The organism is Gillisia sp. CAL575 (assembly GCF_000403785.1).
Lineage (GTDB): Bacteria > Bacteroidota > Bacteroidia > Flavobacteriales > Flavobacteriaceae > Gillisia.
In genome coordinates, this window is record NZ_APHJ01000040.1 from 1 (window position 1) to 57,671 (window position 57,671).

Below are 57,671 nucleotides of genomic sequence, written 5' to 3' on the forward strand. Positions count from 1 at the left end.
CTCATAAATCCTTTTTTACTGGTTCTATATTCTTACTCTGCGTTGTCTAAAAAATCTTTGAACTTTTCAGCCCATTTATCAAAAACACTCTTTTTAGCTGCTTTTGATTTTGTTGAAGTAGGTTCATCCTCTTCATTTTCATCTTCTGTATGAAAGGAATGTGTTCCTTCTTCTACAATTACTTCTTGCTCTACCGTTCCTGCCTGATTTTGAAACTTAGCATTCTTTTGCTCTAAGCTATTCAACACCAAACCTACTGCTGTTGCATAAAGCGGACTCGTAGTTTCGGTATCACTATCACCTGCTAAATGCTCATTTGGATATCCAATTCTTGTATCCATTCCGGTAATATACTCTGCCAATTGCTTTAAATGCTTCAACTGTGCACCACCACCGGTAATTACCATCCCGGCAATTAATTTCTTCTTCTGCTCTTCGTGACCGTAGTTCTTAATTTCAAGATAAACTTGCTCAATAATTTCTACAACACGTGCATGGATGATCTTGGAAAGATTTTTAAGGGTAATCTCTTTTGGCTCTCTTCCGCGTAATCCCGGAATAGAAACAATCTCATTATCCTTATTTTCTCCTGGCCATGCAGATCCAAACTTGATCTTCAATAACTCTGCCTGTTTTTCTATAATAGAACAACCTTCTTTAATATCCTCTGTAATTACGTTTCCTCCAAATGGGATTACTGCGGTATGTCGAATAATTCCATCTTTAAAAATTGCAAGATCTGTAGTTCCACCTCCTATATCAATAAGTGCTACACCAGCTTCTTTTTCTTCCTGACTTAATACTGCATTTGCAGAGGCTAAGGGTTCTAAAGTTACTGCTGAAAGTTCCAAACCGGCACTTTTCACACATCTACCAATATTTCTAATTGAAGAAACCTGACCAACTACTACATGAAAATTAGCTTCTAACCTTCCTCCATACATTCCAATTGGCTCCTTGATCTCTGCCTGTCCATCTACTTTAAATTCCTGTGGTAATACATGGATAATCTCTTCTCCAGGCAACATTACCAATTTATGAACTTGGTTACATAGTGTATAAATATCGTCGCTATCTATTACCTCATCTGGATTTGGACGAGTGATATAATCGCTATGTTGCAAACTACGGATATGTTGTCCTGCAATTCCAACAACTACTTCTTCAATTTTTAATCCTGAATCTGCTTCTGCTTCTTGTATAGCTTGCTGAATTGATTGAATAGTTTGGGTTATATTATTCACAACCCCACGGTGGACACCTAAACTTTTAGATTTCCCAATCCCTATGATCTCCATTTTTCCGTACTCATTCTTCCGCCCAATCATTGCCACGATCTTCGTGGTTCCAATATCCAGCCCTACTGCAATTTCGTTGTGTTCCATCCCTTATTTTTTAGTGCAAACAACCTGATTTCCAAATTGTAGATCCACCATTTTGTAAGTATTTAATAAATCGTCTTTAAGTCCTTTTTTATAAAAGGCTTTAAAATTGTTGAATTTCTCTTCTATTCGGTCCACTTTTCCGAAAAAAATATTGAAATTAGTTTCTCTTAATTCTATTTGATAGTATCCACCATTCAATAGAGTGATAGACGTAATATGCTCAGTCAAAAATCGATCTTTGTTAATATAATCTACTAGCGGAAAGGCATCTACAATATCCTTTTCATTCATATTAGCAAGAACCGGAACTCTGGCAGAATAACTTTTAGATAGCGGCATCTTTTTACCTAACCTATCTAAATAATACCCCTTATCCCCCAAAACTCTACCGATAGGGCGGCGTTGACTTATTCTGGTTTTTAAAATTCCATCCAAGGTTAGAAACACTTCTGCATTTTCTATCATATCGTGCTTATTCAACAATGCTTCTACCCTATTCAAATCTAAAGTTTCTTTACCTATAGTTGAGACCTCTATGTTATTTTGTATTAACAATTTATTAACCGATTCTTCCGACACATACAGGTTTTCAAATTGAGTGAATTGTACCTCAATTTTTTCCAATTTCCTATCATTATTTCTCTTTTCAGCAAAACCATAAAAAAAGACAATCATGACCAATAACAAAATGCCTTTTATGTAATTGAAATTAATTTTCATCCTTAAAATATTTTTCAACTTTAATGATCTCTTCTCCAATATCTCCAGCACCCATCATAACAATAACAGGGCTTTCCGAAATATTTAACTCATTTATAATCTCCTCTTTATCAATTAATTTTTTGTTCTCATTCTTAATTTTATTCAATAACCAATTAGAAGTAATGCCTTCCATTGGGAGTTCCCTCGCAGGATAAATATCTAATAATCTTACCTCATCGAACTTGCTTAAGCTTTCAGCAAAATCATCTGCAAAATCTTTAGTTCGGCTAAATAAGTGAGGCTGAAAAACGGCAATCACCTTTTTTCCGGGATGCATTTCTCTTATAGCTTGATGCACGGCGGCAATTTCTGCCGGATGATGTGCATAATCGTCTATTAAAATACGATCTGTAGTTTTTAATCTATATGTAAAACGGCGTTTCACTCCTTTAAAACTATATAATGCTCTGGCGAGTTCATTGGTTGGGGATCCATAATGAATTGCAATCGCCAGAGCAGTTATAGCATTTAACAAATTGTGTTTGCCTGGGAGGCTAAACTTTAAACCTTCTATAATTTGCGTTGGGGTAATTAGATCGAAATGATAAGTTCCGTTCTTTATTGTAATATTTTGAGCAGAATAATCTGCGTTGTCTTCAATTCCAATTGTTCCTCCCTTAAGTGGTAGTCCATTCTTCACAAAAAGAGTACCGTTCTCCGGTATTAAAGCGGCGAAATCCTTAAAAGATTCAATTAATTTTTCTGGATCTCCATAAATGTCTAAGTGATCGGCATCCATAGAAGTGATCGCTGCAATATTTGGAGATAAATTTAAAAATGACCTATCAAATTCGTCTGCTTCCACAACCATCACTTCGTTTCCATTGAGAATAAGATTGCTCTGAATATCCTCACTTATCCCACCAAGAAAAGCAGTGACCTTAGCGCCAGTCTCCTTTAATAAGTGTCCTAAAATAGCAGTTGTAGTAGTTTTACCATGTGTTCCTGCCACCGCCAAAGTAAATATACCTTGAGTGATCATTCCCAAAACCACTGCTCTTTTTTTAAGCTGAAATTCTTTCTGAATAAAATAATTGTATTGCTTGCTATCTTTAGGAATCGCAGGAGTGTAAACAATTAAAGTGTTTTTAGTATTTCTGAAACTATCTGGAATAAGCTCAATTTGATCGTTATAAAAAACCTGAATCCCTTCTTCTTCTAATGTTCTTGTTAGAACAGTAGAAGTTTTATCATAACCAGCAACTTGCTTCCCTAGAGAATTGAAATATCTCGCTAACGCGCTCATTCCTATTCCGCCGATGCCGATAAAATAAAGATTTTCTATGTTTTTAAATTGATCCATTAATTTAATTCCTGCTTCATTATAATTTTTTCCATGGCATCTACTATCGCAACTGTAGCTCCTGGTAATGCCAATTTTTTAATATTTTCTGATAGATTTTTCTGAACTTTCTCAGATTCCAGTACAAGCATAATAGTTTCAGAGAAATCCTTAGCTAAATCCTTTTCATTCAATACGTAGGCTGCATCTTCATTTGCAACAGTCAATGCATTTTTAGCCTGATGATTTTCAGCAACATTCGGAGAAGGAATAAAAATTACAGGTTTTCCAACAATACATAATTCTGAAACACTAATTGCTCCTGCACGAGAAACTATAACATCTGCCGCAGCATAAGCAAGATCCATTCTGCTTAAAAAAGCATGTGTCTTCACGTATTCATTATCATACTTCTTATATTCTTCATAATACAAAGAACCAGTCTGCCAGATAAGTTGGATCTCATTTTTTTCAAAAACATCTACAAAGGCTTCCATCAACTGATTTATTCTTCTAGCTCCCAGACTTCCACCTAAAACCAATAATGTTTTTCGCTCTTTCTTTAAATTAAAGAACAACTGTGCTTCTTCTCTTTTATCTTTTATATTAAGAATATCCTGTCTTACAGGATTCCCGGTTTTTATTGTTTTTTCTAACGGAAAATAACTTTCCAGATTATCATAAGCTGTACAAATGGCATCAGCTTTCTTTCCTAATAACCTATTTGTTATTCCCGGATAAGAATTCTGCTCCTGAATTAAAGTGGGAATCTTCATAGAATTCGCCATCTTCAACAATGGTCCGCTTGCAAATCCACCAGTTCCAATAACCACATCTGGATTAAACTTCTTGATGATCTTTCTAGAATTCCATAGGCTGCTAATTACTTTAAACGGAAAGCTTAAATTTCTTTTAGTTAAACTTCTATCTATTCCAGAGATCCAAAGCCCTTCTATTTTATATCCTGCCTGAGGAACCTTAGTCATTTCCATTCTGTCTTTTGCTCCTACAAAAAGGATCTCAGCAGTTGGATAACGCCTTATTATTTCGTCGGCAATAGAGATTGCAGGATAAATATGTCCTCCTGTACCTCCACCAGATATTATTACTTTTAATTTCTCCTTCATATCGCTTCGCTTAAAATGTCCAAAGGATTTTCTTCTTCTTTTTCTCTATCAGATTCTTCAGATAATTTAATTTCTTCTTCTCTTTTAGCACTTACACTCAAAACAATTCCTAAAGCAAGACAAGTCATCCAAATGGACGTTCCTCCACTACTTACAAGTGGCAACGTCTGACCTGTTACCGGAAATAATTCCACTGCAACTGCCATATTTACCATTGCTTGGAATACAATAGGCAATCCTACCCCAATAGCCAATAGTTTTCCGAAAATAGTATTGGATTTTGTTGCCACAATTACTATCCTAAAAAGCAGCATTAAATAAGCCGCCATTACAGCAAAGCCCCCAATTAAGCCCATTTCTTCAACTATGATCGCATAAATAAAATCTGAGGATGATTGTGGTAAAAAGTTCCTTTGTATACTTTTCCCAATTCCCTCACCCGCAATGCCCCCTGTGGCAATTGCAATCTTTGCTCTCTCTATTTGATAATCTGCCTCTGTATCCTCATCATTTGTAAAATTCTCTATTCTACTTGCCCAGGTATCTACCCTGTTTGGCAATAAACCTGGAAATGCTTTTGCGGTTAATATGAACATGGTAAGCATTAACAAACCAGTTCCTACTATAATTCCTAAATATTTTATGGGATAACCACCAAGAAAAACCAACATGATCACCATTGTAAAAATTATCGCGGTGGTAGAAAAGTTAGCTGGTAAAATAAGTACTAATACCACAAAAACCGGCATCCATAGTGGAAGAATGGTTTCCTTAAAGGTCACCTCTTTTTCAGTAATTCTAGAAAGATACCTCGCAACATAGATCATAAGAACTACCGCCGCTAATGTAGAAGATTGGAAAGTCACTCCTACCACTGGTATTTGAATCCATCTACTGGCATAAGCACCATCAATGGTGGTTCCTTGAAAAATCGTGTAAACCAGTAACACCACAACTACAGGCAGCATTAGAATTGAAAGCCCTTTAAAGTAATGATAAGGTATTTTATGAAACGCAAACAACACACAAAACCCTAAAACAAGATGAAAAAAATGAACTACTAAATAACTGCTTGTACTTCCATCTCCATATAAATAGGCTAGGTTACTACTCGCGCTATATACCGGCAAAAACGAAAATATCGCCAGCAACGCGGTCGTAGCCCAAATAACTTTATCACCTTTTATATTTGAAAACAAGTTGTTCATTCAGATCTAAATCTTATTATTTATTATAAATTTCTTACAGAATCTTTGAATTGTCTTCCTCTATCCTCATAGTTTTCGAATAGGTCAAAACTTGCGCAAGCAGGAGAAAGTAATACCGTATTTCCTCTTTCAGCAATTTTATATGCCATTCCAACAGCTTCTTTCATAGAATGAGTTTCCACAATTGTATCTACACAATTCCCAAAAGCCTCAAAAATCTTGGAATTATCCACCCCTAAACAAATAATTGCTTTTACTTTTTCATTTACCAAAGGCAATAATTCTGAATACACATTTCCTTTGTCCACTCCACCAACGATCCAAACTGTTTCACTTTCCATGCTCTCTAAGGCATAGTAAGTAGCATTGGTGTTAGTAGCTTTAGAATCGTTCACGTACATTACATTATTGATTTTTAGCACTTTTTCCAATCGGTGTTCTACCCCTTGAAAATTTTCCATACTTGCGCGAATGGTCTCTTTTCTAATTCTTAATAATTGAGAAACCGTGGAGGCAGCCATGGCATTCTTAGTATTGTGTTTACCTTCTAGTGCTAATGCGTTATTTGGCATAATAAATTGGGTGTTGTTGAGGTTTATTTTAATGTTGTTATCTTCTAAATAGGCTCCCATTTCTAATTTCTTCTGAAGTGAAAAAGGAATCATTTGAGCTTTTACTGAATTGGCTTCAAGCCATTTTGAAATTATTCCATCATCGGCATCATAAATAAAGAAATCATCTTCAGTCTGATTTTCAGTGATTCTGAATTTTGATGCCACGTATTCATCTAAATTGTAATTATATCTATCCAAATGATCTGGAGTGATATTAGCAAGAACAGCAATATCTGGTCTAAAATTTATTATTCCGTCTAACTGAAAACTGCTTAGTTCCAATACGAAGTAATCTATAGGATCACCCGCTACTTGTTTTGCAAAACTATCTCCCACATTTCCAGCCATGGATACATTTAGACCTTCATTCTTCAGGATATGGTAAATCCATTTTGTAATGGTGGTTTTTCCATTGCTGCCAGTAATACCAATAATTTTTGCTGAAGTATATTCAGCAGCAAATTCAATTTCAGAAATTACGGGTATTCCGTGCTCTGTAATCTTTAAAACCAAAGGAGCGTTATCTGGTATTCCAGGACTTTTCATAACTACTGAAGCATCCATGATCTTAGATTCTGTATGTCCAGATTCTTCCCAGTCTACTCCTAATTTTTCGAGCTCTGCTTTGTATTTATCTTTAATCTTTCCGAAGTCGGATACAAAAACATCATAACCCTTCTTAAGCGCAAGAATCGCAGTACCTACACCGCTTTCTCCGCCTCCCAGAATCGCTATTTTTTTGTTTTCGCTCATGTTATCTAACTTTCAAAGTAATAATGGTTACGATCGCAAGAAAAATCCCAACGATCCAAAACCGAACTACGATCTTGCTTTCGTGTAAACCCTTCTTCTGATAATGATGATGCAATGGGGACATTAGAAATATCCTTCTACCTTCTCCATATTTTCTTTTGGTGATCTTGAACCATCCAACTTGCATAACTACGGAGAGATTTTCTAAGAGAAATATTCCGCATAAAATCGGGATCAATAATTCCTTTCTTGTAGCAATTGCGATCACTGCGATAATTCCTCCTATAGTCAAACTTCCTGTATCACCCATAAATACTTGAGCGGGATAGGTGTTGTACCATAAAAAACCCACTAATGATCCTGCAAAAGCGGTTATAAATATGGTCATCTCCCCAGACCTTGGGATATACATAATATTGAGATAGTCTGAAAATATGATGTTACCAGAAACCCATGCAAAGATTCCCAAAGTAAGCACGATAATCGCCGAGGAGCCGGCAGCAAGTCCATCTATTCCATCAGTTAAATTAGCCCCATTAGAAACAGCTGTTACAATAAATATCACGATTGGAATAAAGATCAACCAAGCATAATTCACTAAAGATGGATTTATCCAACTGATCAAGCTTGCATAATCGAATTCATTATTCTTTACAAACGGGATAGTTGTAGTAGTAGATTTCTCTTCAGCACCAGAAGTGATCTCCTGATCGTTATTAATAACTTGTTCTGTATTAAATGAAGGGACATTCACATCCTCCTTAATTGTAATTGCTGGGTGCAAATACATGGTTCCACCTACGATAAGTCCAAGCCCAACTTGACCCATCACTTTAAAAATTCCTTTTAAACCTTCTTTATCCTTTTTATAAATTTTTAAATAATCATCTATAAAACCAATAGTTCCCATCCAAAGAGTAGTGACTATTAATAAAATAACATAGATGTTATCCAATTTAGCAAATAACAATACTGGGATAAGAGTGGAGATAATGATAATTAATCCACCCATAGTAGGAGTTCCAGCTTTTTCACTTTGACCTTTCAATCCAAGATCCCGAACACTTTCTCCTACTTGTTTTTTCAAAAGATAATTGATGATCTTTTTACCATAGATAGTAGATATTGCTAATGACAAAATAATAGCCATCGCAGAGCGGAATGAAATAAATTCAAACAGACCTGCACCAGGAATCTGGTAGTGTTTATCTAAAAAATCAAACAAATAGTATAACATATCTTTACTTCTAACCCCTGACTTCTAGCGGGGAATTACTATTTACCTAGCTGGCTTAAATAATCGTTTACAATTTTATAATCATCAAAATCAGATTTTACACCTTTAACGTCTTGGTAAGTTTCATGACCCTTTCCAGCAATTAGAATTATGTCATTTGGATTAGCTAATTGACAAGCTGTCTTGATTGCCTGATTTCTGTTTACGACCGTCATTGTCTTTTTGAAATCCAACGGGTCTACACCTGCTTCAACATCTTTCAATATTTCTTCAGGATCTTCGGTTCGAGGGTTATCACTGGTGAAAATCACTTTGGTACTTAGCGCCGCAGCAATATTTCCCATTTTTGGTCTCTTAGTTTTGTCACGATCGCCTCCGCAGCCTACAACCGTAATCAATTCTTCGTTCTTTGTACGAATAGCATTTATGGTTTCCAATACATTTTTCAGAGCATCTGGAGTATGTGCATAATCTACGATTGCAGTTATTTTTTTATTGGAAACTACATACTGAAATCTTCCACTTACAGAGTTTAATTCACTGATAAGCCTTAAGTTTTCCAATTTTTCCAATCCTAATAAACTCCCTGCTGCATAGATTGCAAGAATGTTATAGGCATTAAAATTTCCTATCAGTTTAGTCCAAACTTCATCTCCATTTATCTTCAGCAGTAATCCGCTAAATTGATTTTCTAAGATCCTTGCATTAAAATCTGCAAAGGTCTTTAGAGCATAAGTTTGCTTTTCTGCTTTTGTATTCTGAAGCATTACTGCTCCATTTTTATCATCTGCATTTACCAAAGCAAAAGCAGAAACAGGTAACTGATCGAAAAACAGTTTCTTTACATCTCGATATTCAGCAAATGTTTTATGATAATCTAAATGATCATGTGATAGGTTGGTGAAAATTCCGCCAGCAAATTTTAGACCTGTAGTTCTATCCTGCGCTATCCCATGAGAACTTACTTCCATAAAGCAATATTCCACACCTTCATCATTCATCAGTTTCAAATAAGAATTAATCGTCAATGAATCTGGGGTTGTATGAGAAGCTGCATAAGTTTTTTCTCCCACCATGATATTCACGGTAGAAAGCAAACCAACTTTAAAGCCCGCTTTGCTGAACAAATGATACAATAAAGTCGCAACGGTTGTCTTGCCATTAGTACCAGTAACTCCTACTAATTTTAAATTTTCTGAAGGCGAGTCGTAATAATTAGCCGCCATAATTGCCAAGGCTCTTTGAGAATTTGCTACTTGGACATATGTAACACCATTTACAATTTGCTCTGGCATTTCCTGACAGATAACTGCTAGAGCGCCTTGATTAACAGCTGTGGTTATAAACTGATGTCCGTCTGAAACAGTTCCTTTAACAGCAACAAACACATCATTCAATTCTACTCTTCTAGAATCAAAATAAATGGAATTCACAGTTACGCCGGTATTGCCAATTACGGCATCCATAGGGACTTTATATAATATGTCTTTTAGTATCTTCAACTTAAACTAAGTGCTACTTGTTGATTATTCTTAATTTTTTGTCCTGCAGGTATAGATTGATTTTTAACCTTTCCATTTCCATTTATTTTAACAGATAATCCTAGGTTTTCTAAAAGCGCAAGGGCATCCATAGCAGGCATTCCAACAACATTTGGCATTAATTTCTTAGTGCTTTGTGCTGCTGCATAATATTTTTCAAAGTCTCCTGAGATCTTATCATTTTCAATATTTAATGATTCCAATTCATCTTCAATAGGAGTATCTGTATATATTTTTTGAGCAATTCTTTTAAAGACAGGCCCGCTAACATCGGCACCATAAATACCTATTTTACTATTAGGCTTGTGAATTACAACTATGCTTGTATATTTTGGATTATCAGCAGGGAAATAACCAACAAAAGAGGAAATATATTTACGGTTAGAGCTCCAGCCTTCTTTCCAATATTCGGTTTGTGCAGTCCCAGTTTTACCGGCCATGGAGAAATTAGGTGAGTACAAACTTTTAGCAGTCCCTCGTGCCACTACATTCTCCATCATTGCTTTTACCTTATCTACTGTTTCTTGAGAACAGATTGCAGGATTTAATACTGTTAATTCATTTTTCTCAATTACCTTATCCCATTCACGTACTTCCTTAATAAAACGAGGTTTTAATAGCACTCCATTATTAGCAATTGCATTATAAAATGCCAAGGTTTGTAAAGGTGTTATTTGAATACTTCCATACCCATATGCCATCCAAGCCAAGGAAAGTCCAGACCAAGATTTATCACCAGGTTTTGGAATAATTGGCTCTCCTTCTCCAACAATAGAAATTCCTAATTTTTGATTAAGATTCATTCTATTTAAACCATCAATAAATTTTTGAGGATTGTCCTTATAATTATCATAAATCAGTTTTACTACACCCACGTTTGAAGAAACTTCAAAAGCTTTTGCTGCTGAAATCTTTCCATAACCTCCATGATGAGAATCTCTAACCTTATAACCACGCACGCTCATAATCCCATTCTCAGTATCTACAACTGTACTGGTATCTATTACCTTATCTTCTAATGCAACAACCAACGCCATTAATTTAAATGTAGAACCAGGTTCGTGTGTTTCGCCAACCGCATAGTTTAACTTTTCGAAATAAGTACCTTCTGAAGTTCTCCCTAGGTTGGATATAGCCTTGATTTCCCCTGTTTTAGTCTCCATAACCACCACAGTTCCATGATCTGCTTCGTATTTCTCCAACTGAGCCAATAATGCATGGTGAGCGATATCCTGAATATTTACATCTATAGTAGAAATCACATCATAGCCATCTTTTGGCTCCACCTCATTGTTATCACTAATTGGTTTCCATTGCCCCTTTGCGATCTTTTGTTTTAACCTATGTCCATCAGTCCCTTGTAGAAATGGCCCAAAAGCTCCTTCTAAACCAACTCTTGTATAATATCCTTGTTTGTCTTTTCTTTCGTAGCCCACAGTTCTAGCTGCCATTTCTCCCAATGGATGCTCACGTACTGTTCGTTGTTCCACGATCATTCCGCCTTTGTAAGTACCTAGATTAAAAAGTGGGAAACTTTTTACTTTCATATAATCTGAATAGCCTAAATTTCTTGCTATTAAAAAATATCGATGCTTATTAACCCTTGCAGTGCGTAGACTTAAAGACCAATAAGAAACACTTTTACCAAACATTTTATACAGCTCTTTGGAAAGTGGGACTATATTCTCTTCAAAATTTTTATCAGTCACCGTAACCGCATCAAATCTAATATCATAGTTAGGAATAGAGGTAGCTAATAGATTCCCATTAGAATCGTAAAGATTCCCGCGATTTGCCGGAATGGTAAAATTCTTTAAAGTTCTTTCTTCAGATAACTGCTTATACTTATCTCCTTCAACAAACTGAATATTTAGCAACTGCACAGCTATTGCCACCGCAAAGATGAACATACATCCGGCTACAAAGTACAATCGGTTTAATATGTGCTTTTCGTTAGTTGCCAAAGCTTTACTTAATCTGTTATATTAATTTTTATTTTGTATGGAGGCGTTTCCGAAGGTTTCACTCCTCTTGAAGCCATTTTATTAGTAATGGTAGATTCCATTTTGAGTTTCATTAAAGCAGAGCGCATATCAACAAATTCGCTTCTTAACTCCCTCACTTCTGTATTTAACCTAGCTATATTATGAACCTTGCGCTCGGCACTATGCGAACAGGCAATCATAATAATGGCAAGAAGCGTACAGAACACAATGAATCTCCAGTTCTTAACAGCGTCATTGCTAATTAAAAAATCGGCTTTCAATATGTTATACATCTTCTTTGTCATTCCTATCTCCCTATAGATTTCTTCTGAATTATTCAGAATTATAACTTTACTGCTATTCTTAATTTTGCGCTTCGAGCTCTATTATTTTTATAAATCTCATCTGCAGAAGGAACTATCAAGCTTTTCACTTTTTTAAATGGCACAGATATATTCCCATAAAAATCTTTCTCAGGTTCTCCTTCAAAAAGTCCGCTTCTTATATATCGTTTTACCAATCTATCTTCTAAAGAATGGTAGGAAATAAGACTTAGCCTCCCTCCCTTATCTAACAACTCCTCGGTTTGTAATAAAAACTCCTTTAGAACTTCTATTTCTTGATTTACCTCTATTCGAATTGCCTGATAGATCTGTGCTAATATTTTATGCTCCTTTTCCTTAAACAGGAAAGGTTTTAGTACTTCTTTTAATTGATCGCTACCCTCTACTGGAGCAACTTCTCTAGCCTTGATTATCTCTGCCGCTATTTTTGAAGCATTTCTTAAATCAGCATATTCAAAGAATATTTTTTTAAGTTGCTCATGATCGTACTCATTGATCACTTCAAAAGCACTCAAACTGCTTTTCTGACTCATCCTCATATCCAGCTTCGCCTCAAATCTGGTGGAAAAACCACGCTCTGCAACATTGAATTGATGAGAAGAAACACCAAAATCTCCAAGAATGCCATCTACTTTCTTTATTCCATCGAATCTCAAAAATCGTTTTATGAATCTAAAATTCTCATTTATTAAAGTAAAGCGAGGATCATCTATAGCATTATCTAAAGCATCTTCATCTTGATCAAACGCAAATAATTTTCCTTTCTCTCCAAGTCTACTCAATATCTCACGGGAATGACCACCGCCTCCAAAGGTGACATCTACATATACTCCGTCTGGCTTAATATTTAAACCATCCACAGATTCTTTTAATAAGACAGGATTATGATATTCCATTAAATTCATCGTTACCCATAACTTCTTCAGCCAGATCTGCGAAATCTTCGGCATCAGCACCTATAGTGTTTTCATATTTATCTTTATCCCAGATCTCAATAATGTTAATTGCAGAAGAAAGAACAATTTCCTTATCCATTTCAGCAAAGCCAAAAAGATCTTTAGGGATTAACAAACGTCCATTTGCATCTACTTCAACAGTTTTAACACCCGCTGTAAATCTTCGTATAAAGTCATTATTCTTCTTCTTGAATCGGTTTAAACTATTGATCTTTTTCATCATTTCATTCCATTCCTGCATTGGATACAACTCCAAACAAGGTTGAAAAACAGATCTTTTAAGAACAAAACCTTCCTGTAAAACTGGCGTCAGCTGCTTTTTTAAAGCGGCCGGAACCATAAGACGCCCTTTAGCATCCACTTTACATTCATATGTTCCAATTAGATTTACCACTCAATAACTTTATAGAGTCAAATATATTGAAATTATTACCACATTTTACCACTTTTTACCACTTTGTTGATAAGTTTCTCCACCTATTGTGCTGAAACACTTCTAAATAGAGCTAGTTCATTATGTTTCAGACTCTTGGTTTTTTCATGACATTTTATGCAAATTTTAATAGTAAAAATTTGTGTTTTTAATGCATAAATGCATTGCGCAATTAAACTGTGTATTAAGTAAAAATGATTATACTTGTACTGAAATCGCTATATTTGCGATTGCTAATTGCAAATGGCATTCATGGAACACGATTTACAGCAAGAAGGAAAATTCACTTACCTAGAAAAAGGGGAAGGAACACCGATAGTAATTTTACACGGACTCATGGGTGGCCTAAGTAATTTTAATGGCGTTGTTAATTACTTTCCGGAAAAAGGTTACAAAGTTTTAATTCCAGAATTACCACTTTACAACATGTCCTTACTTAAAACAAGTGTTGGAACGTTCGCAAAATATCTGAAAGATTTTATTGAGGCTATGGGATATTCTGAAGTGATTCTTCTTGGAAATTCCCTAGGTGGTCATATTGCCCTTCTTTGCACAAAAATGTATCCGGAATTAGTTAAAGGACTAGTAATAACTGGAAGCTCTGGGCTTTATGAAAATGCAATGGGCGAAAGCTACCCAAGAAGAGGTGATTACGAGTTTATAAAGAAAAAAGCGCAAAATGTTTTTTACGACCCAGCAGTTGCAACAAAGGAAATAGTAGATGAGGTATACTATACCATTGGCGATAGAAACAAATTAGTAAAAACATTGGCTATTGCAAAAAGCGCAATTCGCCACAACATGGCTAAAGATCTTCCAAAAATGGAAACTCCAACTTGTATTATTTGGGGAAGAAATGATAATGTAACTCCTCCAGATGTTGCAGAAGACTTCAATAAATTGCTTCCAGATTCTGACCTTTATTGGATAGATGAATGTGGGCATGCAGCCATGATGGAACATCCAGACACTTTTAATGAGCTATTGTTTGAATGGCTTCAAAAGAGATCTTTCTAAGATTTAAATAATGATAATAAAATCTTCTGAGTTTGTAGTAAGTAACAGTGATGTTGCAAAATGTCCAAACAGTAAATTGCCGGAATATGCATTTATTGGTCGGAGTAATGTGGGAAAATCCTCCCTCATTAACATGCTAACGGCTAGAAAAAGTCTTGCAAAAATATCTGGAAGACCAGGAAAAACTCAGCTAATCAATCATTTTTTAATCAATAAAGATTGGCATTTAGTCGATCTACCTGGTTACGGATATGCACGAGTTTCGAAGTCCATCAAAAAGACTTTCCAAAAATTTATTACTCAATATTTTGAGCAAAGGGAACAAATGCTTTGCGCCTTTGTTCTTATAGACAGCAGACATAATCCTCAACCTATAGATCTAGAATTTATGCAATGGCTTGGAGAGCATGGAATTCCTTTCTGCATTATCTTCACCAAAGCAGATAAACTTAAGCCTAACGCCTTATCAAGGAACGTAGAAACCTACAAAGAGAAGATGTTGGAAATCTGGGAAGAGATGCCAGTGCATTTTATTACTAGCTCTACAAATGACCTTGGAAGAGATGAAGTGCTTAAATATATTGAGGATCTAAATACTCAGTTTATCTCTAATTAGGTTCCAAAAAATACAGATTCGAGATTAATCTTCTCAAAAATCAATATACTTTTTCATACAACAAGAACTTGACCAGCGCGTCACACTGAGACCTGTGATTAAAAAAATCATCTAGCGTAGGAAAATTGACGTATGATGGTTTTTAGGTTTTTAGTAGATTTATCGTTTTTACGAACTTCTTTTTTGCAGTGTAGTGCTTCCCCAGCGTAAAATTTTCGAAGCCTTGGAGAAAATTTAGCTGGAGTAGTACGGTTCTAATTATGCGGTAGCATAATTAGAAACACCTACAAAAAAGTGTCTTTTTTTTGGTTCCGTTTTTTTGGACAAACAAAAAAATGAACAATTACTAAAATTAATCAAAGCTTTATAGACCAAAGGGAGTGTTTTATAGATTCTTGAAATTACCACAATGAGAACAAAAAGCGCATTAAAAAATAGCTAAGGAATTAGATACTATTCTTAGCTATAAACCAGCGACTTATAAAATACGTCAATGGCAACTTGTTTCAGGGTCTCCTCTTGACTATTGGGATGCTGAAACTCCCGAATTGTCGGGACCGCATGTCCAAAAACCTGAATAATGTAAGTTAAAAGTGATTCTTGTCCCCCAAGCGGACAATTTGTAGAAAATTTTTCAAAGAATTTATAGAACAAAAAAACTGTTGAAAATTTTCATTTTCAACAGTTCCTAAAAATATTAAACACTAACTATATATTATAGTGCAGCTACATGCTTAGCTAACTTAGACTTTAAGTTAGAAGCTTTATTGTCATGTATGATATTGTTCTTCGCTAATTTGTCGATCATTGAAGCTACAGAAGGATATAATGTTTCAGCATCCTTTTTGTCTGCTTCACGCAACTTTTTAATAGCGTTTCTTGTAGTTTTATGTTGGTAGCGATTTCTAAGACGTTTTGTCTCATTGCTACGAATTCTTTTTAACGCTGACTTATGATTTGCCATTACTAATGTATTTAATTATTTTTAAAGTAGTCCGTAGGGGAATCGAACCCCTGTTACATGGATGAAAACCATGCGTCCTAACCCCTAGACGAACGGACCATTATTGTTTCAAAAAACACCTGCTTTCCATCAGATCAACCTATACTTCTATAAGCCTTGCAATTCTATAATTGCTTTGTAGTCCGTAGGGGAATCGAACCCCTGTTACATGGATGAAAACCATGCGTCCTAACCCCTAGACGAACGGACCAGTTTTTGCTTTAATGCGGATGCAAAAATACAACTATTTTTTAATGACGCAAATGTTGATCTATATTTTTCTGAAAATAATTTGCCCTTTCTTTTTCCAGCACAAATTCAAACTTTCAATATTTCAACAAGGTCTCTAATTCCTAGTGATTTAGCTTCAACTTATCAAATTTCACTCATTTTTAGAACACTTAATTCATTCTAAAATAAGGAATAAAAACTTTTAATAATGCAATATATTAAGTTACCCTAATACGCTTTTGCAAATAATACACGCTGAGATGAAGGATTTCCTGTAAAAACACACTTCCCTTCTTCTTGTTTTTGATCCATAGGGATACATCTAATCGTAGCCTTGGTTTTATCTTTGATCCTTAATTCTGTTTCTGAAGTTCCATCCCAATGAGCAGAAATAAATCCTCCTTTAGTTTTCAAAACTTCTTTAAACTCATCAAAAGTATCCACTTCTGTAATATGTGAATCTCTGTAATCTTTTGCACGATTATAAAGATTTTCCTGAATTTCGATCATTAGACCTTTCACTTTCTCCACTACGTTATCCTGAGCTACATACTCTTTAGTTAATGTATCTCTTCTCGCAAGCTCTACACTCCCCTTCTCTAGATCTTTGGGCCCAATAGCAATTCGTACTGGAACTCCTTGTAATTCGTACTGTGCGAACTTCCAACCCGGCTTATAAGTGTCTCTATTATCATATTTAACACTAACTCCAGCTTTTCTTAGATCTGCAGCCAATTGATCTGCAACTTCAGAAATTTGTGCGAGTTGTTCTTCCCCTTTATATATAGGAACAATAACAACTTGTATTGGAGCTAAATTAGGAGGCAATACCAATCCTTGATCGTCGCTATGCGTCATGATCAAAGCACCCATCAATCTGGTAGATACTCCCCAAGAAGTAGCCCATACATGCTCCAGCTTTCCTTCCTTTGATGTAAATTTCACGTCGAAGGCTTTAGCAAAATTTTGCCCTAAAAAGTGAGATGTTCCAGCCTGCAAAGCTTTTCCATCTTGCATCATGGCTTCTATACAGTAGGTTTCTAAGGCTCCTGCAAAACGCTCATTAGCCGTTTTTGTTCCCTGAATAACAGGCATAGCCATGAAATTTTCAGCGAATTGAGCATACACGTCATTCATTTGTTCAGCTTCAACAATCGCTTCCTTTTTTGTAGCATGTGCAGTATGCCCTTCTTGCCATAAAAATTCAGCAGTTCTAAGGAACAACCTGGTTCTCATTTCCCAACGCACCACATTGGCCCATTGGTTTATAAGTATAGGAAGATCTCTATAAGATTGGATCCATCCTTTATACGTACTCCATATAATAGCTTCAGAAGTAGGCCTTACAATAAGCTCCTCTTCTAACTTAGCATCTGGATCTACAATTAATTTTGAACTATTTTCCGGGTCTGTCTTTAATCTATAATGAGTAACTACAGCACATTCCTTTGCAAATCCTTCAGCATTCTTTTCTTCAGCTTCAAAAAGACTTTTAGGTACAAATAATGGAAAATAGGCATTTTGATGCCCTGTTTCTTTGAACATTCTATCTAATTCAGCTTGCATTTTTTCCCAGATGGCATACCCATAAGGTTTAATTACCATGCAACCTCTCACAGCGGAGTTTTCGGCTAAATCGGCACTGACTACCAATTCGTTATACCATTTTGAATAATCTTCTTTCCTTGTAGTTAATTTCTTACCCATTCCTCTTATTTGGCATAAATGTTGCAGTTTTATTAGCGTTGTAGCTAATTTAATCAAGTTGCAACTAGTTAGCGCAAAACTAACTAATTTTGTAATGTTCAACAATTAAAACCACTGCTAATGAAACTTTATAATTATATACCAAAATCCATATATTTCTTTATGGCCGCTGTGTCTTCTTTATTGTTGACATCTTGTGGTTCTTACCAATATGCTGGTAATTCTAATGACGGGATTTATGGCGAGAATGATAATGAGGAAGTTGTTTCTGCTGAAGTAGAATATGGTAGCAGAGAAGAAAATGGCGATTATTATAAGAAACTATTTGAAGAAGAAGCTGCCCTTTATGGAGATGTTTTAGCTGAAGATGCTATTTTTACTGATGTAGATGCATATTCTTCTACAGGAAATTACGATTACAATAACGAAAACACCAGTTATCAAGGTGGAAATGCCCCTTGGGGTAATGATCCGGACAGCTATTCTGTAAATATTTATAATGACGGATTTTATGGTGGCTTTTATCCTTATGGAGGAATGGGTTACTATGGATATAATAACTATTGGGGACCTGGAAATATTTATGGACCTTATGGATCAGGTTTCTATTCTCCTTATTATGGATACGGCTTTGGATATGGCCAAGGTTTCGGGTATGGTCATGGATATGGCTACGGGATAGGATTCTCTGTTCATCCATTTATTTATGGCGGTGGAGGTTATTACAATCCTTATAATTATTATTCCTCTAGACAGCATAATTTTAGCCAAAATGTTGCCTACAATTATGGTAGAAGAGGTGCAAATAGTTATAGCACCAATAGAAATACAAATATCAGAAATGCGGCTTCTTTAGATAATAGAGGAAGAAGTTCTACTTACTCAAGATCTATAAGAAATATTAGAAATTCTAACGATGAGTATGGTATTACTAGAAGAACAAGCACATCTAGAGGTTACAGTACCCGATCTAATTCTGACGGTACTTATTCTAGAAGTAGAAACTCATCTGTTAATTCCAATACTAGAAGTAGTAACGGAACATATTCTAGATCTAATAATTCAACCAGAAGCTCCTCTTCAACAGTTAGAAGCAGCTCTAATTCTGGAAGAAGCTCTAGCGCAGGACGAAGTTCAAGTTCTAGTTCTAGATCTTCTAGCAGCACGCCATCTAGTAGCAGCAACCGAGGAAGAGGTAATTAATAAAAAGATTTTTATTCTATGAAAAAGCTATATTTTACGGTAATAGCCTTAATGACTATTACCTTTTTTCAAGCACAAAATATTACAGATGCTGTTAGATACTCATCAGATCAGTTATCTGGTACAGCCAGATACAGAGCTATGAGTGGCGCTTTTGGTGCACTTGGAGGAGATTTATCTGCAATATCCATTAATCCTGCAGGTTCGGCAATATTTTTAAACAGCACAGCTACTGTTACTTTAAGTTATAACAGTAGGCAAAACGATACGCGTTATTTCAACGGCATTTCATCTAATGAAGATTCTGATATATATTTTGATCAAGCTGGAGCGGTTTTAGTTTTTAATAGCACTAATGATGAGACTCCCTGGAAAAAGTTTGTTATTGGAGCTAACTATTCACAAAATAATTCTTTTGATGATAGCTTCGTTGCGCAGGGATCGAGCACAAGTTCAATAGATAATTATTTTCTGGAATACGCCAACGGAGTTCCTTTAGATCTTTTGGAAACTGTAAATAACGAAACGGTTTCTGATCTTTATTTATTCTTAGGAGAAAATGAAGGCTATGGTGCTCAGCAAGCATTTTTAGGATTTCAAGGTTTTATAATTAATCCTGATAACAGCGATCCTAACAATACTTCTTATAGCTCAAATCTTGGAACAGGAAATTTTGATCAGCAATACTCTTATATAGCAACTGGTTTAAACGGAAAGTTTGCGTTTAACTTTGCTACTAAATATCGGGATTTTCTGCATTTTGGAATTAATCTGAATGCTCATTTTTTAAACTATGATAGAGCTACCCGTTTGGTTGAACAAAACACTAATACTGGAAGCGGGACAAACGAGATCATCTTTACTAATAACTTAAGTACAACTGGAAATGGATTTTCTCTACAGCTAGGAACTATCGCTAATGTAACCGATAATATAAGATTGGGATTGACTTATGACACGCCTACATGGTATTTAATTGAAGAACAAGCCTCCCAACGTTTAGAAACTTTTAGTGATGAATTTAATGAAAGTGTAAACGTAAATCCTAATGTTATCAATGTGTACCCAGATTATCGATTAAAAACTCCAGGAAAACTTACAGGAAGTTTAGCGGTTCTTTTTGGCGATCAAGGATTAATAAGTTTCGACTACTCTTATAAAGATTTTTCAAATACTGAATTAAGACCTTCTAATGATCCGGAATTTCAGTTTCAAAATAATTTGATCTCAGATAATCTTAAAGCAGCTTCAACTTATAAAATAGGTGGGGAATACAGAATACAAAATTGGAGTTTAAGAGGAGGTTATAGATTTGAAGAAAGTCCTTACGAGAATGATATCAGCATAGGAGAATTAAATGGATATTCTGCAGGAGTTGGTTACGATTTCGGATCTATAAAAGCAGATTTATCTTATGATCATTCCTCTAGGACAGATAATCCTGAGCTATATCAAGTTGGACTTATAAATACTGCGAATATTCAGAGAGATTTCTCTAGCGTTGTATTATCATTAAGCTTTGGTATCTAAAAGAAACATTTAGATTTTAGAAATCAAAACCTCGAATTCATTTTAACGAATTCGAGGTTTTGATTTTTATATTTTATTTGTTTTTCAATTGTATTTAAAAATTTCAATCTACTTTATTATGAGGAAATAATTATAATTTCAATGTGAAATGCCCAGTAAATTCTGATATTTCTCCAGTGATCTGATCTTTAAGATCTACAATAAACCAATAATCATCTGCAGGCATAACTTTTCCGTTGTAAGTGCCGTCCCATCCATTTAAGCGAGGATCTAATTGTTTGATAAGCTTCCCATATCTATCATAGATTAGCACTTTAGAGATAGAAACTTGCGGATCATTTATCACATTCCAAGTATCATTAAATCCATCCCCATTTGGAGTAAAAAATCTGGAATATCCAATTAATCTAAAAGAGGCTGATGTTGCCATTCCACAACCATGAACATCTCTAGCAGAAACCGCATGTAAACCTGGCTTCACGTTTTTAAAAACAGAGTTCGCTTGCCATGGACCATCATCAAGTTGATACTCATATGAAGGAACTGTTCCTACCACAGGATCTGCAAGAACTGTCACTACATATCCATCTTCAAAATCATTTCCTGAAATTGTAAATGATATATCTTTTGGAGCTGAATAATAGGTGATTTTGGTATTAAAATTATTAGAGCATCCAGTTAATTTATTAACTATCTCTAGTGATATATCTGGATTAACTGGCTTTTCCTGAAAGCTAAGAACAGGATTTTGTACTCCATCTCCATCTGGATCATTATCGATATTCCAGATATAGATAAAATCTAGACCAAGATCCGTTCCAATGGATTCAGAATTTAATAAATTTCCCTCCTCATCTACACAAAACACGGTTTCGGCATTTAATTCTATAGATGGGATCGATGCTATTTTCAAATTGAACGAGACTGCATTGGAAACACAGCCAGAATTTTGATTGACAATAGTAGCTAGTATTTCCTGATTACTAGTTGCTTCAAAAGTGTCAGGATTCTCTATTGCTATCTTGTTAGCAAAATTATTTTGACTACTATAAAAGTTTAAATCAAATAATGAATTAAGATTTTGTGGATCCTGAGTTATTTCAGCATAAACTTGAGTAAGATCAAAAATAGCGGAGGGCTCATTACTACATCCCAATAAATCCTTTGGTTTGATTGCTTTAGGTTTCTGAAAATATTCTACAAGAATTTCATCTTCAAGACTCAAATTGGTGTTATCATTTATTGCAAAAACCATATATCTACCTGTTGAAGTAACAGTAAAATCTGGACTAGCCTGATTGGATAGTAATATAAAACCATTAGTAATCTCGTCGAAAACATAATACTCATATCGGGTAGCTATCACATTTCTGGCTGATAATTTTACCGGGGCGGAGTCACATATTGCGAGATCATCACCAAGAATATCAACTATAGAGCAATCTGTAGAACCTGAGTTTGATTCATTTAAATTGGTCTGCTCAAGACTTATGAAACCTGGATTTTCAGAATAATTAGTAATTAATACAACATAAATCTGACCTGTAACAGCGTTATCTATTAGGAAATCTTCAGTTGCTGAAGGGTTATAACTACAATCAACGATTCTTGAAGTTGACAAAGAAGAAGCACTACACAAATCATCTCCTTCATCAAAAGGTCCCCAGGCAATAAAATCTACATCTAAAGTCCCTCCAGATCCATCTGAATTTACGGTTTGGCTAATGCTAAAATTTAGTTTTCCTGAATCTTCAATTTGCAAATAAAACCAAGCAGGGTAAGGTTGTGTACTCAAACATCTATAATCTACACCCCGATCTGCAACTGGCACGTCTCCATTAATGCGATTAGAGTTGGGAAAAACATATTGGGAAGTTCCAGCACAGAAAGGCTGAATACTAGAACAACGATCTCCTTGAGCATAACTTTGACACACTCCCGCCAGAGAGATTGTGACAAACAGTATAAGATGCACTAGGGACTTCATATATCAGATTACCAAATAATTGCAAATTACACATTTAACAGCAATTACCTCACTTGGCTTTTTAGAAACTTTAGCTTAAAGAGTCATAAAATATGTATCTTTGCAAGCCTAATAAATAGATTACGACTAGTATTGAAAAAAGTGCTATGAAGATAGACCATATGGAAAATAAAATAGATGAAATGGGCGATGCTCACGTTTCTACAAGTGCAAATAATCCACTAAGAGAAGATGCTTTTGATTTAAGCAACGAAGAGAAAATTGCAATAATCAATGAAGATGTTAAGAATATTTTGCAAACTTTAGGAATGGACCTTACAGATGACAGTATTAAAGGTACGCCACAGAGAGTTGCAAAAATGTTTGTAAATGAAATATTTGGCGGTTTAGATCCTAAAAGAAAACCAAAGGCTTCAACATTTGAAAATAAGTATAAGTATGGAGAGATGCTGGTAGAGAAAAATATTACCATTTACTCTACATGTGAACATCACTTATTACCTATTGTTGGAAGAGCTCATGTTGCTTATATTTCAAAAGGAAGCGTAATAGGTCTTTCTAAAATGAATAGAATTGTAGATTATTTTGCTAAAAGGCCTCAAGTTCAAGAGCGCTTAACTATGCAAATAGTTCAAGAATTACAACGAGCTCTAGGAACCCAAGATGTTGCTTGTGTAATAGATGCTAAACATCTTTGCGTAAATAGTAGAGGAATTCGCGATATAGAAAGCAGCACAGTAACCAGTGAATTTGGAGGTGCTTTTAAGGAAAATTCTGTAAAAAGAGAATTTCTAGATTATATTAAGTTAGAAACTTCATTTTAATAAATTCTTTACTCAAACTCTAAGCAAGCACTATTTATGGCTCTTTATAAAGAACAAAGCTTAAAACTTTACAACTCCATGACAGGAGAAAAGGAAATTTTTAAACCAATAAATGAAGGTCATATAGGCATGTATGTTTGTGGACCCACTGTTTATAGCAATGTTCATTTAGGAAACTGCCGTACTTTTATTTCTTTCGATCTTATATTTAGATATTTTAAACATTTAGGCTATAAGATTCGCTATGTTCGGAACATTACAGATGCGGGGCATTTGGAAAATGATGCAGATAGTGGTGAAGATAGAATTGCCAAAAAAGCCAGATTAGAGCAAATTGAACCTATGGAAGTTGTGCAACGATACACCGTAGACTTTCATAACACCTTACAAAAATTCAATAATTTACCACCTAGTATAGAACCTACTGCTACTGGGCATATAGTGGAGCAAATAGAAACCATTAAAATTATTTTAGACAAAGGTTTTGCATATGAGGTTAATGGATCTGTCTATTTTGATGTTTTAAAATTCAATAAGAATCATGATTATGGAAAACTTAGCGGTCGGTCTCTTGAAGATATGATTGCCAATACTCGTGAGCTTGCAGCACAAAGTGACAAAAGAAATCCACAAGATTTTGCCTTATGGAAAAAGGCAGAACCCCAACATATTATGCGTTGGCCATCTCCTTGGAGCGATGGATTTCCAGGTTGGCATTTAGAATGTACCGTGATGAGCACTAAATATCTAGGTGAACAGTTTGATATTCACGGTGGCGGAATGGATCTAAAATTCCCGCACCACGAATGTGAGATTGCACAAGGAGAAGCCTCTACCGGTAGAAATCCTGTTAATTACTGGTTGCATGCCAATATGCTGACCCTTAATGGTCAAAAAATGGCAAAAAGCACCGGAAATAATATTCTTCCCAACGAAATTTTCTCTGGGGAAAATGATAATTTAAGCAAAGGTTTTGAGCCGTCTGTCGCAAGATTTTTTATGCTTCAGGCTAATTATAGAAGTATTCTCGATTTTTCTAACACCGCTTTATTAGCGAGCGAAAAAGGTTTTAACAGACTAATGGATGCTTATAGATATAGTTCTCAATTACCTGTTTCTGCGACTTCATCTTTTTCTGTGTCTGAATGGAAACAACGCTGTTATGATGCCATGAATGATGACTTCAATAGTCCCATCTTGATTGCAACATTATTTGAAGCTGTAAAATTCATTGTTGGAGTAAAGGAAGGTAATGAGCAAATTACTACAGAAGACAAAGAGCTATTACATAATACAATGCATGATTTTATTTTCGATGTACTTGGATTATTAGATACTACAATTACTAATCAGGATAATTCTGAAAAACTTTCTGGTACGGTAGAATTGCTTATTAAATTAAGAGCTAAAGCTAGGAATAATAAAGATTTTGCCACCAGCGATCAAATAAGAGATCAATTATTAGCTTTGGGAATTCAACTAAAAGACGGAAAAGAAGGAACTGTTTTTACTTTAGAAAATTAAAAGATAGCTTATGCTCAAAAAATGGCTGGCATATCCTTTCATTTTACTGGTTAAATTCTATCAGGGAGCAATTTCTCCTTTAACTCCTGCAACCTGTAGATATACTCCAACATGCTCTCAATACACTTTGGTTGCCCTTCAAAAACATGGTATTTTCAAAGGTGGCTGGATGAGTCTTAAGAGAATTGCGAGTTGCAACCCATGGGGAGGCTCTGGTCATGATCCGGTTCCTTAAGCAATTTTCTAATTACTTAGAGAACTATTGCCAAACCATCCAAATATGTATCTTTACCTAACAATTTTAAAAAATACTACATGCTTTTTAATGCTATAACATGGAGTCCTTCTGAAGGATTAGATTTAGGCTTTTTCACCCTTCACTACTACAGTTTGATGTTTCTGATTGCCTTTGGATTAGGCTGGTATATCATGAAAAGTATATACACAAAGGAAGGAGTTTCCATAGAGAAGTTAGATCCTCTTTTTATATACACCGTTTTAGCAACTTTAATAGGAGCAAGATTAGGACATGTATTCTTTTATGACTGGGAATATTTCCAGCATCATTTACTAGAAATTTTCCTTCCTGTTCGTTTTGAACCGGAATTTGAATTCACAGGTTTTCGTGGGCTAGCAAGTCATGGTGCAGCCATTGGGATAATTGTTGCTATGTACCTTTATAGAAAAAATGTGCTGGATAAACCTATTTTATGGATCTTGGACAGAGTAGTTATTCCGGTTGCCAGTGGTGCCATATTTATTAGAATTGGAAACTTTATGAATTCTGAAATCATAGGAAAACCAACTAATAGTGACTACGGGGTGATTTTCGAAAATTTAGGGGAAACCTTCCCGAGACATCCAGCCCAATTATATGAGTCTTTTTGTTATTTATTGATCTTTTTACTTCTTTGGTTCGTCTATTGGAAAACTGATAAAAAACAGAAGATCGGATTCTTATTTGGCTTATTCTTAGTTCTACTATGGACCGTAAGATTTTTCGTAGAATTTCTTAAAGAACCTCAAGTAGAAGAGCGTGCGATCTGGCTTATAAACACAGGACAATGGCTTAGTATTCCATTTATTATAGCTGGATTATATTTTATGCTTAGACCTTCTAAAAGAGTGGCTGCATGAAAAAACTAATGAGATTTTTAAGCCTTGGAATTATTCTTGGAATTATATTTTCTTGTGAAGAAGAAGCTAAGAATACTTCTATAGACACAGATGAAATTAAATTCACGAAGGAAGCCGAGCTTTACCTGTTGAAAGGCGAAGACACGCTTCAGAAACTAGATATAGAGTTAGCTGAAAGCTCTTATGAGAAGCAAACGGGTTTGATGTACAGAAAAACAATGCAGCCCAACCAAGGCATGCTTTTCGTGTATTCAGAAGAATCTATACATAGTTTCTATATGAAAAACACCTATATACCTCTAGATCTTATTTTCTTCGGAAAAGATAGCAGCGTGGTTAGTTTTCAAGAGAATGCAAAGCCACTGGATGAAACTTCTCTTCCATCTAAAGTACCTGCACAATTTATTTTAGAAGTGAATGCAGGAAAAGCCGAAGAATGGCAACTTACTGAAGGTGATAAAATGATACTTTTAAGAAACTAACCTTAAAAGGGAATTTATTAAATACTCTCTTTTGGTTCTCTATAACCAAATCCTGGATAAATTCTTTTAAAAAAACATATTTAAGATTACCACTAATTTAATTCGATTCCCTGTATCATTATATTAATTTAGACACAGAACCGAGACCAGGGTGACAATACTGGTTTTAACTTTCGTCATGCTGAATTTATTTCAGCATCTATATATTTATTTAATGAAATTCTTGAACATCGTGAAACCTTTGAAACAAGGTCACCAGCAATAAATGTCATTCTGAATGAAGCAAAGCGTAATGAAGAATCTCAAAGAATCTACATTTCATCATAGGAAAAATCCCTCCTCCCGACGGGATGACAATAAACTATCTTGATGCTTGCTCTTAAATTAAGTGACCTTACACCATTCCCAAAACCTTCAGGCCACAAGGGGACGACTTTATGTTAAGTGTTAGAAATTTCGTAAACAAAAAAAGCTGCTCATTTCTGAACAACTTTTTGTATTTAAAATATTTGCGAGTTAATTACGCAACTACTTCTTCTTTCTTTTTACTATCTCTAATCGCTTTTTTATTTGCGCTGTCAAACATAACAGGAGTTGCAATAAATAAAGATGAATAAGTACCAACTATAACACCTATAATCATTGCAAACATAAATCCTCTAAGGCTTTCTCCTCCAAAGACAAAGATCGACAACAACACTAAGATTGTGGTTAAAGATGTATTCAATGTTCTACTTAACGTACTATTTAAAGCACTGTTAATTATTTTACTCATTTTCCAAGAAGTATGTTCGTTCGCATATTCACGAATTCTATCAAACACTACCACTGTATCATTCAGGGAATAACCAATTACTGTAAGTATTGCAGCAATAAACGCTTGATTGATCTCCATACTAAATGGCATAATATTGTATGCTAAAGAGAAGATACCTAATACTATTAAGACATCATGGAATACTGCAACAACAGCTCCTAAACTGTATTGCCATTTTCTAAATCTTAATAAGATATAAAGGAATACTACCATTAATGATCCTAAAACTGCCCAGAAAGAATCATTTTTAATATCATCTGCGATTGTTGGACCAACCTTCATAGATGACATGATTCCAATTTCACGCTCGTTAGAACCTACTGTAAAATCATCGAAGGTCATATCATTTGGCAAATGTGGTTGTAAAGCCTCAAACATCATTCTTTGAACTTCTACATCTACAGCTTCACCTTCATCTTCCACTTTATATTTAGTGGTAATCTTTAACTGATTGTTTGCTCCATAGGTCTTTGCTTCAGCACTTTCAAAAGTAGCGATAAGATCTTTTTCTACTTCTGAAGCATTTACGTCATCTGCGAATCTCACAGTATAAGTTCTACCTCCAATAAAATCTACACCTTCGTTCAACCCATTCATAAAGAAAGATCCAATACTTACAAGAATAAAAATCCCTGAGATAGTATAAGCGATTTTTCGTTTACTTAAGAAGTCAAAATTCATATTTGCGAATAGATTCTTAGTAATTGAAGTACTAAATGCTAGTGACTTTCCATTTTTACCATATCCATCAATAAATAATCTTGTTATAAAAATTGCAGTAAATAAAGATGTTGCAATACCTATTAATAAAGTAGTAGCAAAACCTTTAATTGGTCCTGTTCCTAAAATCAATAAAATTAAACCAGTAAGACCTGTAGTAATGTTGGCATCTAAAATAGAAGAGAGTGCATTGTTAAATCCATCCTTAATAGCATCCTTTTGAGACTTTCCTTTTGCTAACTCCTCTTTTATACGTTCAAATATAAGAACATTCGCATCTACCGACATACCAATGGTTAATACAATACCTGCAATTCCAGGTAAAGTAAGCACCGCTCCAAGACCAGCTAAAATTCCGAAGATAAAGATGATGTTCACTACAAGAGCAACATCTGCAAAAAGACCCGCTTTTCCGTAATAGAAGATCATCCAAAGGAGAACAATAGCTAAAGCGATAAGGAAAGAATTAACACCACTATCTATAGCTTCTTGACCCAATGAAGGACCTACAATCTCACTCTGAATAATATCTGCAGAAGCAGGTAATTTACCAGCTCGAAGTACGTTTGCTAAATCTTGACCTTCAGTGATATCAAAATCTCCTGAAATCTCACTTCTACCTCCACTAATTGGACCTGTAGAAACTCCTGGCGCAGAATACACTACGTTATCTAAAACGATAGCTATATTGCTTTTTTCAGTATATGCTCTTCCGGTCATTTCTTCCCAGATCTTAGCACCTTTACCATCCATTTGCATAGATACTGCCACTCTACCTACTTGATCGTAAGTTTGTGTAGCATCTGTAATAACGTCTCCTGTTAATGCAGGTAGCATTTCACGATCTCCTTTTAAAGCATAAAGATCGGAAACATTGTCTTTGGATACTCCCCATACAAATTCTGTAAAACGCAGGTCTGCAGGTAAAAGAGATCTTACTTGAGATTTGTTTAAATACGCTCTAACCTGCGCAGTATCTTTTGAAGCAAAAGAAGCTAAAATTGGACTTCCTTGGAAACCTGGAGAAACCATTAGATCCAATAAAGGATTGTTAGCTGTTTGAACTTCAGAAGTATCCTCAGTGCTTGCAAGTAAAGCCTCAATTTCTTCATCTTCTTCTGAAGCTGAAAGAGTATCTTTTTTCTCTGAAGACTTATCGTCTTTCTTAACCATTTGTGCAAGTGTATTATTTGCATTGATCAAGAAATTCCCGAAATCTGTATTTTTATGTACATACCAAAATTCTAACTGGGCAGTACTTTGAAGTAATCTTTGAACACGAGTAATATCTTTTGCCCCAGGAAGCTCTACTAATATTCTACCATAATCTCCTAAACGTTGGATGTTTGGTTGTGTAACCCCAAACTTATCTATACGCTTACGCAATACCTCGAAAGCTGATGTTATAGATTCGTTAACCTTCTCTCTAATAATAGGCTTAACAACATCATTGGTCATTTCAAAATTAACCTGATCGCTAAGTGTCTTATTTGCAAATATATCTGGAGAAGCTAATTTAGCACCTTCATTTTTCTCGAATGCCTCGAAGAAAAGATCTAAATAAGTGTCCTGACTATCTTTTTGTGCAGCATCAGCTTCAGCTAAAGCCTTATTAAATGCAGGATCGCTACTATTGTTAGCTAATCCCTTTAAAATATCTTTTACAGAAATTTGAAGAATCACATTGATTCCTCCTTTAAGATCGAGCCCCTTATTAAGTTCTTTATCTTTTGCTGTGTTGTAGGTAATTCCAGCGATAATCTCATCATTACCGATAGAATCTAAATAACTACTTTCTTCAACATCTCGCAGTACAGAATATCCTTCTACGTTAGTTCCTATTTTTTGCTTAGCAAACGCCTCTGCATCACTCTCTACTCCGCTGGCAATAAATGTAAACGATAGCTGGTAAATACATACCAGACCAAATAAAACCGCAAAAATCTTGATCAGTCCTTTATTCTGCATTATTCTTTATTATTTAATATCAATTTTTAAAACGGACAAATATAGGATTTCATTATTCAAAAGCCAATTATTTTTTTTTGAAAAATTTAACTTTTCATCAATAAAAAAGACCACTTAAGAAGTGGCCTTTTTAAAAATTCAGTTTTCACTGAAATATAAGAGTGATAATGCTTAGAAAGTCAATAAATCATTGGTTTTCTTTACACCTTCAGCACTTTCTTTAATCTTAGCTTTTTCAGCATCTGTCAATTCTATTTCAACGATCTTTTCTAATCCGTCTTTCCCTAAAATTGCAGGAACGCCAATACATAAATCATTTAATCCATATTCTCCATCTAAAAACGCAGAACATGGAAACATTTTTTTCTGATCACAAGCAATCGCCTGCACCATTGCAGAAACTGCAGCTCCTGGTGCATACCACGCACTTGTTCCTAATAACTTAGTTAATGTAGCTCCACCTACTTTGGTATCTTCAGATACTTGATTCAATCTGTCTTCAGAAAGAAAAGCAGTTACAGGAATACTATTTCTTGTAGCCAACCTAGTTAAAGGTACCATTCCAGTATCACTATGTCCACCGATTACCATTCCATCAACATCAGATGGAGGACATTCTAAAGCTTCACTTAACCTAAACTTGAAACGCGCACTATCTAAAGCACCACCCATTCCAATAATTCTATTTTTAGGAAGACCCGTAGTTTTATGAACTAAATAAGTCATTGTATCCATTGGGTTACTCACCACAATAATTACAGTGTCTGGAGAATGCTTAATTAGGTTTCCTGAAACTTCTTTTACAATTCCAGCATTAATACCAATTAATTCTTCTCTAGTCATTCCTGGTTTTCTAGGAATACCACTTGTAATAACTACTACATCACTACCAGCGGTTTTAGTATAATCGTTAGTAGAACCTACAATCTTCGAATCAAATCCATTAAGGGTTGCAGTTTGCATTAGATCCATTGCCTTTCCTTCAGCAACACCCTCTTTAATATCTACTAAAACAATTTCTGAAGCAAAATTCTTTATGGCGATATACTCAGCACAACTTGCTCCAACAGCACCTGCTCCAACGATAGTAACTTTCATTTTATATATTTTAAATATTAATTATTGATTTTTTACGAAAATACAAATTATGTATCAGTTAAATAATAAGGAATGGTTAAATGTATTATTAGTTCAATCGATAATGAAGCCCAACATTCGCGTTAAATAATCCACTCGCAGAAAGAACAGTGCTGAATTTAAATTTATTAAAGTAATAGTTAAATCCAATATTACCTTTAAATTTCCCTTCACTATTTCCTAATGCACCTAGTTGATTATTTAAAGTAGGCAATGAAGCTCCAGTTCCACCAAAAGCATAATCAAATTTAGAATTAGTATAACCAAATCCTCCCATTACTTCAAAATTATCATAAAGTTTAGAACCGATTAGCTGCAAATTATACATATTCGCATCTACATCAATTCTAGTCAAATTTGCGATTTTTACGTCTATAGGAGTAAATTTATAATCTGCCTTAAAATTACTGTAATTAGCTACTAATGCAAATTGAAAATCCTCATCTCTAAGTCTCTTATAAAAGTACTGAGAAAAATTATGTTTTATTCCAACTCCATAAGTACTTATTCCAACATCATTAATAAAAACTTCAGGTAAATATCTTACTGCAATCTCTGTTTTAAAAGGTAATCCAACTGTAACTTGCGGAAAGGCATGCAGCACAACGCTTTTATCTAAACCATCTATAGCATCAAATTCAAAATCTTGTCCAAATATGGTTCCCTGATATATAGCCTCTGTTTCTCCTCCATATACTGTTGGTAAAAGCGCATTACTCCCTTCACCTATTGTTAAATTATTAAACTGGTTATTCCTAATTAACTTATCTTGTTTTGAGCTTGGAACAAACAAGGCATTTCCATGAACAGAAATTTCCACTTGCCACTTATCTAAAGTTGATGCTGATGAGAACCAACCGGCACTAGATTGTAAGGTAGCGCCTTCAGCTCCAGGCGCAGCGAAATTTTCTGCTATTAAAAGCATATCATCAATTAGAAGATTTACATCTTCTTGGGCTTTTGAAAATTGAGTCACTAGAAATAGTGATAAAAACAGGGTAGATTTTAGGAGGTTTCTCACAGTCTTAAGTTTTTATATTGGGGATAAAAATAATAATATACAAAATGTTAAAATTCAGATCATAAATTTTAACTTTATGGTAACAAAAATAAGCCCACTTAAAAAGCGGGCTTAAAATTTTTATATATCTACATTAGCATAGACGGCATTCTTTTCTATAAATTCTCTACGCGGCGGCACTTCATCTCCCATTAACATAGAGAAAATTCTATCTGCCTCACCACTATTATCTATATTAACTTGACGAAGAGTTCTAAACTCTGGATTCATTGTTGTGTCCCATAATTGCTCTGCATTCATCTCCCCCAAACCTTTATATCGCTGAATTTGAACACTGCCATTATAGCTTTCAGCAATTGCATCTCGTTCCTTATCATTCCAAGCATATTGCTTTTTCTGACCTTTTTTAACTAAATATAACGGTGGAGTTGCAATATAAATATGCCCATTTTCTATAAGCTCCTTCATATATCTGAAGAAGAAAGTGAGAATTAAAGTTTCAATGTGGCTACCATCTACATCGGCATCACACATTATTACTACTTTATGGTATCTTAATTTAGAAAGGTTCAAGGCTTTACTATCCTCTTCAGTACCAATTGTAACCCCTAAAGCGGTATATATGTTCTTGATCTCTTCATTATCAAATACACGATGTCTCATCGCTTTTTCAACATTCAAAATCTTACCTCTAAGTGGCAAAATAGCTTGAAAAGCTCTATCTCTACCTTGCTTTGCTGTACCACCTGCAGAATCTCCCTCTACAAGATACACTTCACATTTTGCAGGATCTTGCTCAGAACAATCAGATAATTTTCCAGGTAAACCACCTATACTCATTACCGTTTTACGTTGCACCATTTCACGTGCTTTCTTAGCAGCATGTCTGGCTTGAGCAGCGAGAATAACTTTCTCTACAATAATTTTAGCATCGCCTGGATTTTCTTCCAAATAATTTTCTAACATTTCTGAAACTGCTTGAGAAACTGCAGAAGTAACTTCTCTATTCCCAAGTTTAGTTTTAGTTTGACCCTCAAATTGAGGCTCTCCTACTTTTACAGAAATAATAGCAGTTAATCCTTCACGGAAATCATCTCCTGCGATCTCGAATTTCAATTTATCTAACATCCCAGAAGCATCTGCATACTTCTTAAGAGTCGTAGTTAAACCTCTTCTAAAACCCGACAAGTGTGTACCACCTTCATGCGTATTAATGTTGTTTACATAAGAATGCAAATTTTCATTAAATGAAGTATTGTAGATCATTGCAACCTCAACAGGAATATCATTTTTCTCTCCTTCCATAGAGATCACATGAGAAATGATAGGATCTCTATTTTGATCTAAAAATTTTATAAATTCCTTTAATCCTTCCTCAGAAAGAAAAACTTCAGAAACAAATGATCCGTCTTCGTTTAACTCACGTTCGTCTGTCAATACAATCTTAAGACCTTTATTTAAATAAGAAAGCTCACGCATTCTACTTGCAAGCGTATCGTAATTATATTCTACGGTTTGCTGAAATATTGTTGGATCTGGAGTAAATGTAACTACCGTTCCCCTAAGTTCTGTTTCGCCAATAGACTTAACAGGGTACATAGGTTTACCTTTTTGATATTCCTGACGCCAGATAACCCCCTCTCTATAAACAGTAGCGGTTAAATGGTCTGATAATGCATTCACACAACTCACCCCAACTCCGTGCAAACCACCAGAAACCTTATAAGAATCCTTATCAAATTTTCCTCCGGCTCCAATTTTAGTCATCACAACTTCTAAGGCAGAGACTCCTTCTTTTTTATGTAAATCTATAGGAATTCCACGCCCGTTATCTTCGGTAGTGATAGAACCTTCTTTTGTAATAGTTACTTTTATAGTATCGCAATGGCCAGCCATCGCTTCATCTATAGAGTTATCCACAACCTCATACACCAAATGATGCAACCCTCTTACTCCAGTATCACCAATATACATGGAAGGACGCATGCGCACATGTTCCATTCCTTCAAGCGCCTGAATACTATCTGCCGAATAACTGTTTTTCTTAACTTCTTCGCTCATATATGATTCTGTTAAAATTTGTCTTTTTTTGTAACAGACAAATATAACAAAACCCGTGCTGCTATTAGCTTGAAGCGCACCTCAATACCCTTAAGTTATTAACAATTTTTGTGAAAAACCTTGGTTTTAGCTGATAATGAACTTATACTTTTTCTGCTTCTATAAAACTGGTTTGTGCAACGTGAGTTGAACTTGCTCTACCGCTAGGGTCTAAATCCTTTTGCCATTTTGGAATCCATTTCTTCACAGATTTCGCCGCAGATTCCTGTGGAAAATAGCTATTAAAGATCTCTCTATAAAAATATGCTTCCTTCGTTGTTGGTGTGTTAACCGGATATTTTGATGCTGCCATTTCCAATTCTACATCGGTCACTTGAGATTTTGTGAACTCAATAAGGCTATCTATCCAACTGTACCCAACTCCATCACTAAACTGCTCTTTTTGTCTCCATAGCACTTCATCTGGAAGAAAAGCTTGCTCAGGAGTATCAAAAGCTTTTCTAAGAATATACTTTTCAACACCTGCGTGTGTAGTTGGCATTTTATGTATTGGAGCAATTTCCATTGCCGTTTGAAGAAAAGCTTTGTCTAAAAAGGGAACTCTTGCTTCTAATCCATGAGCCATAGTAGATTTATCTGCTCGCAAACAATCTGCGGTTGATAATCTTTTAACTCTACTGATTGTTTCTTTCTGAAATTCTTCAGCAGAAGGTGCGTTTTTAAAGTATAAATATCCGCCAAAAATTTCATCTGCGCCTTCCCCAGACAACACCACTTTAATTCCTTTTTCAGTAATCGCTTTAGACAGGAAATACATTGGCGTACTCGCTCTAATTGAAGTTACATCGTATGTTTCTAAATGCCAGATCAATTTTTTAATGATTCCAATTCCTTCTTCCACCGTAAAATGAATTTCATGATGATCTGTTCCAAGAAAATCTGCCACTTTTCTAGCAGCGATTAAATCTGGTGCATCTTCATTTAGACCAATAGAGAACGAATGTAATTTTTTTCCTTTTTCTTTAAGTATTCTTGCCGCTATAGATGAAGTTAAGGAAGAGTCTAATCCCCCACTTAACAGCACGCCTAAAGGAACATCAGACATTAAACGTTTCTTAGTGGCAGCTATCAAAGAATCTCTTAATCTTTTTAGATCTGCTTCTTCGTGACATTCTTCTAAAGAATACCAATCTGGTTTGTAATACTGAACAAAACCAGTTGTTGGTGTATAATAATATCCTGGAGGAAATGCTTGAAATTCCACACATTGATCGGCTAATACTTTCATTTCGCTAGCAAACCAAAGAGCGCCTTCTGCATCTTCCCCATAATAAAGAGGCTTTACTCCTATTGGATCTCTTGCAGCAATAAAGTCTTTACCATCTACCACGACAAAGGCAAAATCTCCGTCTAATTTGTTTAAGAAACCATATCCATATTTTTCATATAAATGCACGATCACTTCAGAATCTCCTGTACTACGGAATTCGTGATCTTTTAATTCGTTATCTTTCAGTGATTGGTAGTTATATATTTCTCCGTTATGGATCATCCAAGCAGAAGAAGTTCCTTGTATTGGTTGTTTTCCAGTATTTACATCCATTATGGCCAATCTTTCATGACATAAAATCGCCCCAGCTTCAGTTATATGTACATCACTTTCATCTGGCCCACGATGACTCATTCTTTTAGAAAGTTTAGATACCAATTCTTGATCTTCCTTCTTTCCTATTACAGCTAAAATACCACACATAATTTTAAGTTTTAATTCTAAACAAATTTGGGCTATTCATTCACTAATAAAAACCATTATATAATAATTGATTACAATTAATAACTATATAGACTGAATTAGCATCTAATTGAAAATAAAATATAATAAATTTATATTATATACTATCGAATTTAAACTTTGAGGATTTAAAAATATAAGACTTCATTAACAACCCCTCTTTATTGAAACATTACCTTTATATGATATTAAAAAATTCAAAATATTATGAAAAGAATATTCTTATTAGCAGCAATAGCAATTTTTACATTTCAAAGCAATCCAGTGCAAGCTCAAGAAAAAACAACTGAAGCTCCTAGTTTCGACAAAATGGACGTAAGCCCGATGGACTTAGTAGTTTACAAAAATGAAGCTGAAGAAGTTGTGGCAAGAGTTATTTATAGTAGACCTTTAAAAAGAGATAGAGAAATCTTTGGCAAATTAGTGCCCTTTAATGAAGTTTGGAGAACTGGCGCAAATGAAGCTACAGAACTAACTTTATATAAGGACATGAAAATAGCCGATGTAATTGTAGAAGCTGGAACTTACTCTCTATATTCAATTCCTGGTGAAAAGGAATGGACTGTTATTTTAAATAATAGAACTAATACTTGGGGAGCTTATGAATATAGCGATCAAGAAGATAGAGTAAGAATTAAAGTGCCTGTACGCACTTCACCTACTACAATTGAATCTTTCTCTATGGCATTTGTAACGAAAACAGATGGAGCAGATCTTCTTATGGGTTGGGACAACAAATATGTAGAAGTTCCTTTTAAAGCAGTTCAATAATCTTTAAGATTCTTTCAAAAATCAAAATGGTTTTAATTCTCACGAATTAAAACCATTTTTTTTATTTAAAAAAATTCAATAAGCTGAGCCGAATAATATTGGCAGTCCAATAAAAATACAATCTTGAATGGGGAATTATGGTATATTTAAATATTTATGAGTTTGTAATGACACTTTCCACTTAGGATTTTTCATTACATAATCCACAATTATAGGAATAACCGTATCACGCTTACTCCACTCTGGCTGAAGATATAAAATACAGTCTTTATTTACCTTTGCCGCTTGCTCTTCAGCAAACTTTAAGTCATGAAGATTATAGACGATCACTTTTAATTCGTTAGCCACTTCATATATTTCCTCTGTAGGTAACTTTATTTTTTTGGGAGATAAACATATCCAATCCCATTGCCCGGTCAATTTATAAGCTCCAGAAGTTTCTATATGAATCTTACAACCTTGTGCTTTTAAAGTCTCAGTAAGGATGGTCATATCCCAAGTTAGAGGTTCTCCCCCTGTAATCACAATTGTATCACTATGAGAAACCGCATTTTCTACAATCTTCCCAACATGAGTTGGAGGATGTAAAGATGCATCCCAACTTTCCTTAACGTCACACCAATGACAGCCAACATCACAACCACCTATTCTGATAAAATATGCAGCAGTTCCTTTATAAAACCCTTCCCCCTGTATAGTATAAAATTCCTCCATTAACGGAAGCATTATACCTTTATCTACCAACACTTTTGTATCTTCTGTAATCATAGCCGGCAAAGATAACTATTCTTTAAGACCTAACATAGCTTAGTTTTAAAGTTCTAGAGCAACTCCTTAATTGGAGATTTTATATTTAATTTTCGGTTCGGCATTAAATGACATAAAATAAGTAGTTTAGATTTTTCAAGATGCTATTACAATGAAATGTTCTAATTTAAACACTTAGTTAAGAGTTTAAGTCCAGTAGGCTCATCTTTTATTCAATTTACTAATTAAGCCACATGCCTCTTAATTTTGTTAAGTTTAACTAATATAATTTAACAGTTTTTCAGAATTAGCATTTAATAACATCTAAAATACATTTGTGAGATCAAAAATTCTACATTCCATTTCTATACTTATTATAGGTACCCTACTATTCTCTTGCTCTAGTTCTCGTAAACTAAATAAATACTTATCAAGTCAACTCACTTCAGAGATTTTCAATCAAAGCTTTTCAGGCTTTGCACTTATGGATCCGGAGAGTAACAAAATCATTAATGAATATAATTCACATAAATATTTTACTCCAGCATCCAATGTAAAACTACTAACGTTTTATGCTAGCCTGAAGATTTTAGGAGATTCATTACCTGCACTTAACTATGTTATTCAAAATGATTCTCTAATATTTCAAGGAACTGGAGATCCTTCATTCTTATACGCAGATGCACCAGAATCTAAAGTTTATGATTTTTTAAAAAACTATGAAGGAAATTTATATTATCAACATCCTGCGTATACAGAAGAATCTTTCGGTCCAGGTTGGTCTTGGGATGATTATAATTATTATTACTCGGTAGAACGATCTGCCTTTCCAATCTATGGAAATTATGTAGTATTCAAGTCAAGTCCAGGACAAAACCAACCTACCACGAGTATCGAGAAATTTAGAAAAGACCTTGTCTTAAGTGAAAGCAACTCTGAGATAAAGAGAGATTTGAATAGTAATATATTCAGATATAATAAATCGGACTCCAACAAGGAATCTACGCAAATAGTTCCTTTTAAATATTCTGATGAACTATTTACTGAATTACTTTCCGATACGCTTAATAGACCTGTGACACTTATTAATAAGGGGTGGACACCAACTAACTCTTCCAAAATATTATATAGTCTGCCAACAGATAGTCTCTATAAAACAATGCTTAGAAATAGCGATAATTTTATTGCAGAGCAACTTCTTATGATGGTCGGAAATAATTTATCTGACAGTGTAAACACTAAGAATGCTATTACCTATATTAAAAAAACTTATCTAAAAGATCTTCCAGATGAACCTATTTGGGTTGATGGCTCTGGCCTTTCACGTTATAATTTAATTACTCCTAGGAGTATGGTATTTCTACTGAAGAAAATTTCAGAAGAAATACCTCAAGAAAAACTTTTTGAATTTCTCCCTACAGGAGGAAAGACTGGAACATTGAAGAATTGGTACATAGCTGAGGAGCCTTATATTTTTGCTAAAACCGGAACCCTAAGTAATAATCATAATTTAAGTGGTTATATTAAAACAAAGAGTGGAAGGATATTACTTTTTAGTTTTATGAATAACAATTATATAGTTAGCTCGTCTATTATAAAGAATGAAATGCAACGAATATTGCGAAGAATCTATCTTAATTATTAACATTAGCAGCCTGAATAGACAAATAAGATTAATTCCTTTAAATTAGTCCTAATTAAACTGAACAATCCCACAAATTAATGGAAAGAAGGAATTTTATAAGAAATATTGGAAGAGGTAGTCTAGCTGTAGGATTATCATCATTTGTTGCCCCGGTGGCATTTTCTTCGGAATTAAACACAACAGTATCAAAAGAATTAATTCCAGATCATCTTTCCGAGGGAGATACTATTGGGATTATTAGTCCGGCTTCAAATAAATTTGAATCGGAACCTTATGAAATTGCAGTTGAAACTTTTGAAGCGATGGGTTTAAAAGTAAAACTCGGAAAGCACGTCAATGCTCATTATGGACATTTAGCCGGCACCGATGAGGAAAGGGCGGAAGATTTAAACAATATGTTTAAAGATCCAGAAGTAGATGCTATTATCGCCTTGCGAGGAGGATCTGGAGCTGCGAGGATCTTAGATAAAATAGATTACGAAAGCATATCTAAAAACCCAAAAATATTTATTGGCTATAGTGATATTACTGCACTCCATATGGCTATCTATGCTAAAACAGGATTGGTGACTTTTCACGGACCAATGGGAATTTCAACATGGAATAGCTTCAGCTATAATATATTTAAATCAATTCTCTTTGACAAAAATGCTTATACTTTTGAAAACACCAAAGAATTGGGAGATAACCTAATTCAGACAAAAAATCGCATTCGAACTATTACTTCTGGTAAGGCGGAAGGAATATTGCTTGGAGGAAACCTTTCTGTCCTAACCGGAATTATGGGATCTGACTACTTACCAAACTGGGAAAATAAAATCCTTTATCTGGAGGAAGTTGGAGAAAAGATATATGCCATAGATAGAATGATGTCTCAACTTAAGCTGGCTGGGGTTCTAGGTAAAATCTCAGGTTTTGTATTTGGAAAATGCACCGATTGTGATCCTGGAGGAAGTGGTTATGGTTCGTTAACTTTAGAAGAAGTAATAGACCATTATATTAGACCCTTGAAAATTCCCGCCTATTCTGGAGCAATGTTTGGTCATGTAGATGACAATTCTACCATCCCTAATGGTATAAATGCAGCAATAGATGCAGATAAAGGAACAATTACCATGTTATCTCCTGCAGTCTCATAGATTCTCAATTTTCCTGATTTTATGGGACAGGAGGCTGTTTAATTTCAAAATAACTTAGAATAATGAAAGATCCTAACAAGTTTATAGAACACATTCAGCAAGGATATGCTCCAAAAGGAGAATTCATATATATGGGTGCTGCTATGTTAGACGGAAAAACCGTAGCTGAAGCACAAGTTAAGATCCCATTAAAAACCATGAATCGGCACGGACTTATTGCCGGAGCGACAGGAACTGGAAAAACAAAAACATTACAGATATTAGCAGAGAATCTTTCAGAAAAAGGTGTTCCAGTCCTAATGATGGATATTAAAGGAGATCTCAGCGGAATTGCAAAACAATCTCCAGGACATCCAAAAATTGATGCTCGCCATCAACTTTTAAATTTTGAATTTAAACCACAAGCGTCTCCTGTGGAAATTTTAAGTCTTTCTGAACAGCCAGGAGTTAGGTTAAAAGCAACCGTTAGTGAATTTGGACCTATTCTCTTATCTCGAATTTTAGACCTTTCTGACACTCAGACTGGGATTTTAGCAGTTGTTTTTAAATATTGTGATGACAATCAATTACCTCTATTGGATCTAAAAGATCTAAAGAAAATCATTCATTATGCAACAGACGATGGGAAAGAGGAATTTGAAAAGGATTATGGCAGAATGTCTAAATCTTCTACTGGATCTATCTTAAGAAAGATAGTTGCTCTAGAGCAACAAGATGCCGATCTCTTCTTTGGAGAACCTTCTTTTGAAGTGGAAGATCTTATGAGAACAAATATTGACGGACGCGGAATAATAAATATCATAAGACTGGACGATATTCAAGATAAACCCAAATTGTTCTCTACGTTTATGTTGAGCTTACTTGCTGAAATATATTCCACATTACCAGAAAAAGGAGACAGTGATAGACCAGAATTAGTGCTATTTATTGATGAAGCACATTTAATTTTTAAGGAAGCTTCTGATGCATTATTGGATCAAATTGAGAGTATAATTAAACTGATACGATCTAAAGGAGTTGGTATTTATTTTGTAACCCAAAATCCAACAGATGTGCCAAAAGAAATATTGAGTCAGTTAGGTTTAAAAATTCAGCATTCATTAAGGGCATTTACCGCAAACGATAGAAAAGCAATCAAATTAACTGCTGAAAACTACCCTATTTCTGAGTATTATGATACCAAAGAAGTTTTAACCTCGTTAGGTATTGGGGAAGCATTTATTTCTGCCTTAGACGAAAAAGGAAGACCATCTCCACTAGCTGCTACCATGATGAGAGCTCCAATGAGTAGGATGGACATTTTAACTTCAGAAGAATTAAAAGATTTGATAGGTTCTTCTAAGTTAATTTCTAAATATAATAAAGCGATTGACCGCGAGAGTGCTTATGAATTATTGAATAAAAAGATTGCGCAGGCAGATCAAGAAGAATCAAAACAAAAGGCGAAAGTAGAAAGAGAGAAAATTTCTAGAACAAGTTCAAGAACATCAAGAAGTTCCACTAAAACTCAAAGCGCAGTCATCAAAGTTTTAACCAGCGCTACTTTTATTAGAGGAGTAATGAGTATCTTGAACAAAGCATTTAAATAGAAGTCAAGAATAAAATATGAGAAGATTAAGTTTAAGTTTGTTAGCATGCATCACAATTAGTTTAATATCATGTGGTCACGATTCCGACCCATTTTTAATAGATACTACCAGAGTAGGTTCTTTAACCAAGGAAATCAGGATAAATCAATTAGACTCTGTTTTTAGGGAAGATTCTATAGTTAGAAAAAATTCTGGAAGTGAATTTTTTAATTCAACGAGCGAAATAGAAATTTTTGATAAAGATGGAAAAGCGCTATTAATTCTAGAGCCAATTCAGCAATTTGATTCTACAAGTACTGTAGGTTATATCCAGATCATGGATTCCAGATTTCAAACTGCAAAAGGACTCAACAATTCAAGCACCTTTGGAGAGGTAGTTAAAAACTATCAGATCTCAAGAATAGAAAACACCTTAAATTCTGCTGTTGTTTTTATAGATGAATTAAATTTATACTTAACAATAGATAAAAAGGACCTGCCTTCCAGTCTGCGCTACGATACAGATTCCAGAATATCTGCATCGCAAATACCAGATGATGCTAAAATCAAGTATCTAATGGTGAGTTGGTAACTCTTCAATTCCAAGAAATTAATAAAATAAAGCGTGTTTTAAAAGAATTATTGTGATTATTTAATGCTGAAATCTTTAGAATATGTTAATAATGTATGCATTTTCAATTCTTTAATTACCTTTACCTCCTAACCAATATTTAATATTATGATTAAGATTATAGCCGTAATTATGTTAATTGGAGGCGCCATTTCTCTTGTAATGGGAGTTTTGGGAGTATTTGGAAGTGTTGCCTTAATGATGAGTCCATGGGCTCTGGCAATTTTAGGATTTGTGTTTTTTATCGCAGGTATCTCAATGCTTAAATATCGTAAGGATACAGATGAAGTTGCTGTAGAAAACAAGAAAGCAGAATAAATAAATTAGGGTAGCACAGATAATACTGAATTGAGCAACTTAATAATTGTTGAATCTTTATCTTTGCTACCCTAATCCTTTTTATACTATGCAACTTACCCGAATCAATAAATATTTAAGTGAAGCCGGGTTTTGTTCCCGCAGAGAAGCAGACAAATTAATTGATCAAGGAAGAGTCACCATTAATGGTGAAGTGCCAGAGATGGGCACAAAGGTGGCTCCAGGAGACATTGTACGTGTAAATGGGAAAACCATTATCAATCAGGATGAAAAACCGATTTATATTGCCTTTAATAAACCTGTAGGTATTGTTTGCACTACCGACTCTGGTGTAGAGAAAGACAATATTATTGACTTCATAAATTATCCAAAACGTATTTTTCCAATTGGAAGATTAGATAAAGCCAGTGAAGGACTTATCTTTTTGACTAATGACGGAGATATTGTGAATAAAATTCTAAGAGCTAGCAATAATCACGAAAAGGAATATGTAGTTACGGTTAACAAACCTATCTCATCTACATTTATAGACAGAATGGGTATGGGAATTTCCATTTTAGACACAGTCACTAAAAAATGTGAAGTAGAACGTTTAGGCAATTATGATTTTAGAATTGTACTTACACAAGGTTTAAACCGGCAGATTAGGAGAATGTGTGAAGCATTAGATTATGAGGTTACCAGCCTTAAACGCGTCAGGATTATGAATGTCTTACTGGATATTCCTGTAGGAGAATGGAGAGATATTACTGAAGATGAATTAAATATCATTAATGAAATGGTAACTAATTCCATAAAGACATATAAGGCGCCAGAACCACACAAAAGAGATCCAAAATACGACGAAGAGAAGGCTGAGAAGTTTAATGCGAAAAACGCGACATCTAAGGAATCTCCCACATTTTCAGGAAAATCAAAATCTCGCAGGAGTAAATCTTAACACATAATTAGCTGAGTTGAGACTGTTTGTTTAAACAGAACTTTCTATTTTTAGGATAAAAAATGGGAACTTCAAACAGTCGAATCAAGAATGAGGCTCAATATGAAGCTTTAAGAGATAAAGGTTATAGTGAGGAGAAATCTGCTAGAATTGCAAATACCCCAAACTCTGGAGAAAAAGGCGGCAAAGCGAAAGACTACGAAAACAGAACTAAATCTGAATTGTACAGTCAAGCCAAAAAAGTTGGTATTCCCAGGAGATCAAAGATGTCCAAATCTGAATTAATTAACACATTACGAAATAATTAAATTATGGGAAAAATTCAACCTTTTCATTTAGCAATTCCTGTTACAACTTTAGAAGAAAACAGAATTTTTTATAGAGAAATCTTAGGATGTGAGGAAGGTAGAAGTAGTGATCATTGGGTAGACTTCAACTTTTTTGGACACCAATTAGTGTTGCATGTGCAAGAACCTCAACCCAAACCGATAGGGAAAGGCAATCCTGTAGATGGAAAGGACGTTCCAATTCCACATTTTGGGGTTGTATTAGAATGGGAAGACTTTCAAAATTTTGCTGAAAAGTTGAAAAGTAATAACATTAAATTTGTTATCGAACCCTACATTCGATTTGAAGGAAAAACGGGAGAACAGGCAACCATGTTTTTTAAGGATCCCTCAGGAAACGCATTGGAGTTTAAAGCCTTTAAAAATATTGATCAGCTATTTGCGAAATAAAAATTATTTATGAAAAAATTAAGTCCTTCTCTAGTACGACAAGTTTTCGTACTTCTACTTATTGCTTTTTTGGGAATCTTAATTTTTAAAGAAATAATTCCTTATTTATCTGGAATACTTGGTGCAGTTACCCTTTATGTGCTTATGCGTAAGTGGATGAATAAATTGGTGGCTCGAGGCTGGAAGAAGGCTTATGCTGCAGCTTTATTAATGATAGGATCGTTCATTGGAATTCTAATACCTATTGCCCTTATAGTTATAATGCTAACTTCTAAAATAGGAAAAGCAGTTGCAAATTCAGAAAAGGTGGTAATTGCCCTAAAGGATCAAATTAGTAGAACCGAAAACTATATTGGCTACAGCATTAGCAATAATATTGATAGTGAATCTATAACCAGCTGGGTTTCTACAAATCTTCAAAGTTTTGCTGGAGGAACGTTCAATGCCTTTATAGCAATCGGGATTATGTATTTTATGCTTTACTATATGTTAATTAGTAGAGAAAAAATGAAGGATATTCTGGAGTCATATATTCCTTTAGCTTCAGAAAACATTCAACTAATAGGAAAGGAGAGCGATCTTTCTGTAAGATCCAATGCCCTAGGAATTCCTTTGGTTGCACTTATCCAAGGAGTTATAGCATTAGTAGGGTATTTAATATTTGGTGTTCCAGATCCTTTTTTCTGGTTTGTTATAACAGCGGTAGGTTCCATGATTCCGTTTATAGGAACTGCAATTGGAATTATTCCAGTTACCATCTTACTGTTCTCACAAGGAATGGAATGGCAGGCAATTGCTATTTTGATTTATGGAGTGGTAGTAGTTGGCTCCACAGATAATTTAGTAAGATTATATATTTTAGAAAAATTATCAAGTGTGCATCCATTGATCACTTTATTTGGAGTTGTGGTAGGTGTTCCATTATTTGGATTTATCGGCTTAATTTTTGGTCCCTTACTAATCTCTTTATTTTTACTCATTTTAAAAATTTACAAAACCGAATACAGTAATATTAACGATAACTTATAAAACGAATTATGAAAAATATATTTAGTAAGAAAATAGAAGACATCGAAGAGGAATACATGAAAGATGAGATCGTGAAGATCAAAGAAGATGATGTAGAAGTGGTAATGGATAAAGAGGAAGACATTTCCAAAAAAATTGCCAGTACCAATATGTTAGAAAAATATACAGAATTGGGTAAAGTAATGTTTGGGATGCTTAAAGATTATAGAAAAGGAATCTATACAAATGTGCCATGGTTTACAATTGCCTCAATAGCATTCGGATTTTTATATGTATTAAATCCTTTGGATATTATACCAGATTTCATTCCCGGACTTGGATATATTGATGATTTAGCTGTTCTTTCGTTTGGTTTACGATTTATTGAGACAGATCTTCATAATTATCTTGATTGGAAACTAGAATCTGAAGCTTAAGAAAGCATTTAAAAAAAAAGAGCAATCCAAGGATTGCTCTTTTTTTTTAATCTGTATATAATATGCTCTACTGCACTCTATGGTTATCTCTAGCTAATAAAGTGTTCTTAAGCAACATCGCAATTGTCATTGGACCAACTCCACCCGGAACAGGAGTTATAAAAGATGCTTTTTTACTTACATTTTCAAAATCTACATCCCCTGTAATTCTATATCCTCTTGGAGCGTCTTCGTCTAATACTCTAGTGATTCCTACATCTATAATAACAACATCATCTTTTACCATTTCAGCTTTCAAAAATCCTGGATTACCTAAGGCGGTAATAATAATATCTGCTTGTGAAGTGATCTGGGTGATATTCTTTGTATAACTATGTGTCACAGTAACGGTGGAGTTCCCTGGGAATCCCTTTCTTCCCATCAAAATACTCATAGGTCTACCTACAATATGACTACGACCAATTACAACAGTATGTTTTCCTTTTGTTTCAACTTTATATCGTTCCAACAACTCTAAAATTCCATAAGGAGTAGCAGGAATAAAACTACTCATATCCAATGCCATCTTCCCAAAATTTGTAGGATGGAACCCATCTACATCTTTATCTGGATTTACAGTAAGTAATACTTTTTGAGTATCAATTTGTTCTGGAAGTGGTAATTGAACAATGAAACCGTCAATATCTGGATTCTCATTTAATTCCTTAATCTTTTTTAGAAGTTCTGTTTCACTAATCGTACTGGATAACTTTACTAAAGTAGATTCAAAACCAACACGTTCGCAAGCTTTTACTTTACTATTTACATAGGTTAAACTTGCACCATCATTCCCAACAATAATTGCCGCTAGATGTGGCACTTTCTCTCCTCGATCCTTCATTTGCTGAACTTCTACAGCAATTTCATCCTTAATTTCGTTACTAACTTTTTTTCCGTCGAGAATTGTCATATTTTTAGTATTCAGCTAGCAGTTGCAGTTGGCAGTTATTATGCCTTAACTCCAAATTTACTAGGATTATTAATCATAAAATTGAGAAGCTTTCCTACTTCTTCACTTTTTGCATTGAAATCTTTACATTCTAAATTTGTAATATATCCACACTCATTAGCAAATTGCAACCAACAATGTGTTTCTGAATTTTCAGAATCACTATCACTTAATTTACTTCTGAAGTGATTAGGGTAACTTCTTTTCCTGTATGCTTCAGCTATATTAGAACAAACCGATCGGGAACTTCTTCTTATATGGTCGGTCAAACTATAAGTCTCCTCTTTTGGGAATTTTTTCTAAATTACAAAAATTCTCATGGCAAGCTCAAAGGCAATTTCGTAAGACTTCAAAGATTTAAAATCCATTTTTTAAAATTTCTAAAAACTGTGACTGCTAACTGAGACTGCCTACTGTATTATTTCATTCCTTTCATCATTTGCATCATTTTCTGGCCGCCGCCTCCTTGCATCATCTTCATCATTTTACCCATTTGGTTGAATTGCTTCAACAATTGGTTTACCTGTTGAACAGATGTTCCAGATCCACCAGCAATCCTTTTCTTTCTAACCGAATTGATAAGAGTTGGTGTACTTCTTTCCGCAGGAGTCATAGAATAAATAATAGCTTCAACATGTTTAAACGCATCATCATCAATATCTATATCCTTCAACATTTTCCCTGCTCCTGGGATCATTCCCAATAAGTCCTTCATAGAACCCATTTTCTTGATCTGGTGCAATTGTTTTAAGAAATCATCGAATCCAAATTGATCTTTAGCGATCTTTTTCTGAAGTTTTCTCGCCTCTTCTTCATCATATTGCTCCTGAGCTCTTTCAACCAGAGAAACAACATCTCCCATTCCTAAAATTCTATCTGCCATACGAGAAGGATAGAATACATCTATAGCATCCATTTTCTCTCCGGTACCAATAAACTTAATAGGCTTATTTACAACAGATTTAATTGAAATTGCCGCACCCCCACGAGTATCACCATCTAATTTTGTTAGGATTACTCCATCAAAATTCAATCTATCATTAAAGGCTTTTGCAGTATTCACGGCATCCTGACCTGTCATGGAATCTACCACAAATAAGGTTTCTTCGGGTTTAACAGCAGTATGAATATTTTCAATTTCTGTCATCATCGCTTCATCTACAGCAAGACGACCAGCAGTATCTATAATAACAACATTAAAGCCGTTTTGCTTAGCATGTGCAATTGCAGCTTTAGAAATAGCCACAGGATCTTGATTCCCCACATCGCTAAAAACCTCAACTCCTATTTGCTCCCCAACAATCTGCAATTGATTGATCGCCGCAGGACGGTATATATCACAAGCCACTAAAAGTGGATTTTTGTTCTTTTTTGTTTTTAAGAAATTTGCCAATTTTCCAGAAAAAGTAGTTTTACCACTTCCCTGCAAACCAGACATTAGAATTACAGAAGGATTTCCAGAAAGATCGATCTCTTCTACTTCACCTCCCATTAACTGGGTAAGTTCATCCTTAACTAATTTCACCATAAGTTGCCCCGGCTTCAATGCAGTTAATACATCTTGACCTAAAGCTTTTTCTTTTACAGTGCTTGTAAATTCTTTCGCTATTTTGTAGTTAACATCAGCTTCCACCAGGGCTCTACGTACTTCCTTTAAAGTCTCGGCAACATTTACTTCAGTAATCTGACCATGTCCTTTTAGGATGTGGAGGGCATTATCTAACTTATCGCTTAAATTATCAAACATAATTCTTTCTGTAATTTATTATTCTTACGCTTATCAGCGGATTGCAAATTTAATGATTTGATGCTGAAGTGAAAAGTTTTATTTCGAAACAATAATTTACCATATTAAACTACTATTTATCTACAAAATATCAACTTTCAAAATCTCTAATTGTTTATTGATTACTGCTTAATGATTCCTACATTCTTTCCGGAACTTGTATACCCAATAAACCAAATGCCGATTTAATGATATCACCAACAGATTTGGATAACTGTACTCTAAAATTCTTTTCTATTTCATCTGAAGTTCCAAGAATAGTCACATTCTGATAAAACGAGTTAAACTCCTTAACGAGATCATAGGTATAATTTGCAATTAAAGCAGGACTATGATTCTCTGCAGCTAACTGAATAGTATCTGGGTATGCTTGTAATTGCTTAATTAACTCCTTTTCCTTTTCATGTAATTCATAACTTTTTGGAAGTTCCAACTTGCTATTATCAAGATTTGCCTTTCTCAAGATTGACTGGATTCTTGCATAAGTATATTGAATAAAAGGCCCTGTATTTCCTTGAAAATCTACAGATTCTTCAGGGTTAAAAAGAATTCGCTTTCTTGGATCCACCTTCAGAATATAATATTTTAAAGCTCCTAACCCGATCATCTTATAAAGCTCTTCTTTTTCTTCTGAAGAATATTCTCCAAGCTTTCCTAGTTCTTCTGAAATAGATTTAGCGGTTTGGGCCATTTGTGCTATAAGATCATCTGCGTCTACCACCGTTCCTTCTCTACTTTTCATTTTTCCTGAAGGGAGATCTACCATTCCATAACTTAAATGATATAAGTTATTAGCCCATTCGTATCCTAATTTACTTAAAATCAGGAACAGGACTTTAAAATGATAATCCTGTTCATTCCCAACAGTATAAACCATCCCATCTATATCGAAATCCTTTACTCGTTGTATTGCAGTCCCAATATCTTGAGTCATATACACAGCTGTTCCATCACTTCTCAAAACTATCTTTTCATCCAGCCCATCTGCAGTCAGATCTATCCAAACGCTTCCATCATCTTTTTTAAAGAAAACTTCTTTTTCAAGACCTTCAGCAACAACGTCTTTACCTAATAAATAAGTATTACTTTCATAATAATTCTTATCAAAATCTACTCCTAAAGTTTCATAAGTCTTTTCAAAACCATCATACACCCATTGGTTCATTTTCTCCCAAAGTGCTTTCACTGCATCGTCTCCAGCTTCCCATTTTATAAGCATTTCTTGAGCTGCAACCAAAACCGGAGCTTGCGCTTTTGCTTCATCTTCTGTCTTTCCTTCAGAAATAAGTATTGCTATTTCCTTTTTATATTCTTGGTCGAATTTTACGTAGTAGTTCCCCACCAGTTTATCACCTTTTAAACCTGTAGATTCTGGTGTTTCTCCATTTCCCCATCGCTCCCAGGCTAACATGGATTTACAAATATGTATTCCACGATCGTTTATTATCTGTGTTTTATAAACCTGCTTACCGCTTGCCTTTAAGATTTCAGCAACAGAGAATCCTAATAAATTATTTCTAACATGGCCTAAATGCAGTGGCTTGTTTGTGTTTGGAGAAGAATACTCGACCATAATAGTGTCAGATTCTTCATTAACCTCAACTTTTCCGAATTCATAATTATTAGCAATATCCTCAAAAGAGTTCAAATAAAATTTATTACTCAGCACAAGATTCAGAAAGCCTTGAACTACATTAAAGCTCACAATTTCATCAACATTTTTAACTAAATATTCGCCTATTGCATTTCCAAGCTGAACGGGATTTGTCTTAATTTGGCGGAGCATAGGGAAAGTAACTACTGTAACATCTCCTTCAAAATCTTTACGTGTAGGCTGAAATTCTACTTGCGCCAACTCTACTTGATGAAGATGTGAAATTGCTTCCTTAACTTTTTGCTCAATTTTATTTTGAATATTCATTCTGCGTAAATTTTAATCTTTATGGCTAAAATACAAGCGGCAAAGATAATAGAAAATAGCCGCAAGCTCTAGTGCTTTATAAGCAAATCCCTATCTTTATAAAAAAGTGAAAAATGCTATTGAATATAAGCTACAATAGGCCCGAAATTAAAGAAAGGATCAATAAAGAAGTTGGATCTACATTCACACTTATAGAGCGAATAAAACTTAAAGGCACTGGCTCTCCAAAATTACATATTACTTCTACTAGTATAGAAATTCACAATTTATTGATATTAGACTCTAGCACTAATATTTGTAATATAGAATTACAACCAAAAGGTATTATTGTAATGTTTAGATCTTTACTAGAAACCTATGCTTTAATAATTCCTTATTACAAACTAAACCTTTACAAAGGGAAGTCAGAGGAATACTCCGTTTATAAAGATCACTATTTTATTAAGATAAAGGCAGACAATCCTTCCATTCATAAATTTATGATGAAGATCTTAGATTATAAAACAGATAATGCACTTCCGCAGATCGAGGATATTAGATAACACTGGGTTTACAATTCTACGAATTTTCATGTCTTAATTTAATGCAAGCATCATTTCGTGGTAACGCAAAAGTTTCAACTTCGAAGCAATTTTGCCGTAAAAACAAATGGAATTATTTATTTATGTTTTTGCTGCATTATTCTCTGTTATGAACCCTTTGGGAACTGTGCCTATTTTTGTAGGTTTAACTCAGGACGACTCTTCTGCCGAACGCTCTAAAACTTCACTCCTTACCTCTATAAACATTTTAGTAATTCTCATAATTTCCTTTTTTACGGGGAAATATATTCTTCAATTCTTTGGGATAAGCATAGATTCATTGAGAATTGCTGGCGGACTTATAATTGTGAGTTCCGGATTTGCTCTTTTAACCGGTTCATTTTCTAAACATAAGGGAATGGATAAGCGAGTTAAAGATGATGCTTATCAACGGGAAGGTGTATCATTAACTCCATTAGCTATCCCTATGCTCGCGGGACCAGGTTCTATTTCTTTATTAATAGGGATGCATCAGGAATATCAATTTTTAGAAGAAAGAGTTATTACCGTAGCAGCTATCCTTGCTGCGTGTCTTGCCACTTTTGCTGTTTTAAAAGGCGCTCACTATATCGTCAAGATCCTTGGTGCGTCTGGGATTAATGCAATTTCGAGAATCATTGGGTTTATAGTGATCTCCATAGGTATAGAATATATAAGTTCATCTGCGATCAATGTATTAAGCGGAATCTTTAACTAAACTATTACCTCTTATTAAATGCGATTCCGCCAATAAGTGACAAAATCCCTAAACCAATCATGGCATAAGATTGGGTGTGATCTCCTTGTGCTTGCACTTTAAGTGGCCCAGCTTCAAAAGCAACTTCTGGAGTTATGAGAGTGTATAAGCCATAACCTACTAATACAACTCCAACAATTAATAGAACAATTTTAAGGGTGTTATTCATTTTATATTATTGTTTGTTTAAAGTGAAAGTAAACAATTTATTCCTAAATTATAACCTAATTAAATATTGAAATGAGGATCTTACTTACTGGCGCTAATGGTTATATAGGGCTTAGATTATTACCCCAGTTACTAGAACTTGGACATGAAGTGATTTGCGCTGTTAGAGATAAAAAAAGGTTCTCTCAAAATAAGGAGCTTTTGGATAAAATTGAAGTGGTAGAAATTGATTTTCTTCAACCTGCAAAAATTCCTGAAGCAATCAAAAATATTGATATTGCTTATTATCTTATACATTCCATGTCTGGATCTACCACAGACTTCGATAGTCAAGAAGCAAAAGCAGCAACTACTTTCAATGAGATAATGGCAGGTACTAGCGTGAAGCAAGTAATCTACCTAAGTGGAATTATAAATACTGAAGAATTATCCAAACACTTAAAATCCAGAAAAAAAGTTGAAGAAATTCTATATACGGGAAACTTTAAAACCACTGTATTGAGAGCCGCAATCATTGTTGGTTCTGGAAGTTCATCATTTGAGATAATTAGAGATCTCTGTGAAAAATTACCTTTAATGGTTACCCCTAGTTGGGTAAAAACTAAATGTCAGCCTATAGGAGTAAGAGACGTGCTTCAATTCTTAACAGGAGTAATAGGATTGGAAAAAGCATATAACGAATCTTTTGATATTGGCGGACCAGACATTATTTCCTATAAACAAATGATGCTACAGTATGCCGAACTACGTGGTCTAAATCTATTTATAATAGACGTTCCATTCTTATCACCAAAGATATCATCTTACTGGCTTTATTTTGTGACTTCGACATCCTACAAACTAGCACAAAATCTTGTGGATAGCATGAAAGTAGAAGTGATCACAAGTGACAAACGATTACAAGAACTTTTAAACATAGAACCTATTAGCTATAAAGAGGCTATAGAACTCGCTTTTTATAAAATCGAACAAAATCAGGTTATCTCTAGCTGGAAAGATTCTATGAGCAGCGGTAGGTTTAAAAAAGATCTTAACAAGTACATACAAGTACCAACGTTTGGATGTGTAAAAGATGCTCAATCTACAAAAGTAGAGAATCCAGAAGAGGTATTAGAGCGTATTTGGGCAATTGGTGGTAACACTGGTTGGTATTATGCAAATTGGCTTTGGAAAATTCGCGGATATTTTGACAAGCTTTTTGGCGGAGTTGGATTAAGACGGGGAAGAACTCATGCTTCTGAAATAGCTTCTGGAGATTCATTAGATTTTTGGCGGGTTTTGTTAGCCGATAAGGAGCAGAAGAGATTGTTACTATTTGCTGAAATGAAAGTACCTGGAGAAGCTTGGTTGGAATTTGAAATCGATGAAAATAATATACTGCATCAAACTGCCACGTTTAGACCACGAGGATTATGGGGAAGATTATACTGGTATACTATGCTACCCTTTCATTATTTTATATTTGAAGGAATGTTGAATAAAATTGCTAAGGGTTAATTAATATTTAAACATACAGAGGTCAATAGTTATGTCCATATCAAAATTAGATGTTTAGTATTGATGTCAGGTTGAGCGGAGTCGAAACCTCCTATTTTATAAGCTAAAAAGTTCTCGACTACGCTCGAACAGACAAAGAGAGACATTTTGACTGTTTGAAAATAAATGATTAATTTCATATGTAGTTATCTACTTACCTCAATAAAATTATATTGAATTCACTTTTATCCCATCTTCGAAAAAATCTACTCCTAAGTGTTTCTGCCTTTATACTACTTGTTACAGCTATCTGTATTTTCTTATTTACAGAAGCATTTTATGTTCTCATCGAAAATGGTAGTTTATGGGTAAGGGAGTGGTTTGGCAGCTTTTATCTTTGGCTTGGATTGGTATGTGTCATTTTCTTACTCATTTTAGCATTTACTAAAATAGGGAAGCAACGTCTGGGAGACAGCCCGCCCGAATTTAACAGATGGTCATGGATTGCGATGCTTTATAGTGCCGGAATGGGGGCTGGAATTTTATTAAGAGGAGTACAGGAACCTGTTTATATGCTCCTCCATCCACCTATTGAGACTGGGCAATCCAATGAAATTATTGCTCTAGAATATACTTTTTACCAATGGGGATTTACTGCCTGGGCTTTTTATGCCATGTTTGCCATACTTGTTGGTCATTCTCTATTTGTAAAAAACAGGAACATAAGGCTAGGAACGAGTTTACATTATTTTAAACGAATTAAATTCCTTCCCTCTGGGATAGATCTTTTAACAATTCTAACAACAGTGACGGGTTTGGTTGCTGCTATTGGCTTAGGAACCACTCAAATTGAAGGAGGGATTGGACATTTATTAGATCAAGACTCTGGTAATTTAGTGCTTACATTAATTCTTGTATTTCTAATCTGTACAATAGCTTTTCTTTCAGCTTGGGTTGGTATAGATAAAGGAATTAGGAGATTGTCTAATTGGAATATCTATCTAACAATCATTTTACTGATTTTTGTATTTCTTCAAGGAGATATAGTTTTAATTTTAGAGAATTTCTTGAAGGCGACCTATCATTATATCGTAGATTTTGTTCCATTGAGTTTAGCCTATGGAAATTATAACCCCGGAAAAGAATTCTTAACAGATTGGACGTATTATTACTGGGCGTTCTGGCTAGCTTGGGCACCATTCACAGGAATATTCATTGCAAGAATTTCTAAAGGCCGAACTATAAGAGAAATAATTCTAGGGGTACTATTAATTCCTTCTCTAGGTACTTTTCTTTGGTTTAGTGTTTTTGGAACATCGGCATTCAATCTAATAGAACAATGGGGAACTTATCAAAATGAATTTGATAATGTCTTTACGTCTCTTTTTGTTTTCTTATCCAATTACCCGATGGCTATTTTTACTAATATTTTAACTGTAGTATTACTTATTAGCTTTTTAGTAACTTCGGTAGATTCTGCAATATATGTACTTAGCATGTTTACCTCTAGAGGAAGTGAAAATCCAAAAAGAAGATTTCGTTTAATCTGGGCAATTATTATATTAATCTTTTCTGAAGCAATTATAATTTTAGGGAATATTAAACCAGACAGTAATGTTCTAACGGCAATGCAGAAATTCCTAATAATTGGATCTCTCCCCTTTGCCTTTTTTACACTGATTGTTATGATATTATTAACTCGCACTCTTTTCAAAAAGGTAGAAAAATAGGAGTATTTTATTTTCATTTTTTAAGCAAGCACTATTAGCATCATGATTTTACGATAGTTATCGGAATTGTTCCTGTATGACTTTTTTAATAAAATTAGACTCTCAAATTTTCCAATGGCTTGGGAAAGTATGACAAAACATTTTACCGAGGATTCTATGCTGTTGAAAACAAAATACGAAGCAAGAAAAAATCCCTGAAATTTTAAAATTTCAGGGATTTTTTATTCTATTTCAATATTTAATTGAATCTCTAAGCTTTCGGCAAAAACACTTCTGCCATCATGCAACGGGCACTTCCACCTCCACATGTTTCAATTGTATTTAAGTCTGAACTTAAGATTTCACAATACTTTTCTATACTTCTAATTTGAGAAGTCGTTAAACTTTTTTGAGCAGTTTCACTCATTACTAAGTATTTGTTATCTGCTTCACCCTTTACCTGCAACATATTCCCTGCAAATTGATGCATTTGAGCTTCGGTAATAGTAATCACCTCTTTTCCGTCTTGTTTTAGATGCTTTAAGACACTTTTACGTTCCTTAGCATCATCTATACAATCTGCACAAATTACAGCAAATTCTTCAGCCACACACATCATAACGTTGGTATGATATATTGGTAACCTTTTTCCATCTACATCTTGAAAGGCATGGAAAATAATTGGAGAATATTCAAAATCCTCACAAAATTCAATAAGCAATTCTTCATCTGCTCTTACAGAAAGAGCGCAATATGCTTTTCTATTTATTCTGTCTAGGATTAAAACCCCAGTCCCTTCCAAATACACTTTTTCGTCCTCAGCTTCCGTATAATCTATAACATCTGAAATCTGAAATCCTTGAGATTCTAATACTTCAAAGAATTCCATTCTGCGCTCTCTACGTCTATTTTCAGCAAACATTGGATAAACTGCTGCTTTACCATCTTGGTGAAAAGAAACCCAATTATTAGGAAAAATAGAATCTGGAGTATCTAATTCTTTCTTATCGTTTACCACAACAACATTTACTCCTACAGCTTTCAATTTATCTACAAATGCATCAAATTCACTTTGAGCTTTCGCATTGATCTCTTCATTCTTTAACTGTAGTTCTTCTTGGAAATAATTATTAACTGCAGTTTCTTCATTCATTCTAAAGTTCACAGGGCGAACCATTAAAACGGTATTTGTTACTTGTTCCATGAAATTTTTATTCTCTAATTAATGGTAAGGTTGTACATCTTAATAATCCTTCTTGCTTAGAAATTTCAGCATAAGGAACTTCTTCTACGGTAATTCCCTGCTCTCTCAACCAAGTATTCAATCTGGTGAAATTCCTTTCAGAGATCACCACATCTTCTGAAATTGAAAAAACATTAGAGTTCATATTAAACATCTCATCACGAGTGATTTCAAAAATGTTTTCTTTTCCGAAGAGATTTACCAACCAATTATATTCCTCTTCTATTAAGAAACCACCTTTATAGATAATAGCTTTATCCTTCCCAACTGGCTGAAAACAACAATCTAAATGCAATGCATTATCTCTTGCCTCTATATTGGACTTTTTTAAGCTAAATGAAACAACTTTTCTATTTGGGAAAAGATCCTGAAGGGCCTTTACTCCTTTCAAATTTGTTCTTGCTGTAATAAAGTCTTTATAATCTTCACCTTTATAGGTACCTACCAAAATATAATTCTTATAAGGCATCACATCTCCACCTTCAATATGTGCAGATTCTGGCATAGTCAAGATTTTATCTGGATCTATCTGACTTAGCACATGATTAATGGCTTCAATCTCTTCATCCCTATCTGGTAAAATATTTGCCTTCACAAACTTATCATCTATAACAAACGCAATATCTCTTGTGAAAATTTGGTTGTAATTTTCAATGATTTTAGGCCTAAATACTTTTACATCATATTTCTCGAATACAGCAGCTACCGCTTCCATCTC

51 protein-coding genes, 2 tRNA genes and 1 pseudogene (1 of these 54 running past the window's edge) are annotated in these 57,671 nt (G+C 34.6%); 24 read left to right on the forward strand and 30 right to left on the reverse strand.

The features are described 5' to 3' along the window. Nucleotides 1–32: 32 nt before the first annotated feature. The 12 genes from ftsA to mraZ are packed head-to-tail and all read right to left on the reverse strand — an operon-like array spanning nucleotide 33 to nucleotide 13,588. Nucleotides 33–1,385: a cell division protein FtsA gene (gene ftsA, locus I130_RS13440; RefSeq protein WP_034924227.1), complete on the reverse strand. Its 1,353-nt coding sequence runs from the start codon at nucleotides 1,383–1,385 to the stop codon at nucleotides 33–35. A 3-nt stretch (nucleotides 1,386–1,388) separates the two neighbouring features. After that, entirely contained in the window at nucleotides 1,389–2,105 is a 717-nt protein-coding gene (locus tag I130_RS13445) for a cell division protein FtsQ/DivIB (RefSeq protein ID WP_034924247.1), read from the reverse strand. Beyond that, complete coding sequence (murC, locus tag I130_RS13450; RefSeq protein ID WP_034924255.1) at nucleotides 2,095–3,450, reverse strand: UDP-N-acetylmuramate--L-alanine ligase; 1,356 nt, start codon at nucleotides 3,448–3,450, stop codon at nucleotides 2,095–2,097. The genes I130_RS13445 and murC overlap by 11 nt, the downstream gene beginning before the upstream one ends. Further along, a complete protein-coding gene (gene murG / locus I130_RS13455) occupies nucleotides 3,450–4,556 on the reverse strand; it encodes an undecaprenyldiphospho-muramoylpentapeptide beta-N-acetylglucosaminyltransferase (protein ID WP_034924258.1) in 1,107 nt (368 codons plus the stop codon). The genes murC and murG overlap by 1 nt, the downstream gene beginning before the upstream one ends. Then, nucleotides 4,553–5,764, reverse strand: a complete 1,212-nt coding sequence (locus I130_RS13460; RefSeq protein WP_034924260.1) for an FtsW/RodA/SpoVE family cell cycle protein — start codon at nucleotides 5,762–5,764, stop codon at nucleotides 4,553–4,555. The genes murG and I130_RS13460 overlap by 4 nt, the downstream gene beginning before the upstream one ends. Before the next feature lie 23 nt (nucleotides 5,765–5,787). Further along, nucleotides 5,788–7,131 (reverse strand): UDP-N-acetylmuramoyl-L-alanine--D-glutamate ligase, encoded by a 1,344-nt coding sequence (murD, locus tag I130_RS13465; protein ID WP_034924261.1) that lies wholly within the window; start codon nucleotides 7,129–7,131, stop codon nucleotides 5,788–5,790. 1 nt (nucleotide 7,132) lies between these two features. Continuing rightward, nucleotides 7,133–8,368, reverse strand: a complete 1,236-nt coding sequence (gene mraY / locus I130_RS13470; RefSeq protein ID WP_034924267.1) for a phospho-N-acetylmuramoyl-pentapeptide-transferase — start codon at nucleotides 8,366–8,368, stop codon at nucleotides 7,133–7,135. A 38-nt stretch (nucleotides 8,369–8,406) separates the two neighbouring features. Next, nucleotides 8,407–9,870 (reverse strand): UDP-N-acetylmuramoyl-L-alanyl-D-glutamate--2,6-diaminopimelate ligase, encoded by a 1,464-nt coding sequence (locus I130_RS13475; protein WP_034924270.1) that lies wholly within the window; start codon nucleotides 9,868–9,870, stop codon nucleotides 8,407–8,409. Beyond that, nucleotides 9,867–11,873, reverse strand: a complete 2,007-nt coding sequence (locus tag I130_RS13480) for a penicillin-binding protein (protein ID WP_034924273.1) — start codon at nucleotides 11,871–11,873, stop codon at nucleotides 9,867–9,869. The genes I130_RS13475 and I130_RS13480 overlap by 4 nt, the downstream gene beginning before the upstream one ends. Nucleotides 11,874–11,881: 8 nt before the next feature. Next, nucleotides 11,882–12,199, reverse strand: a complete 318-nt coding sequence (locus tag I130_RS13485) for an FtsL-like putative cell division protein (protein WP_034924276.1) — start codon at nucleotides 12,197–12,199, stop codon at nucleotides 11,882–11,884. Between the two features lie 38 nt (nucleotides 12,200–12,237). After that, on the reverse strand, nucleotides 12,238–13,134 hold the full coding sequence (gene rsmH / locus I130_RS13490) for a 16S rRNA (cytosine(1402)-N(4))-methyltransferase RsmH (protein WP_034924558.1): 897 nt from the start codon (nucleotides 13,132–13,134) through the stop codon (nucleotides 12,238–12,240). After that, the gene (gene mraZ / locus I130_RS13495; RefSeq protein WP_034924279.1) at nucleotides 13,121–13,588 is read right to left on the reverse strand and encodes a division/cell wall cluster transcriptional repressor MraZ; all 468 of its coding nucleotides are present in this window, start codon (nucleotides 13,586–13,588) and stop codon (nucleotides 13,121–13,123) included. The genes rsmH and mraZ overlap by 14 nt, the downstream gene beginning before the upstream one ends. Nucleotides 13,589–13,879: 291 nt before the next feature. Between mraZ and I130_RS13500 the strand changes: the two genes are divergently transcribed. Together I130_RS13500 and yihA are read left to right on the forward strand one after the other, a co-directional pair. Continuing rightward, a complete protein-coding gene (locus tag I130_RS13500) occupies nucleotides 13,880–14,644 on the forward strand; it encodes an alpha/beta fold hydrolase (protein WP_034924284.1) in 765 nt (254 codons plus the stop codon). Nucleotides 14,645–14,654: 10 nt separating this feature from the next. Continuing rightward, nucleotides 14,655–15,260 carry a ribosome biogenesis GTP-binding protein YihA/YsxC gene (yihA, locus tag I130_RS13505; protein ID WP_034924287.1) on the forward strand — a complete coding sequence of 202 codons (606 nt, stop codon included), beginning with the start codon at nucleotides 14,655–14,657 and terminating at the stop codon, nucleotides 15,258–15,260. A gap of 715 nt (nucleotides 15,261–15,975) precedes the next feature. On the opposite strand, the gene rpsT is transcribed toward yihA, so the two are convergent. From rpsT to proS, 4 genes are all read right to left on the reverse strand, one after another. Then, a complete protein-coding gene (gene rpsT, locus I130_RS13510; protein WP_034924290.1) occupies nucleotides 15,976–16,224 on the reverse strand; it encodes a 30S ribosomal protein S20 in 249 nt (82 codons plus the stop codon). 27 nt (nucleotides 16,225–16,251) lie between these two features. Beyond that, nucleotides 16,252–16,323: transfer RNA gene (locus I130_RS13515), tRNA-Glu, on the reverse strand. Nucleotides 16,324–16,402: 79 nt separating this feature from the next. Next, nucleotides 16,403–16,474, reverse strand: a tRNA-Glu gene (locus tag I130_RS13520). 248 nt (nucleotides 16,475–16,722) lie between these two features. Then, nucleotides 16,723–18,201, reverse strand: coding sequence for a proline--tRNA ligase (proS, locus tag I130_RS13530; protein WP_034924296.1), 1,479 nt, complete (start codon nucleotides 18,199–18,201; stop codon nucleotides 16,723–16,725). A gap of 120 nt (nucleotides 18,202–18,321) precedes the next feature. On the opposite strand from proS, the gene I130_RS13535 reads away from it, so the two are divergent. Further along, nucleotides 18,322–19,404: a hypothetical protein gene (locus tag I130_RS13535; RefSeq protein WP_157480585.1), complete on the forward strand. Its 1,083-nt coding sequence runs from the start codon at nucleotides 18,322–18,324 to the stop codon at nucleotides 19,402–19,404. 18 nt (nucleotides 19,405–19,422) lie between these two features. Next, the gene (locus tag I130_RS13540) at nucleotides 19,423–20,934 is read left to right on the forward strand and encodes an OmpP1/FadL family transporter (RefSeq protein WP_034924302.1); all 1,512 of its coding nucleotides are present in this window, start codon (nucleotides 19,423–19,425) and stop codon (nucleotides 20,932–20,934) included. Nucleotides 20,935–21,064: 130 nt separating this feature from the next. Here the strand turns inward: I130_RS13540 and I130_RS13545 are convergent, their stop codons facing one another. Then, nucleotides 21,065–22,921: a T9SS type B sorting domain-containing protein gene (locus tag I130_RS13545; RefSeq protein ID WP_034924305.1), complete on the reverse strand. Its 1,857-nt coding sequence runs from the start codon at nucleotides 22,919–22,921 to the stop codon at nucleotides 21,065–21,067. Nucleotides 22,922–23,067: 146 nt separating this feature from the next. Between I130_RS13545 and folE the strand changes: the two genes are divergently transcribed. From folE to I130_RS13570, 5 genes are all read left to right on the forward strand, one after another. Beyond that, the gene (folE, locus tag I130_RS13550) at nucleotides 23,068–23,745 is read left to right on the forward strand and encodes a GTP cyclohydrolase I FolE (RefSeq protein ID WP_198012058.1); all 678 of its coding nucleotides are present in this window, start codon (nucleotides 23,068–23,070) and stop codon (nucleotides 23,743–23,745) included. 36 nt (nucleotides 23,746–23,781) lie between these two features. Then, on the forward strand, nucleotides 23,782–25,269 hold the full coding sequence (gene cysS, locus I130_RS13555) for a cysteine--tRNA ligase (protein WP_034924307.1): 1,488 nt from the start codon (nucleotides 23,782–23,784) through the stop codon (nucleotides 25,267–25,269). Nucleotides 25,270–25,279: 10 nt separating this feature from the next. Beyond that, nucleotides 25,280–25,504, forward strand: coding sequence for a membrane protein insertion efficiency factor YidD (yidD, locus tag I130_RS13560; protein ID WP_034924310.1), 225 nt, complete (start codon nucleotides 25,280–25,282; stop codon nucleotides 25,502–25,504). Nucleotides 25,505–25,584: 80 nt separating this feature from the next. Further along, nucleotides 25,585–26,406 (forward strand): prolipoprotein diacylglyceryl transferase, encoded by an 822-nt coding sequence (gene lgt / locus I130_RS13565; protein ID WP_034924313.1) that lies wholly within the window; start codon nucleotides 25,585–25,587, stop codon nucleotides 26,404–26,406. Then, a complete protein-coding gene (locus tag I130_RS13570; protein WP_034924315.1) occupies nucleotides 26,403–26,888 on the forward strand; it encodes a DUF192 domain-containing protein in 486 nt (161 codons plus the stop codon). The genes lgt and I130_RS13570 overlap by 4 nt, the downstream gene beginning before the upstream one ends. Before the next feature lie 520 nt (nucleotides 26,889–27,408). Here the strand turns inward: I130_RS13570 and secDF are convergent. The 5 genes from secDF to asnB form a co-directional block, all read right to left on the reverse strand. Beyond that, nucleotides 27,409–30,393, reverse strand: coding sequence for a protein translocase subunit SecDF (secDF, locus tag I130_RS13575; RefSeq protein WP_034924318.1), 2,985 nt, complete (start codon nucleotides 30,391–30,393; stop codon nucleotides 27,409–27,411). A 171-nt stretch (nucleotides 30,394–30,564) separates the two neighbouring features. Then, complete coding sequence (gene mdh / locus I130_RS13580; protein ID WP_034924321.1) at nucleotides 30,565–31,491, reverse strand: malate dehydrogenase; 927 nt, start codon at nucleotides 31,489–31,491, stop codon at nucleotides 30,565–30,567. A gap of 88 nt (nucleotides 31,492–31,579) precedes the next feature. Further along, nucleotides 31,580–32,551, reverse strand: coding sequence for a DUF6588 family protein (locus I130_RS13585; protein ID WP_034924324.1), 972 nt, complete (start codon nucleotides 32,549–32,551; stop codon nucleotides 31,580–31,582). A 120-nt stretch (nucleotides 32,552–32,671) separates the two neighbouring features. Continuing rightward, nucleotides 32,672–34,612, reverse strand: coding sequence for a DNA topoisomerase (ATP-hydrolyzing) subunit B (gene gyrB / locus I130_RS13590; RefSeq protein WP_034924327.1), 1,941 nt, complete (start codon nucleotides 34,610–34,612; stop codon nucleotides 32,672–32,674). A gap of 142 nt (nucleotides 34,613–34,754) precedes the next feature. Beyond that, nucleotides 34,755–36,365: an asparagine synthase B gene (gene asnB, locus I130_RS13595; RefSeq protein ID WP_034924330.1), complete on the reverse strand. Its 1,611-nt coding sequence runs from the start codon at nucleotides 36,363–36,365 to the stop codon at nucleotides 34,755–34,757. Nucleotides 36,366–36,611: 246 nt separating this feature from the next. Here asnB and I130_RS13600 point away from each other — a divergent pair, with 246 nt between their 5' ends. Next, on the forward strand, nucleotides 36,612–37,175 hold the full coding sequence (locus I130_RS13600) for a DUF2911 domain-containing protein (protein ID WP_034924333.1): 564 nt from the start codon (nucleotides 36,612–36,614) through the stop codon (nucleotides 37,173–37,175). A gap of 135 nt (nucleotides 37,176–37,310) precedes the next feature. Here the strand turns inward: I130_RS13600 and I130_RS13605 are convergent, their stop codons facing one another. Continuing rightward, nucleotides 37,311–37,943: a 7-carboxy-7-deazaguanine synthase QueE gene (locus I130_RS13605; RefSeq protein WP_034924336.1), complete on the reverse strand. Its 633-nt coding sequence runs from the start codon at nucleotides 37,941–37,943 to the stop codon at nucleotides 37,311–37,313. Between the two features lie 316 nt (nucleotides 37,944–38,259). Between I130_RS13605 and dacB the strand changes: the two genes are divergently transcribed. The 10 genes from dacB (at nucleotide 38,260) to I130_RS13655 (ending at nucleotide 46,345) form a co-directional block, all read left to right on the forward strand. After that, nucleotides 38,260–39,567 carry a D-alanyl-D-alanine carboxypeptidase/D-alanyl-D-alanine-endopeptidase gene (gene dacB / locus I130_RS13610; RefSeq protein WP_232224124.1) on the forward strand — a complete coding sequence of 436 codons (1,308 nt, stop codon included), beginning with the start codon at nucleotides 38,260–38,262 and terminating at the stop codon, nucleotides 39,565–39,567. A gap of 77 nt (nucleotides 39,568–39,644) precedes the next feature. Beyond that, nucleotides 39,645–40,706, forward strand: a complete 1,062-nt coding sequence (locus I130_RS13615) for an LD-carboxypeptidase (RefSeq protein WP_034924339.1) — start codon at nucleotides 39,645–39,647, stop codon at nucleotides 40,704–40,706. 62 nt (nucleotides 40,707–40,768) lie between these two features. Further along, nucleotides 40,769–42,295, forward strand: a complete 1,527-nt coding sequence (locus I130_RS13620; RefSeq protein WP_034924341.1) for a helicase HerA-like domain-containing protein — start codon at nucleotides 40,769–40,771, stop codon at nucleotides 42,293–42,295. Nucleotides 42,296–42,311: 16 nt separating this feature from the next. After that, on the forward strand, nucleotides 42,312–42,866 hold the full coding sequence (locus I130_RS13625; protein ID WP_034924344.1) for a hypothetical protein: 555 nt from the start codon (nucleotides 42,312–42,314) through the stop codon (nucleotides 42,864–42,866). A 147-nt stretch (nucleotides 42,867–43,013) separates the two neighbouring features. After that, nucleotides 43,014–43,223 carry a hypothetical protein gene (locus tag I130_RS13630; protein ID WP_034924347.1) on the forward strand — a complete coding sequence of 70 codons (210 nt, stop codon included), beginning with the start codon at nucleotides 43,014–43,016 and terminating at the stop codon, nucleotides 43,221–43,223. An 88-nt stretch (nucleotides 43,224–43,311) separates the two neighbouring features. Next, nucleotides 43,312–44,163 carry a 23S rRNA pseudouridine(2604) synthase RluF gene (gene rluF, locus I130_RS13635; protein ID WP_034924349.1) on the forward strand — a complete coding sequence of 284 codons (852 nt, stop codon included), beginning with the start codon at nucleotides 43,312–43,314 and terminating at the stop codon, nucleotides 44,161–44,163. A 62-nt stretch (nucleotides 44,164–44,225) separates the two neighbouring features. Beyond that, entirely contained in the window at nucleotides 44,226–44,471 is a 246-nt protein-coding gene (locus I130_RS13640; RefSeq protein WP_034924353.1) for a Rho termination factor N-terminal domain-containing protein, read from the forward strand. A gap of 3 nt (nucleotides 44,472–44,474) precedes the next feature. Beyond that, a complete protein-coding gene (locus I130_RS13645) occupies nucleotides 44,475–44,900 on the forward strand; it encodes a VOC family protein (protein ID WP_034924357.1) in 426 nt (141 codons plus the stop codon). A gap of 9 nt (nucleotides 44,901–44,909) precedes the next feature. Beyond that, nucleotides 44,910–45,929 carry an AI-2E family transporter gene (locus tag I130_RS13650; protein ID WP_034924361.1) on the forward strand — a complete coding sequence of 340 codons (1,020 nt, stop codon included), beginning with the start codon at nucleotides 44,910–44,912 and terminating at the stop codon, nucleotides 45,927–45,929. An 8-nt stretch (nucleotides 45,930–45,937) separates the two neighbouring features. After that, a complete protein-coding gene (locus tag I130_RS13655) occupies nucleotides 45,938–46,345 on the forward strand; it encodes a YkvA family protein (RefSeq protein WP_034924364.1) in 408 nt (135 codons plus the stop codon). A gap of 67 nt (nucleotides 46,346–46,412) precedes the next feature. On the opposite strand, the gene I130_RS13660 is transcribed toward I130_RS13655, so the two are convergent. From I130_RS13660 to argS, 4 genes and pseudogenes are all read right to left on the reverse strand, one after another. Then, complete coding sequence (locus I130_RS13660) at nucleotides 46,413–47,294, reverse strand: bifunctional 5,10-methylenetetrahydrofolate dehydrogenase/5,10-methenyltetrahydrofolate cyclohydrolase (RefSeq protein ID WP_034924367.1); 882 nt, start codon at nucleotides 47,292–47,294, stop codon at nucleotides 46,413–46,415. Between the two features lie 38 nt (nucleotides 47,295–47,332). Further along, nucleotides 47,333–47,701, reverse strand: a pseudogene (locus I130_RS13665) (four helix bundle protein). Between the two features lie 50 nt (nucleotides 47,702–47,751). Next, the gene (gene ffh / locus I130_RS13670; protein WP_034924370.1) at nucleotides 47,752–49,080 is read right to left on the reverse strand and encodes a signal recognition particle protein; all 1,329 of its coding nucleotides are present in this window, start codon (nucleotides 49,078–49,080) and stop codon (nucleotides 47,752–47,754) included. A 178-nt stretch (nucleotides 49,081–49,258) separates the two neighbouring features. Next, a complete protein-coding gene (gene argS / locus I130_RS13675; RefSeq protein ID WP_034924373.1) occupies nucleotides 49,259–51,040 on the reverse strand; it encodes an arginine--tRNA ligase in 1,782 nt (593 codons plus the stop codon). 113 nt (nucleotides 51,041–51,153) lie between these two features. On the opposite strand from argS, the gene I130_RS13680 reads away from it, so the two are divergent. Then, on the forward strand, nucleotides 51,154–51,582 hold the full coding sequence (locus I130_RS13680) for a hypothetical protein (RefSeq protein ID WP_034924377.1): 429 nt from the start codon (nucleotides 51,154–51,156) through the stop codon (nucleotides 51,580–51,582). Between the two features lie 106 nt (nucleotides 51,583–51,688). Continuing rightward, a complete protein-coding gene (locus I130_RS13685; protein WP_034924380.1) occupies nucleotides 51,689–52,318 on the forward strand; it encodes a MarC family protein in 630 nt (209 codons plus the stop codon). A 4-nt stretch (nucleotides 52,319–52,322) separates the two neighbouring features. Here the strand turns inward: I130_RS13685 and I130_RS13690 are convergent, their stop codons facing one another. Continuing rightward, nucleotides 52,323–52,526 carry a hypothetical protein gene (locus tag I130_RS13690; protein WP_034924383.1) on the reverse strand — a complete coding sequence of 68 codons (204 nt, stop codon included), beginning with the start codon at nucleotides 52,524–52,526 and terminating at the stop codon, nucleotides 52,323–52,325. 71 nt (nucleotides 52,527–52,597) lie between these two features. On the opposite strand from I130_RS13690, the gene I130_RS13695 reads away from it, so the two are divergent. Beyond that, the gene (locus I130_RS13695; RefSeq protein WP_034924386.1) at nucleotides 52,598–54,022 is read left to right on the forward strand and encodes an SDR family oxidoreductase; all 1,425 of its coding nucleotides are present in this window, start codon (nucleotides 52,598–52,600) and stop codon (nucleotides 54,020–54,022) included. 212 nt (nucleotides 54,023–54,234) lie between these two features. Continuing rightward, nucleotides 54,235–55,731 (forward strand): BCCT family transporter, encoded by a 1,497-nt coding sequence (locus I130_RS13700; protein WP_034924388.1) that lies wholly within the window; start codon nucleotides 54,235–54,237, stop codon nucleotides 55,729–55,731. Between the two features lie 250 nt (nucleotides 55,732–55,981). Here the strand turns inward: I130_RS13700 and ctlX are convergent, their stop codons facing one another. Next, a complete protein-coding gene (ctlX, locus tag I130_RS13705; RefSeq protein WP_034924390.1) occupies nucleotides 55,982–56,914 on the reverse strand; it encodes a citrulline utilization hydrolase CtlX in 933 nt (310 codons plus the stop codon). A 7-nt stretch (nucleotides 56,915–56,921) separates the two neighbouring features. Then, nucleotides 56,922–57,671, reverse strand: partial view of a dimethylarginine dimethylaminohydrolase family protein gene (locus tag I130_RS13710; RefSeq protein WP_034924392.1) — the 3' portion only. The gene runs 165 nt beyond the window's last position; the window shows 750 of its 915 coding nt (coding positions 166–915); its start codon lies beyond the right edge, outside the window — the gene reads right to left on this strand; the stop codon is at nucleotides 56,922–56,924.

Excerpts from the sequence above, each read along its gene's own strand:
- I130_RS13545 (WP_034924305.1), bottom strand. The coding sequence starts at position 22,921 with ATGAAGTCCCTAGTGCATCTTATACTGTTTGTCACAATCTCTCTGGCG.
- I130_RS13600 (WP_034924333.1), top strand. The coding sequence starts at position 36,612 with ATGAAAAGAATATTCTTATTAGCAGCAATAGCAATTTTTACATTTCAA.
- proS (WP_034924296.1), bottom strand. The coding sequence starts at position 18,201 with ATGGGTAAGAAATTAACTACAAGGAAAGAAGATTATTCAAAATGGTAT.
- I130_RS13500 (WP_034924284.1), top strand. The coding sequence starts at position 13,880 with ATGGAACACGATTTACAGCAAGAAGGAAAATTCACTTACCTAGAAAAA.
- I130_RS13485 (WP_034924276.1), bottom strand. The coding sequence starts at position 12,199 with ATGACAAAGAAGATGTATAACATATTGAAAGCCGATTTTTTAATTAGC.
- I130_RS13620 (WP_034924341.1), top strand. The coding sequence starts at position 40,769 with ATGAAAGATCCTAACAAGTTTATAGAACACATTCAGCAAGGATATGCT.
- mdh (WP_034924321.1), bottom strand. The coding sequence starts at position 31,491 with ATGAAAGTTACTATCGTTGGAGCAGGTGCTGTTGGAGCAAGTTGTGCT.
- asnB (WP_034924330.1), bottom strand. The coding sequence starts at position 36,365 with ATGTGTGGTATTTTAGCTGTAATAGGAAAGAAGGAAGATCAAGAATTG.
- rsmH (WP_034924558.1), bottom strand. The coding sequence starts at position 13,134 with ATGGAATATCATAATCCTGTCTTATTAAAAGAATCTGTGGATGGTTTA.
- I130_RS13615 (WP_034924339.1), top strand. The coding sequence starts at position 39,645 with ATGGAAAGAAGGAATTTTATAAGAAATATTGGAAGAGGTAGTCTAGCT.
- I130_RS13540 (WP_034924302.1), top strand. The coding sequence starts at position 19,423 with ATGAAAAAGCTATATTTTACGGTAATAGCCTTAATGACTATTACCTTT.
- mraY (WP_034924267.1), bottom strand. The coding sequence starts at position 8,368 with ATGTTATACTATTTGTTTGATTTTTTAGATAAACACTACCAGATTCCT.
- murG (WP_034924258.1), bottom strand. The coding sequence starts at position 4,556 with ATGAAGGAGAAATTAAAAGTAATAATATCTGGTGGAGGTACAGGAGGA.
- I130_RS13695 (WP_034924386.1), top strand. The coding sequence starts at position 52,598 with ATGAGGATCTTACTTACTGGCGCTAATGGTTATATAGGGCTTAGATTA.
- I130_RS13655 (WP_034924364.1), top strand. The coding sequence starts at position 45,938 with ATGAAAAATATATTTAGTAAGAAAATAGAAGACATCGAAGAGGAATAC.
- lgt (WP_034924313.1), top strand. The coding sequence starts at position 25,585 with ATGCTTTTTAATGCTATAACATGGAGTCCTTCTGAAGGATTAGATTTA.
- ctlX (WP_034924390.1), bottom strand. The coding sequence starts at position 56,914 with ATGGAACAAGTAACAAATACCGTTTTAATGGTTCGCCCTGTGAACTTT.
- yihA (WP_034924287.1), top strand. The coding sequence starts at position 14,655 with ATGATAATAAAATCTTCTGAGTTTGTAGTAAGTAACAGTGATGTTGCA.
- secDF (WP_034924318.1), bottom strand. The coding sequence starts at position 30,393 with ATGCAGAATAAAGGACTGATCAAGATTTTTGCGGTTTTATTTGGTCTG.
- I130_RS13660 (WP_034924367.1), bottom strand. The coding sequence starts at position 47,294 with ATGACAATTCTCGACGGAAAAAAAGTTAGTAACGAAATTAAGGATGAA.
- argS (WP_034924373.1), bottom strand. The coding sequence starts at position 51,040 with ATGAATATTCAAAATAAAATTGAGCAAAAAGTTAAGGAAGCAATTTCA.
- I130_RS13645 (WP_034924357.1), top strand. The coding sequence starts at position 44,475 with ATGGGAAAAATTCAACCTTTTCATTTAGCAATTCCTGTTACAACTTTA.
- gyrB (WP_034924327.1), bottom strand. The coding sequence starts at position 34,612 with ATGAGCGAAGAAGTTAAGAAAAACAGTTATTCGGCAGATAGTATTCAG.
- rluF (WP_034924349.1), top strand. The coding sequence starts at position 43,312 with ATGCAACTTACCCGAATCAATAAATATTTAAGTGAAGCCGGGTTTTGT.
- yidD (WP_034924310.1), top strand. The coding sequence starts at position 25,280 with ATGCTCAAAAAATGGCTGGCATATCCTTTCATTTTACTGGTTAAATTC.
- murD (WP_034924261.1), bottom strand. The coding sequence starts at position 7,131 with ATGAGCGAAAACAAAAAAATAGCGATTCTGGGAGGCGGAGAAAGCGGT.
- I130_RS13570 (WP_034924315.1), top strand. The coding sequence starts at position 26,403 with ATGAAAAAACTAATGAGATTTTTAAGCCTTGGAATTATTCTTGGAATT.
- I130_RS13690 (WP_034924383.1), bottom strand. The coding sequence starts at position 52,526 with ATGAATAACACCCTTAAAATTGTTCTATTAATTGTTGGAGTTGTATTA.
- I130_RS13460 (WP_034924260.1), bottom strand. The coding sequence starts at position 5,764 with ATGAACAACTTGTTTTCAAATATAAAAGGTGATAAAGTTATTTGGGCT.
- cysS (WP_034924307.1), top strand. The coding sequence starts at position 23,782 with ATGGCTCTTTATAAAGAACAAAGCTTAAAACTTTACAACTCCATGACA.
- ftsA (WP_034924227.1), bottom strand. The coding sequence starts at position 1,385 with ATGGAACACAACGAAATTGCAGTAGGGCTGGATATTGGAACCACGAAG.
- ffh (WP_034924370.1), bottom strand. The coding sequence starts at position 49,080 with ATGTTTGATAATTTAAGCGATAAGTTAGATAATGCCCTCCACATCCTA.
- rpsT (WP_034924290.1), bottom strand. The coding sequence starts at position 16,224 with ATGGCAAATCATAAGTCAGCGTTAAAAAGAATTCGTAGCAATGAGACA.
- I130_RS13605 (WP_034924336.1), bottom strand. The coding sequence starts at position 37,943 with ATGATTACAGAAGATACAAAAGTGTTGGTAGATAAAGGTATAATGCTT.
- I130_RS13680 (WP_034924377.1), top strand. The coding sequence starts at position 51,154 with ATGCTATTGAATATAAGCTACAATAGGCCCGAAATTAAAGAAAGGATC.
- folE (WP_198012058.1), top strand. The coding sequence starts at position 23,068 with ATGAAGATAGACCATATGGAAAATAAAATAGATGAAATGGGCGATGCT.
- murC (WP_034924255.1), bottom strand. The coding sequence starts at position 3,450 with ATGGATCAATTTAAAAACATAGAAAATCTTTATTTTATCGGCATCGGC.
- I130_RS13630 (WP_034924347.1), top strand. The coding sequence starts at position 43,014 with ATGATTAAGATTATAGCCGTAATTATGTTAATTGGAGGCGCCATTTCT.
- I130_RS13445 (WP_034924247.1), bottom strand. The coding sequence starts at position 2,105 with ATGAAAATTAATTTCAATTACATAAAAGGCATTTTGTTATTGGTCATG.
- I130_RS13640 (WP_034924353.1), top strand. The coding sequence starts at position 44,226 with ATGGGAACTTCAAACAGTCGAATCAAGAATGAGGCTCAATATGAAGCT.
- I130_RS13650 (WP_034924361.1), top strand. The coding sequence starts at position 44,910 with ATGAAAAAATTAAGTCCTTCTCTAGTACGACAAGTTTTCGTACTTCTA.
- I130_RS13535 (WP_157480585.1), top strand. The coding sequence starts at position 18,322 with ATGAAACTTTATAATTATATACCAAAATCCATATATTTCTTTATGGCC.
- I130_RS13685 (WP_034924380.1), top strand. The coding sequence starts at position 51,689 with ATGGAATTATTTATTTATGTTTTTGCTGCATTATTCTCTGTTATGAAC.
- I130_RS13625 (WP_034924344.1), top strand. The coding sequence starts at position 42,312 with ATGAGAAGATTAAGTTTAAGTTTGTTAGCATGCATCACAATTAGTTTA.